The 42,494-nt window shown below is 59.8% G+C and carries 26 protein-coding genes, 2 tRNA genes and 1 pseudogene; 9 read left to right on the top strand and 20 right to left on the bottom strand.

Features of this window, described 5'->3' with window-relative positions; all coding sequences use genetic code 11:
- Nucleotides 1–75: 75 nt before the first annotated feature.
- From murB to ACTJJN_RS24500, 8 genes are all read right to left on the bottom strand, one after another.
- Nucleotides 76–1,095 (bottom strand): UDP-N-acetylmuramate dehydrogenase, encoded by a 1,020-nt coding sequence (murB, locus tag ACTJJN_RS24535; protein WP_014754071.1) that lies wholly within the window; start codon nt 1,093–1,095, stop codon nt 76–78.
- Nucleotides 1,092–1,556 carry a low molecular weight protein-tyrosine-phosphatase gene (locus ACTJJN_RS24530; protein WP_004575950.1) on the bottom strand — a complete coding sequence of 155 codons (465 nt, stop codon included), beginning with the start codon at nt 1,554–1,556 and terminating at the stop codon, nt 1,092–1,094. The genes murB and ACTJJN_RS24530 overlap by 4 nt, the downstream gene beginning before the upstream one ends.
- Complete coding sequence (kdsB, locus tag ACTJJN_RS24525; protein WP_003247143.1) at nt 1,556–2,320, bottom strand: 3-deoxy-manno-octulosonate cytidylyltransferase; 765 nt, start codon at nt 2,318–2,320, stop codon at nt 1,556–1,558. The genes ACTJJN_RS24530 and kdsB overlap by 1 nt, the downstream gene beginning before the upstream one ends.
- Complete coding sequence (locus tag ACTJJN_RS24520; protein ID WP_003247142.1) at nt 2,317–2,502, bottom strand: Trm112 family protein; 186 nt, start codon at nt 2,500–2,502, stop codon at nt 2,317–2,319. Before ACTJJN_RS24520 ends, kdsB begins: the two co-directional genes overlap by 4 nt.
- Nucleotides 2,503–2,546: 44 nt before the next feature.
- On the bottom strand, nt 2,547–3,548 hold the full coding sequence (gene lpxK, locus ACTJJN_RS24515; protein WP_440781681.1) for a tetraacyldisaccharide 4'-kinase: 1,002 nt from the start codon (nt 3,546–3,548) through the stop codon (nt 2,547–2,549).
- The gene (locus tag ACTJJN_RS24510; protein ID WP_014754073.1) at nt 3,548–3,982 is read right to left on the bottom strand and encodes an ExbD/TolR family protein; all 435 of its coding nucleotides are present in this window, start codon (nt 3,980–3,982) and stop codon (nt 3,548–3,550) included. Before ACTJJN_RS24510 ends, lpxK begins: the two co-directional genes overlap by 1 nt.
- Nucleotides 3,979–4,614, bottom strand: coding sequence for a MotA/TolQ/ExbB proton channel family protein (locus tag ACTJJN_RS24505; RefSeq protein WP_003247132.1), 636 nt, complete (start codon nt 4,612–4,614; stop codon nt 3,979–3,981). Before ACTJJN_RS24505 ends, ACTJJN_RS24510 begins: the two co-directional genes overlap by 4 nt.
- Nucleotides 4,615–4,769: 155 nt before the next feature.
- Nucleotides 4,770–6,986 (bottom strand): DNA internalization-related competence protein ComEC/Rec2, encoded by a 2,217-nt coding sequence (locus ACTJJN_RS24500; RefSeq protein WP_017147836.1) that lies wholly within the window; start codon nt 6,984–6,986, stop codon nt 4,770–4,772.
- A gap of 142 nt (nt 6,987–7,128) precedes the next feature.
- Here ACTJJN_RS24500 and ACTJJN_RS24495 point away from each other — a divergent pair.
- Nucleotides 7,129–7,635: pseudogene (locus ACTJJN_RS24495) on the top strand (DUF2062 domain-containing protein); the annotation flags it as partial.
- A 9-nt stretch (nt 7,636–7,644) separates the two neighbouring features.
- Here the strand turns inward: ACTJJN_RS24495 and ACTJJN_RS24490 are convergent.
- The 3 genes from ACTJJN_RS24490 to ACTJJN_RS24480 all read right to left on the bottom strand — a co-directional run bounded on the left by ACTJJN_RS24490 (nt 7,645) and on the right by ACTJJN_RS24480 (nt 10,110).
- The gene (locus ACTJJN_RS24490; RefSeq protein ID WP_003247128.1) at nt 7,645–8,424 is read right to left on the bottom strand and encodes an ABC transporter permease; all 780 of its coding nucleotides are present in this window, start codon (nt 8,422–8,424) and stop codon (nt 7,645–7,647) included.
- Nucleotides 8,421–9,353, bottom strand: coding sequence for an ABC transporter ATP-binding protein (locus tag ACTJJN_RS24485; protein WP_014754076.1), 933 nt, complete (start codon nt 9,351–9,353; stop codon nt 8,421–8,423). The genes ACTJJN_RS24490 and ACTJJN_RS24485 overlap by 4 nt, the downstream gene beginning before the upstream one ends.
- Before the next feature lie 133 nt (nt 9,354–9,486).
- Entirely contained in the window at nt 9,487–10,110 is a 624-nt protein-coding gene (locus ACTJJN_RS24480; protein WP_003247126.1) for a glutathione S-transferase, read from the bottom strand.
- A 379-nt stretch (nt 10,111–10,489) separates the two neighbouring features.
- On the opposite strand from ACTJJN_RS24480, the gene ACTJJN_RS24475 reads away from it, so the two are divergent.
- The 4 genes from ACTJJN_RS24475 (at nt 10,490) to ACTJJN_RS24460 (ending at nt 14,919) form a co-directional block, all read left to right on the top strand.
- Nucleotides 10,490–12,937 carry an acyl-CoA dehydrogenase gene (locus ACTJJN_RS24475; RefSeq protein WP_014754077.1) on the top strand — a complete coding sequence of 816 codons (2,448 nt, stop codon included), beginning with the start codon at nt 10,490–10,492 and terminating at the stop codon, nt 12,935–12,937.
- A gap of 79 nt (nt 12,938–13,016) precedes the next feature.
- Nucleotides 13,017–13,421 carry a PA2817 family protein gene (locus ACTJJN_RS24470; RefSeq protein WP_017147837.1) on the top strand — a complete coding sequence of 135 codons (405 nt, stop codon included), beginning with the start codon at nt 13,017–13,019 and terminating at the stop codon, nt 13,419–13,421.
- 162 nt (nt 13,422–13,583) lie between these two features.
- Nucleotides 13,584–14,126, top strand: a complete 543-nt coding sequence (locus tag ACTJJN_RS24465) for a fimbrial protein (RefSeq protein ID WP_088513092.1) — start codon at nt 13,584–13,586, stop codon at nt 14,124–14,126.
- 55 nt (nt 14,127–14,181) lie between these two features.
- Complete coding sequence (locus ACTJJN_RS24460; RefSeq protein WP_178085917.1) at nt 14,182–14,919, top strand: fimbrial biogenesis chaperone; 738 nt, start codon at nt 14,182–14,184, stop codon at nt 14,917–14,919.
- Nucleotides 14,920–14,933: 14 nt separating this feature from the next.
- On the opposite strand, the gene ACTJJN_RS24455 is transcribed toward ACTJJN_RS24460, so the two are convergent.
- The 7 genes from ACTJJN_RS24455 to ACTJJN_RS24425 form a co-directional block, all read right to left on the bottom strand.
- Nucleotides 14,934–16,391, bottom strand: a complete 1,458-nt coding sequence (locus tag ACTJJN_RS24455; RefSeq protein ID WP_088513091.1) for a hypothetical protein — start codon at nt 16,389–16,391, stop codon at nt 14,934–14,936.
- Between the two features lie 71 nt (nt 16,392–16,462).
- Nucleotides 16,463–18,658, bottom strand: a complete 2,196-nt coding sequence (locus ACTJJN_RS24450) for an autotransporter outer membrane beta-barrel domain-containing protein (RefSeq protein ID WP_014754082.1) — start codon at nt 18,656–18,658, stop codon at nt 16,463–16,465.
- Nucleotides 18,659–18,818: 160 nt separating this feature from the next.
- On the bottom strand, nt 18,819–20,828 hold the full coding sequence (locus ACTJJN_RS24445) for a hypothetical protein (RefSeq protein ID WP_017147839.1): 2,010 nt from the start codon (nt 20,826–20,828) through the stop codon (nt 18,819–18,821).
- Nucleotides 20,829–21,130: 302 nt separating this feature from the next.
- Complete coding sequence (locus tag ACTJJN_RS24440) at nt 21,131–24,976, bottom strand: RHS repeat domain-containing protein (protein ID WP_324737159.1); 3,846 nt, start codon at nt 24,974–24,976, stop codon at nt 21,131–21,133.
- A 55-nt stretch (nt 24,977–25,031) separates the two neighbouring features.
- Nucleotides 25,032–27,863, bottom strand: a complete 2,832-nt coding sequence (locus tag ACTJJN_RS24435; RefSeq protein ID WP_440781680.1) for a hypothetical protein — start codon at nt 27,861–27,863, stop codon at nt 25,032–25,034.
- Between the two features lie 2 nt (nt 27,864–27,865).
- Complete coding sequence (locus tag ACTJJN_RS24430) at nt 27,866–30,301, bottom strand: hypothetical protein (RefSeq protein WP_017147841.1); 2,436 nt, start codon at nt 30,299–30,301, stop codon at nt 27,866–27,868.
- Nucleotides 30,302–30,474: 173 nt separating this feature from the next.
- Complete coding sequence (locus ACTJJN_RS24425; protein ID WP_440781679.1) at nt 30,475–32,283, bottom strand: hypothetical protein; 1,809 nt, start codon at nt 32,281–32,283, stop codon at nt 30,475–30,477.
- A 357-nt stretch (nt 32,284–32,640) separates the two neighbouring features.
- Between ACTJJN_RS24425 and ACTJJN_RS24420 the strand changes: the two genes are divergently transcribed.
- The 4 genes from ACTJJN_RS24420 (at nt 32,641) to ACTJJN_RS24405 (ending at nt 42,156) form a co-directional block, all read left to right on the top strand.
- Complete coding sequence (locus ACTJJN_RS24420) at nt 32,641–33,048, top strand: hypothetical protein (RefSeq protein WP_012053317.1); 408 nt, start codon at nt 32,641–32,643, stop codon at nt 33,046–33,048.
- A gap of 4 nt (nt 33,049–33,052) precedes the next feature.
- Nucleotides 33,053–38,224: an RHS repeat domain-containing protein gene (locus ACTJJN_RS24415; protein ID WP_088513086.1), complete on the top strand. Its 5,172-nt coding sequence runs from the start codon at nt 33,053–33,055 to the stop codon at nt 38,222–38,224.
- A 270-nt stretch (nt 38,225–38,494) separates the two neighbouring features.
- Nucleotides 38,495–41,068, top strand: coding sequence for a fimbria/pilus outer membrane usher protein (locus ACTJJN_RS24410; RefSeq protein ID WP_017147842.1), 2,574 nt, complete (start codon nt 38,495–38,497; stop codon nt 41,066–41,068).
- Complete coding sequence (locus ACTJJN_RS24405; protein WP_014754094.1) at nt 41,068–42,156, top strand: fimbrial protein; 1,089 nt, start codon at nt 41,068–41,070, stop codon at nt 42,154–42,156. Before ACTJJN_RS24410 ends, ACTJJN_RS24405 begins: the two co-directional genes overlap by 1 nt.
- 101 nt (nt 42,157–42,257) lie before the next feature.
- On the opposite strand, the gene ACTJJN_RS24400 is transcribed toward ACTJJN_RS24405, so the two are convergent.
- Nucleotides 42,258–42,333 (bottom strand) — tRNA-Gly (locus ACTJJN_RS24400).
- Nucleotides 42,334–42,418: 85 nt separating this feature from the next.
- A tRNA-Gly gene (locus ACTJJN_RS24395) sits at nt 42,419–42,494 on the bottom strand.

The raw sequence follows: 42,494 nt of genomic DNA, 5'->3' as shown, positions 1-42,494 counted from the left end.
GCAGGTGGAAATTGGCCACCAGGCCCGGCCCTTTCGCGGGCAAACCCGCTCCTACGGGGGTTCACAGCCGGCAAATCAGTAAAGATTAGGCTCCATCTCCAACTCAACCCCAAACCGCTCGAAGATATCCGCCTGAATCTTGCGCGCCAGCGCATGCATCTGCGCTCCGCTCGCCTGGCCATAGTTGACCAGCACCAGCGACTGCAAGCGATGCACGCCAGCATCACCCTCACGATGACCCTTCCAGCCCGCCTGCTCAATCAACCAGCCCGCCGCCAGTTTCACCTGGCCATCCGCTTGGGGGTAAGCCACAACCGCGGGATACTGCGCACGAATTCGCTCGACCCGATCAGCCGTTACCACCGGATTCTTGAAGAAGCTCCCGGCATTGCCAAGCTCTACCGGATCTGGCAGCTTCTCGCGGCGAATGCTGCAGATTGCATCGCTGATCGCTTGCGCGGTCAGCTCGGTAACACCCTGCTCAGACAGGCGTTGGCGCACCGGGCCGTAATCCAGATGAGCGTGCAGGGTGCGGGTCAAGGCAAAGCGCACACGCAGGATCAACCAGCGGCCGGGGTTGCGCTTGAAAAGGCTGTCGCGATAGCCGAAAGCACATTCCGCCAAACTGAAGTCACGCAGCTCGCCCGTCTCACGGTCCAAGGCTGTCAGCCCGGCAAATACGTCCTTGATCTCCACCCCGTATGCGCCCACGTTCTGCATCGGCGCAGCACCCACGGTGCCGGGGATCAGACTGAGGTTCTCCAACCCGCAATAGCCCTGCGCCAGCGTCCACTGCACAAACGCGTGCCACGGCTCACCGGCCTCGGCTTCGACCACGATACGCTCGCCATCGTCACTGAGCACACGCCGACCGCGGCTGGCCATGTGCAGCACCAGTGCATCGATATCGCGGGTCAGCAGCAGGTTGCTGCCACCCCCGATCACCAGTACCGGCAAGCCCCTCTGCTGTGCCTGGCCCAGTGCCTGACGCACCTGCTGGTCGTCCTGCACCTGGCTGAAATAGCGCGCCTTCACGTCGATGCCGAAGGTATTGTAAGGCTTGAGCGATACCTGCTCCTGCCACTGCACTGTCATAGACGCCCCTTGATTTCCAGTACCAGCGCCTGGCAAGCCGCTTCCACCAGATCCAGCACCTGCTCGAAGCCGTCGGCGCCACCGTAGTACGGGTCTGGCACTTCATCCAGGGCTGCACCGTAGCGGCGCAGGAACAGGTCGAGTTCGCCCACTGCCGTTGACGGGCGCAGGGCGCGCAGATCGCGCAGGTTGTGCTCATCCATGGCCAACACCAGGTCGTATTCGGCGAAGTGCGATGCCTTGACCTGTTGGGCACGTTGCTGCGACAGGTCGTAACCGCGCGCCAGCGCCGCCTTGCAGGTGCGGCTATCTGGCGCCTTGCCGACATGCCAATCGCCGGTGCCGGCAGAAGCCACCTGCACCTTGTCAGCGAGCCCGGCGGCGTGCAATTGATGGCGCAGCACGCCTTCGGCGGTGGGCGAGCGGCAGATGTTGCCCAGGCACACGAACAGGACGCGCATCAGGCCTCCAGCAAGCGCCGTACGCGCTCCAGATCCTCAGGGGTGTCGACACCCACGGCAGGCGCCTCGATGGCATCCTCGATGTGAATGCGTACGCCGTGCCACAGGGCACGCAGCTGCTCCAGCGCTTCAGCCTGCTCGAGCCAGCATGGGCCCCAGCTGACGAAGTCGTGCAGGAAGCCGACACGGTAGGCGTACATGCCAATATGACGGCGATAGGGCACCCCTTCCGGCAGCACGTCGCGGGCCTTGGCAAAGGTATCGCGGGCCCAGGGCAGCGGCGCTCGGCTGAACGTCAGGGCCAGGCCGTTCTTGTCACTCACCACCTTGACCGCGTTCGGGTTGAACACGGTTTCCGGCTCATGGATCGGCTCGGCCAGGGTGGCGATACCGGCTTCCGGATGCGCCGCCAGGTTGGCCGCCACCTGGTCGATGATCACTGGCGGGATCAGCGGCTCGTCGCCCTGCACGTTGACCACAATGGCGTCAGCCGGCAACCCTAGGTACGCGGCCACTTCGGCCAGGCGGTCAGTGCCCGATTCATGATCGGCACGGGTCATCAGCACTTCAGCACCGAAGGCCTGGCAGGCTTCGAGGATGCTGGTGTCGTCGGTGGCGATGACCACACGGCTGGCACCGCTCTTGCGGGCCTGCTCCCACACATGTTGCACCATCGGCTTGCCGGCAATCAGCAGCAGCGGTTTGCCTGGCAGGCGGGTGGAGCGCAGCCGGGCGGGGATCACTACCGTAAATTCCAGGCTCATTTGTCAAGACGCTCGTCGTCGGTCAGGGTGCGTGCCTCGCTTTCCAGCATGACCGGGATACCGTCGCGAATCGGGTAGGCCAGGCCAGCGCCTTTGCTGATCAGCTCGGTCTTGTCGGCGCTCAGCTTGAGCGGGCCCTTGGTGATCGGGCAGGCCAGGATATCAAGCAGTTTGGTGTCCATTGGAGGCTTCCTTTAGGCCAGGTGGCCGGAAATTGAAAACGGGCTCAGGGTTTGCGCAACAAGCGTTGCAGCTGGTTGTCGAACCAGGCGCTGAAAGCCGGCGTAGGCTGCGCTTCGACGGCCAGGTACCACCAGTCGTCAGCGGCAAAGGCCCGGCATTTCACCGCGTCCTTCTCGGTCATGACCAGCGGCAGTGGCGGGCTGAAAGCCAGGCTCCGGGCACTGAACTGCGCATGGTCGGCGAACGGATGCGGCACCGGCTGCCAGTTTAGCCCCAGCAGGGTGTTGAAGAAACGTTGCGGGTTGCCGATACCGGCCACCGCATGCAGGCGCTGGCCGGCGGGGAAATGGTCGAGCGCACGGCGCTCGCCAGTGCGCACGTTGACCAGGGCCGACGGCTGCAGGCGGAAACCAAAACCCTCGGTGCGGTCTTCGCTGGCGCCGTTGAACAGCACCGCGTCAGCCTCACGCAAGCGGTCGGCCGGCTCACGCAACGGCCCCGCCGGCAGGCAGCGGCCATTGCCCAGGCCGCGGGCAGCGTCGATCAGCACCAGTTCCAGGTCACGGGCCAGGCGGTAATGTTGCATACCGTCGTCGCACAGGATCAGGTCGAGGGGTTCGCTGGCCAGCAATGCCTGCACGGCACGGGCGCGATCCGGGTCGATCATCAGTGGCACGCCGGTGCGTTGCACGATCAGCAGCGGCTCGTCGCCCGCCTCATCGGCCGGTTGATCGGCCTGCACCCGCCAAGGCAACCGTGGAGGCTTGGCACCATAACCGCGGCTGACTACGCCCACCTTCAGCCCTTGCTGGCGACAGTGTTCGATCAACCAAAGAATCATCGGCGTCTTGCCGGTGCCACCGACGGTGATGTTGCCCACCACAATGACCGGTACCGGTGCCCGGTAGCTGACACTGTCACCCCTTAGAAAACGTGCCCGCTTGCGCGTGACCACGCGGCGATACAAGGCCTCCAGCGGACGCAGCAGCGCCAGCGCCGGATGCCCGGCGTACCAGGCAGCGAGCAAGCGGTCGGCGAAAGCCATCAAGGCGTGCCCTGGGCCGCCTCGACGGTGGTCATGCGCAACTGGCTGAAACCGAGCTTGCCGGCAGCATCCATTGCGGTGACCACAGCCTGGTGCGGGGTCTTGCCGTCAGCGCTGATGGCCAGCGGCAGCGTGTTGTCGCCACCCGACTCGCGCGCTATGGCCTCGCTCAGGGTGGCCAGGTCGCTTTTGGGCAGCAGGTGGTTGTTCACCGAATACACGCCTTCGGCGCTGATGGTGATTTCCACCAGCTTGCCCGGGTCGGTCGGCGCCGGCTCGGCGCTGGTGGCTTCGGGCAGCTCGACGCGCAGTTGCGTTTCGCGGGTGAAGGTGGTGGTAACCACGAAGAACAGCAGCAGGACGAACACCACGTCGATCAGCGACGCCAGGTTGATGTCGACGTTCTCCCGCTGGCGATTGCGCCGGAACTTCACGCCTTGCCTCCGGCCACTTCCACTTCACGGTCGCCCTGGATCACTTCCACCAGCTTGATCGCCTCCTGCTCCATGCCGACCACCAGCTCATCGATGCGGCGCAGCAGGAAGCGGTGGAAGAACACCGCCGGGATACCAACCATCAGGCCTGCCGCAGTGGTGACCAGGGCCTTGGAGATACCACCGGCCAGCACGGCGGCGTTGGCAGTCATCTGCGAGCCCATGAAGGCGCTGAAAATGTCGATCATGCCCAGCACGGTGCCCAGCAGGCCCAGCAGAGGCGCCATGGCGGCAATGGTGCCGAGGGTGCTGATGTAGCGTTCCAGTTCGTGGATGACGCGCGAGGCGGCCTCCTCGATGCACTCTTTCATGATTTCGCGACCATGGCGCGAGTTGGCGAGGCCCGCTGCCAGGATTTCGCCCAGTGGCGAATCGGCCCGCAGTGCCTTGAGCTTGTCACTGGTCAGTTGCTTGTCCTTGATCCACATCCACACCTGGCCCAGCAGGTGGGGCGGGGTGACGCGGCTGGCACGCAGGGTCCACAGGCGCTCGACGACGATAGCCATGGCAACGATGGAACTCAGAATGATCGGCAGCATCATCCAACCACCGGACTTGACCAATTCCCACACAGTAAACGCCCCTTCGGAAAAAGGCCGCCACTCTACCATAGGCGCGCCGAGGGCTCATCTGCCGGAGGTCAGGGAATTAGCCTGTCGGGCTACCGGGTCGGCCCTCTGGGCCTTGCAGTACCTGTGGCAGCGGCTTTACCCGCGAAAGGGCCAGATCAGCCACCCCCCACATCACGCCAGAATCGCCGTTGTCGGCGCACACCCTCAACCTCCCCATGCCGCCCCAGCACCAACCGCAATGCCCCCTCCACCGCCGTATCATGCATCACCACCCCATGCCGCCCATACCGTTCGACCACCTGCACGTGCGGGTGCCCGAAGCTGTTGTTGCGCCCCCGCGAAATCAATACCCCGCGCGGTGCGGTAGCCCGGACGAACGCCTCGGTGGACGAGCTGCGGCTGCCATGATGCGGTGCCTGCAGCCAGTCGATGCGCGGCACTTCAGTGTCCGCCAGCCACGCCCGTTCGGCAGCAGCTTCCATATCCCCCGCCAGCAGCAAGCGCTCGCCCTGCGCCTCGACCAACAGCACACAGGAACGGTCATTACTGCTCTGCCCGTCCACCCAGCGCCACAACGAAAAACGCACGCCATCCCAGTCCCATTGCTCGCCACTGGCACAAGGCTCCAACGGAACATCAACCAGCGCTTCCCCACCGATTATCCGCTTGATCGGCAAACCACGCGCAATGGCCTCGGCCCCGCCCGCATGATCGGCATGCGCATGGCTGATCACCATCACGTCAAGGCCGCCCACCCCCAGCTTGCGCAAGGTTGGCAGCACCACGCGTTCCCCCAAGTCGCTTTCCCCCCTGGCCGGCCCGGCATCGTAAAGCAGGCTGTGATGCCGCGTACGCAAGAGCACCGCCAGCCCCTGGCCGACATCCAGCTGCCAGACCTCGATTTGGCCAAACGGCACCGGCTCCCTGGGTACCCACAGCGCCAGCAGCATCACCCCTCCCAACCCGCGCAGCGGCACACCACGAGGCAGCAAAAGCAACAGCGCACCCAGACATACCAGCAGCCAGGCCCACCACGGCAGGGCCGGCGGCACCCATGCCGGGCGCTGTTGCGCCACCAGCGCCAGCCCGCGGAACAGCACATCCAGCAGGCCACCTGCCAGCCAGAGCAACGCCTCGCCAACGCCCGCCAGCGGCAACATCAGCGTGCCCAACAACGCCAATGGCAAGACCGCCAGGCTGACCCACGGCACCGCCACAAGGTTGGCCAGCGGCGCACTGAGGCTCACCGGCAAGCCGGTGGCCAGCAACACCGGCAGCAAGCCGACGGCGATCACCCATTGCGCTCGTGTCCAGGCCTGCCAGGGCCGCCAACCCCCCAACCGGGCACTGAAGCAGTAGATGAGCGTGGCCACGGCGGCGAACGACAGCCAGAACCCAGGCAGCAACGCCGCCAGTGGCTCGAAGACAAGCACAGCGACCAGTGCAAGCAGCAACGGAAAAAAAGCGCCAAGGTGGCGAAAGCGCAGACGCCAGAGCAGCACCACGGCCAGCATCAGACAGGCCCGCTGCACTGGCACCCCACCACCCGCCAGCCAGCCGTAGGCCAGCGCTGCGGCCATGGCCAGGCCACAGGCCCAGGGTAACCACGGTAGCCTTGCCGGCCATAGCCCCCAACGTGCCAGCCCGGCGACCAGGCCATAGAGCAAACCGGCGACCAGGCCGATGTGCTGGCCGGAAATCACCAGCAGGTGCACCGTGCCGGTGGCCTGCAACGTCTGCCAGTCCTCCCGGGCCAGGCCCGCACCATCGCCAAGCACCAGTGCCACCAGCGCTGCCTGTCGGCCATTGGCTTCGACCATCAGCAAGCGCTGACGCAGCGCATCGCGCCAACCACCGGCGACTGGCGCCAGCAACTGCCCCGCCTTGACCGTACCCGTAGCCCCCACCCGTCGCCCCAGCAACTGCGCTTCCCGGTCAGGCCCGTGCGGGTTCAGCAGCCCGGCCGGGCGTTGCAAGGTCACCGCCAGCCGCCACTGCTCGCCCGCCCGCAGCGGCGGCCCATCGAACCAGCTCAGTTGCAAACGCTGAGGCAGTTCGGCCCGCCGCGAGCGTGGCGCTTCCAGCTCGAAACGCACGCCTTGTGCAGTGCGGGCCGGCAAACCCGCCACCCGCCCCTCCAGCCACAAGGTGCGGCCCTCCAGGCCGGCAGCCAGACGATCATCAAGGGCCTGCTGAGCAGACCCGCACGCCCAACACAAGCCCAGCAGAAACCAACCCAACGGCCAGACGCGGGTAAACAGGCTGCCGACAGCGCAGGCTGCCAGGGTTATCAACCATCCGACCGATGGCAATGCGGGCAGAAAGCCCAGGCACAACAGCCCGAGCGCGAGCGCAAACATCCCTGTGCGCATGAGGTAGAGCTCCAGAAGGCGAGTCACCTCCTGAGGCATAGCTCAATTGCCGGCATCGCTTGCTCAACAATTGTCACAAACTCTAAACGAGGCGGAGCAGGATTAAGGGCATACTGCCAGGGTCAACGCTCCGGGAGCCTACATGCCGCGCCGACTTTTCAAACGCTACATGCCGGACCCGACCAGCATTCGGGAACACAAGTCCTTACGCTTTTTCGGCAAATTGCTGCACGACCCCAACCTCTGGCACCTGAACCGCCATTCGGTGGCCAGAGCCATGGGTGTGGGCCTGTTCGCGGCGCTTATTCCCATCCCGATGCAGATGCTGCTGGCGGCGGCCCTGGCGATCCCGGTGCGCGGCAACCTGCCGGTCGCCGTCAGCCTGGTGTGGCTGACCAACCCGTTGACCATGCCGCCGGTGTTCTTCGTCACCTACATGACCGGTGCCTGGCTGATGCAGGTACCGCCGCGCACCCTGCCCGATGAGCTGACCTTCCAGTGGATCACCGACCAGCTGTCGACGCTGTGGCAACCCTTCCTGCTCGGCTCGGTGGTGTGCGGCGTGGTGCTGGGCATCCTTGCCTACTTCACCACCATGTTCTACTGGCGCTGGTGGGTGGGCCGGCAGTGGCGTCGTCGCCAATGCCGGTGCAAGGCTTCAGGCCCGCATGCCGCGGCCGCTGACCAGCAAGCGAACGCAAACAACGTAGAGCACCGCAGTGGCCACCAGCATGAAGGTGATCGCCGTGCCAATGCTGATATCCGACACCCCTAGAATGCCGTAGCGGAACGAGTTGACCATGTGCAGCACCGGGTTGGCCAACGACACGGTCTGCCAGAACGGCGGCAGCAGGTTGATCGAGTAGAACACCCCGCCCAGGTAGGTCAGCGGCGTCAGCACGAAGGTCGGGATGATCGAGATATCGTCGAAGTTGCGCGCGAACACTGCGTTGACGAAGCCAAGCAGCGAAAAGATGGTGGCCGTCAGCAGCACCACCACCACGGTCACGCCCAGGTGGTGCACCTGCAGGTCGGTGAAGAACATCGACAGGATGGTCACGATCACACCCACCGCCAAACCACGCAGCACCCCACCCAGCACATAGCCGACGAGAATGGTGTGCGGTGACACCGGCGACACCATCAGCTCTTCGATCGAGCGCTGAAACTTGCTGCCGAAAAAGCTCGACACCACGTTGCCGTAGGAGTTGGTGATCACCGACATCATGATCAGCCCCGGCACGATGTACTGCATGTAGGTGAAGCCACCCATGTCGCCGATCTGCCGGCCAATCAGGTTACCGAAGATGACGAAGTACAGGACCATGGTGATCGCTGGTGGCAGCAACGTCTGCGGCCAGATGCGCAGGAAGCGCCGCACTTCGCGGTAGACGATGGTGTTCAGGGCGACCCAGTTGGTGCGCAGTTCCACACTCATACGGCCACCTTCGACAGGTTTTTTTCCACCAGGGACACGAACAGCTCCTCAAGTCGGTTGGTCTTGTTGCGCAGGCTCTGTACCTCGATGTTCTGTAGCGCCAGCTGGCCGAACAGCGCGGTGATGCCGATGTCCTTCTCCACCTGCACTTCCAGGGTATGCGGGGTCAGCAGCCGGCACGGGTAGCCCTGCAGTACCGGCGCCGTGGCCAGGTCCTGCTTGAGGTCGAGCACGAAGGTTTCGACATGCAGCTTGCCCAGCAACTGGCGCATGCTGGTGTTCTCGACGATGGTGCCGTGGTCGATGATGCCGATGTTACGGCACAGCTGTTCAGCCTCTTCCAGGTAGTGCGTGGTGAGGATGATGGTGATGCCCTTCTGGTTCAGCTCGGTGAGGAAGCTCCACATCGAGCGGCGCAGCTCGATATCCACCCCGGCGGTGGGTTCGTCCAGGATCAGCAGGCGCGGTTCGTGGATCAATGCGCGGGCAATCATCAGACGCCGCTTCATGCCGCCGGACAACGAACGCGACTGCACATCACGTTTGTCCCACAGGCCCAGCTGGGTCAGGTACTGCTCGGCGCGCTCCTTGGCCAGCTTGGGCGGGATGCCGTAGTACCCGGCCTGGGTCACGACGATGTCGAAGGTCTTCTCGAACTGGTTGAAGTTGAACTCTTGCGGCACCACGCCCAGGCAACGCTTGAGCGCGGAGGGCTCGCGGTCCAGGTCGTGACCGAACACGCTCACTGTGCCGCTGGTCTTGTTCACCAGGGTCGAGAGAATGCCGATGGTGGTGGATTTGCCGGCGCCGTTGGGGCCGAGCAAGGCGAAGAAGTCGCCTTCGGCAACATCGAGGTCGATGCCTTTGAGGGCCTGAAAGCCATTGCCGTAGGTCTTGGTCAGCTGTCGGATGGACAGGGCGGAACTCATAGCGGGTCACTTACCGAAGAAAAAGGTGCAGGACACGCCAGGTAAAGTCACTGGCGCAGTGAGTGCAGCCATGGTGCAAGGCCAGGCTGCACAAGTACAGTCACATCTATTGATAATGACTATCGAAGCGGGTTCAAGTGAGCGCAGTCATCACTGCGGCCTGGTAGGCCGGGCGTTGCTTCAGGCGTTCATACCAGGCTTGAAGGTGGTACATGTCCGGGCGCTCGATGGGCAGTTCGAACCAGGCATAGATGAAGCTACCCAATGGGATGTCGCCCATACCGATCTGGTCACCGGACAGGTACGGCTGATTGGCCAGGGTTTCGTCGGCAATGGCCAGTAATTGCGCGCACTGCTTGTGCGCGGCGTTGATCGCCACCCAGTCGCGCTGGTCTTCCGGCGTGCGCAGCAGCCCCCAGAACAGCGGGCGGAAGGGTGCGGCGAAGGACGATGTGGTCCAGTCCATCCATTTGTCGGCCAGGGCGCGCTGCCGTGGGTCTGCCAGATACCAGCCCTGCTCCGTGCCGTACTCCGCGCACAGGTAGCGAACGATGGTGTTGGATTCCCACAAAGTCAGGTCGCCGTCTTCGAGCATCGGCACCAGGCCGTTGGGGTTGCGGGCGCGGTAGTGCGGCTCGTTGACCACGCCGAAGGCGCCACCGGCGTCGATGGACTCGAAGTCCAGGCCCAGCTCGTGGGCGATCCACAGCGCCTTGCGCACATTGCTCGAATTCTTGCGGCCCCAGATCTTCAGCATGGCAACATCCTTTTGAGTGCGGAGGTGGCACAGTCTACTCCAGACCTTCGCCGCCTGTACGGGCCTCTTCGCGGGCAAGCCCGCTCCCACAGGCTCACCACCGTCTTCACGTCACCGGTATTCCTGCGTGGGTTTTACCCACACATAGGCCGAGCCTGCCGGCCATTCACCATCGCGGCCGCCCCCGCATTCGCCAATCGCTGCCATCGCCACCTTCCGTTGTAGGAGCGGGTTTACCCGCGAATAGGCCGGTACAGGCGAACAAATGAACTGAAACTCCCACCGCCACACCCTGTCACTGTTCTGAACATGCCGTTCACAGCATTGCGTCTAAGCTGTCTGGGACGGCTCAAGCCCTTGGTTCCAAGGAGGACCAATTATGTTGCTGTTGTGGTTGGTGGTGCTGGTGATCGGCGCGGCGTACCTCACGCACCGGCGCCTGGCGCCCTTGCAGATTCTCGGCATCCTGGCGGCCTATGTGCTGTTGATGGGCATTTTCAGCAGTGCCCCCGGCTGGCTGCTGGCCCTGATCTGGGTGGTGCTGGCCCTGAAGATCGCCCTGGTTGCGCTCCCGCAGTGGCGGCGCAAGGTGTTTACCGCCCCGGTATTTCGCTGGTTCCAGCGCACCCTGCCACCCATGTCCCAGACTGAGCGCGAAGCCATCGACGCCGGCACCGTGTGGTGGGACGGCGAACTGTTCAGTGGCCGCCCCGACTGGCGCACCTTGCTGGCCTACCCGGCACCGAAACTGACCGAAGAAGAACAGGCCTTCATCGATGGCCCGACCGAAGCACTGTGCGCCATGGTCAGCGACTGGCAGATCGGCCAGGACCTGGACCTGCCGCCCGAAGCCTGGGCACATATCAAGCAGCATGGCTTTTTCGCCCTGATCATCCCCAAGGAATACGGCGGCAAGGGCTTCTCCGCCTACGCCCACTCCCAGGTGGCGATGAAACTGGCCACCCGCAGCGGTGATCTGGCCTCCACGGTGATGGTGCCCAACTCCCTCGGCCCTGCCGAACTGCTGCTGCATTACGGCACCGACGAACAACGCAACCACTACCTGCCCCGCCTGGCCCGAGGCGAGGAAATCCCCTGCTTCGCCCTCACCGGCCCACTGGCCGGCTCCGACGCTGGCGCCATGCCCGACACCGGCATCATCTGCAAAGGCCAGTGGCACGGCGAAGAAGTGATCGGCCTGCGCCTGAACTGGGAAAAGCGCTACATCACCCTCGGCCCGGTCGCCACCCTGCTGGGCCTGGCATTCAAGGCCTACGACCCGGACCACCTGCTGGGCGATGAGGAAGAACTGGGCATCAGCCTGGCACTGATCCCCACCGATACCCCCGGGGTGGAAATCGGTAAACGCCACCTGCCACTGGGCGCCGCGTTCATGAATGGCCCCAACAGCGGCAAGGACGTGTTCGTCCCGCTGGACTTCCTCATTGGCGGCCAAGCGATGCTTGGCAAAGGCTGGATGATGCTGATGAACTGCCTGTCGGTAGGTCGCTCCATCTCACTGCCTGCCGTGGGTACAGGGGCTGCCAAGTACACCAGCCTGGTGACCGGCCAGTACGCCAATATCCGCGAGCAATTCAACGTGCCACTGGCTGCCTTCGAAGGTATCCAGGAGTCGCTGGCACGTATTGGCGGCAACGCGTGGCTGATGGACAGTGCCCGCCTGCTGACCGCCAAGGCCGTAGACCTGGGCGAGAAACCCTCGGTGCTGTCGGCGATCCTCAAGTACCACCTCACCGAGCGTGGCCGCGAATGCATCCAGCACGCCATGGACGTGCACGGTGGCAAGGGCATCATCATGGGCCCGAACAACTACCTGGGCCGCAACTGGCAAGGAGCGCCGATCTTCATCACGGTCGAAGGCGCCAACATCCTTTCGCGCAACCTGATGATCTTCGGCCAGGGCGCCATTCGCTGCCACCCGTTCGTGCTCAAGGAGATGGCGTTGGCCGGGCGTGAAGACCACGATCAGGCACTTCAGGAATTCGATGACCTGCTGATGAAACACATCCTGTTCGCCGCCGGCAATGCGGCCAGCACCCTGGTGTTCAACCTGGGGCTGGGGGTTTTCGAGAAAGTACCGGGTGACACGCTGAGCCAAGGCTACTTCCGGGCCCTCAACCGCCAGGCCGCCGCCTTTGCCCTGCTGGCCGACCTGTCGATGATGCTGCTGGGCGGGGCGCTCAAGCGCCGGGAGCGCCTGAGTGCGCGGCTGGGCGATGTACTCAGCTACCTGTACCTGTCCAGTGCCGCACTCAAGCGCTACCACGATCTCGGTTCGCCCGAGCACATGCAGCCCCTGCTGCGCTGGGCCATGGAAGAAAGCCTGGGCCAGGCGGAGCACGCCCTGGACCGGTTGCTCGACAACTTCCCCAACCGCTTCGTCGGCTGCGCGCTACGGGTGCTGGTGTTCCCCTTTGGCCGCCGTCACACCGGGCCGAGCGATGAACTGGACGCCGAGGTGGCAGCGCTGATAGGGCGCAGCAAAGGCGACCCTGCGCTGGAAGAGCTGCTTGCCGGTTGCTTCAGGCCGCAAGCCGACGGCGACCCGGTGGCAGCCCTGCAACGAGCCTGCGACCTGCTGGAGGCGTCGACGCCGCTGCACAACGCGCTGCATCAGGTAATCAAGGAAGGCAAGGTACGACCGGCGCCCGGGCAGTCGGTGATCGATGCGGCAGTCGACAGTGGGGTACTTCAGCCTGATCAGGCGCAACGCCTGCATGCTGCCGAGCAAGCGCGCCGTGCGGTGATCGACGTGGATGCCTTCGACAAGGCACAGCTGCTGCCGGAGCAAGGCAAGGTACGCTGAGACAGGGGCCGTTTTGCGGCCCCTTCCCCAACCGGCGTATACTCCGCGCCCCGTTTCAACCATTCCGAGGACCACCCCAATGGCCACCCCCCACGTGGAATACCACCTGCAACTGCTGAACCACCTGCGCACCATACTGGTGGCCTTGGGTGAAGCCGAGCAGGTACCGGAGGAAAGCCACACCCTGTTCCTCGACCGCTTCGACGAGCTGCTGACCCTGTTGCCGCAAAACCCGCTGGAAAGCCAATATCTGGGCCAGGACCTGATATGCCAGGTGATTCAGCGCTATCCGCAAATCGCCCACCTGGTGCCGCGCGACCTGCTGTGGTTCTTCGGTGGCGACTGCCTGCACTTCATGCCGGACGAAGAGCTGCAGCTCTACCAGAACCTGGAAGATCTGCGCTATGAAGCGGAACGGGACGGCCAGCGGTTTGACTGGCATGCACAAAAGCAGGCTCTGCTGGAAGCCGTAAAAAAGTCCTGACCACACGTGCGCTGCCGCCCTAAAAATCCGTACCCAGCTGCCACTTAATCCTACATTCAACCATTGGCCTCCCCCCCTATGCTGTTGGCCGCTCCCCCTTCGGCTCGAAGCCGACGCAAGGGAGCGTCCCCTAGTCAACACGACAACATCAAGGACCTGCCAATGAAAAAAACTTTGCTCATGCTCGCCATGGCGATGGCCAGCAGCAGCGCATTCGCTCTCGACGATGAAACGGGCCAGATCAGCTTCTACGGTACCATCTACGGCGGCGGTACCTGCCCGATTGAAGTCGTCGCCCCAGGTGGCAGCGTTATCCCCGAGGTATCGCTGGGTAACTTCACGAAAGGCTACTTCCACACCCCTGGCACCGCCACGCCTGACAAGGCATTCGCGCTGAAGATAACACCGACTCCGGCCTGCCAAATTCCAACCCCCCACACCGCAACCGTGAAATATACACCCTTGCACGGCATCGTCGGCGGCGACCTTTATGGCGTCAACGGTGCCTCGGGCGTGGGCGTCGCGATCAAAGACAGGCTGAAAGCCAAAATTGCACCCAACAGTGCTTCCATCCCATACGATCTATACGTAGATCGCCCAACGGAGATGGTGTTCTACGCCTCGTACGAGTCTTACCTGGATGCAGCAGATATCACCGACGGTGTAGCACAAGCTGAAGTCGCCTTCACGGTAGACCTGCCTTGACACCTACTCCAGGTGCCCGCACCTGGAGTCCACCATTCCTGCCCGGTCAAACACCATGTCACCCCTTTCTCGACTTCTGATCACCTCATGCAGCTGCCTGGCGCTGCTCACAGCCATTCTCCCCGGCGCACAAGCGGCACTCACCATCAGCCACACGCGAGTGGTGCACGACAGCGCCAAACGCAGCTCCTCGGTCATCGTCGCCAACCCCTCCAACAGGCCGTACGCGGCGCAGGCCTGGGTAAACACCCAAGCCGACGACGCAACCACTGCCGTCCCCCTGATCGCTGCCCCTAACCTGTTCCGCCTCGACCCCGGTGGCGAACAGACGGTGCAAATCAATGCCCTGCCTAACGATCTCCCCCGTGATCGTGAGTCCGTGTTCTATTTCAACCTGCAGGAAATACCGCAGGCAGCGACCAATGACGGAGAGAACATCCTCAACATCGCCCTGCGCACGCGCATCAAGCTGTTCTATCGACCCAGTGAGCTCAAAGGCCGCCCGCAAGACCGGTTGAAAGACCTGGCCTGGTCAGTGCAACAAATAGATGGAAGACCGCATCTGGTCGTCGATAACCCGTCGCCTTATTACTTCACCTTCAGCCGCCTGGTGGTAAGTGGCAATGGCGCGAGTGAAACCATCAACGCCAAGGCCATGGCCTTGCCCCTGGGCACGCAGGCCTATGCACTGAACACCATGACAGTCACCGATGGGCTGCAGGTGAAGTTCACCACGATCAGTGACTACAGTGGCATAACTGCAGAGGTCTCCAGCCCGGTCGCAAGGCCGTGATCCAACACCTTCCATCAATCGCGCAGTGGCAGGTTGAGCACGGGACGAAACGCTACCCAAGTCGCGCCCTCATCGAAGCTTACGGACGCCGTGATAGTAAAATTATGATCGATCCATAGGGTGGCCAGGTGGGTTTTAGGTACCGTCACATCATCGCGCATGCCAATTCCCTCGTCGGCCTCGGTGGCAGATAACGCATGCGCAAACAGCACGTCATACGCTGGCGCGTCGCTGCCACCAGGCAAGACCCCGGTCAGCTGAATGCTGACCTGCTGCCCCTCGGCAATCAAAGGCCAAGTGCCCAGCCGGATCGGCACATTGGCTGGCGCCGTGCCCAGGCTGAACCCATCGGGATTGGCCCCATCCAACTCGGGTTGGGGCAGCCGCTCCGAGCGCGCTTTCACGTCCAGAGCAAGTGCGTCGGAATCGAGCGCATTGGCGTTGTCACTCACGCGGTATAGCACCGTAACGGTATGCGTGCTTTGCGCCAAAACGTACTGGGTGGGTATTTCGAAGAAACGCTCTTGCCCGTTGTACGGCGTGCTGGTCGTAAAGTACCCCGCTGTGCCCGGCGCTCCCCACACCACCGTGAGGGTTTCATCCGGGTAGATAACCGCACTCGCCGGGACCTCAACCAGTAACGGCGGGTAAAAGTCATTGAGCGTCAGCGTCTGTTGTGCCCCCCAGCCCTCTGCCTTTTCGATCAACACCGGCGGCAAACTTCGCGGTATCGGCGTGGCAGCCACCTCCAGCGTGACTGGCCGTGAACCAGCGCTCAGGTTACCGGCACGGTCACAGACCTTGTAATGGACATAGCGCTTGCCATCACCGCGCGCCAGTATCATTTCCTTGGAAAATACGATGCTTATCGGCTGGCTGGGGTCCTTCAGTTCATACCGATCGACCTCTTCATCGGCAAACGGCTCACGGTCCCAGTAAACGATCAGCATGTCAGCCACTGCGGGGGTTTGATAGCTCGGTACCAGCGCCTGCAGGACGTTGTTCTCGAGGTAGCGCGCGGTCACGCCGTCCCTGAGCACTTCCTCATCGAACACCAGGCTCCCTTGGTTGTCACCCAGCACTGGCGCCACCTTGTCGATGGTCAGGGACAGAGGCATGGATCCGACCTCCCCCCCATTGAAGCCGTGGGCCAAATAGGTGACGGCCGCCACCCCGTGCTCGAGGAACTGCACCGGGACATCCACATAGAGCTCATCTGGCGGTATGTCGTCGTACCAGGTCTTTTTCTCGACCTCTGAACCGTTCCAGTACAGGATGATCCATTCCGGGCGTTCGGGAGTTGGACGCGAGTATTCCCACATCGGGATGTCGATGCGCAGTGGGCGACCCAACACCGCAACCGGCAGCAAATTGTGCTGCCCGCCGGGAATGTCGGGTAGCGCATCCGGCGCCGTCGGCGGATCGAGCGGAACCGGAACCGGAACGGAAGTACCCTGTGTAGACCGTTGCATACTCTGCATCTCCATCCAGTGCAGGCGGGCACAAAAAGGGGAGGTTCGATACCTCCCCGGTTGCAATAGCCCTACCAGCTGTAGTGAAGCCCGACGTTGGCACCCCAGGGCTGCTCGATCTTTTCACCGTTGGCGTAATCGAAGTCGGCGTGCAGTTGCAGGCGATCGGTCATGCTAACGGCAACCCCCAGCCCCAGCTCGCCGCGCGAGCCCGACAGATCATTGTCAAACCGGTTGTCGTTGACGTTGACCTGGTTGTCGTCGACGAACTCATGTGCGTAGGCAGCGCGCAGGTAGGGTTGCACCTTGCGCCCGGCACCTAGGTCGAAGGTACGCCCAACGGTGGCCCCGGCCTTGCCAAGCAGCGAGCGGGTGACGTCGCCGCGCGCCTGCATACCGTTATCCAGGTCATAGTGTTTGCCTTGGATGGTGACCATTGACCATTGCGTATAGGGCTCGATGAAGTAGTCATTACCCAGTTCCAGATGGCGACCGAACTCCAGGGATGCACCCACACCGAAGTTGTCGTAATCACCTTTGCTGCGCTTGCCATCGCTCATTGTGATATCCGACGAGTTGTCAAAGCGGTTGAGCTTGACCACGCCATCCAGATAGTAACCGCTCTGGGCATCGAGCCAGGTGGCATACAGCCCCAGGTAATAACTCTTGACGTCGGCGGACGCGCCACGCGTCAGGTTCAAGTCCGAATTGCTGTGCCCTGCCATCACACCCAGAAGCCACTGGCCATCCCCAAGCGGCAGCGGCATATCAGCACCTAACGAGAAGCCCTGCTGTACCTGCTGGTATGCACTGCCCGCTGCATCGGAAACGTTGTACTTGTTGCCATATGCCCTGACCCAGCCACCCGCCTTGCCTTGGTCCAGGCGCAGTTCGCCCATGCGGCTACGCAAGGTGGTGAGCTCGCCATACCATACGGTCGGCGCGGTGTTGAACAGGGCCAGCACCGAAGCGGTGCCGGGGCTGATGACCTTGCTCGCACCGTCGAGGAACCAGTCGTTGCCACGCTGCACCAGTTCGTAGGAGAACGTGCCCACGTCGACTGGGCCGTTGAGCAAGGAAAACTGCGCATCGCCTGCAGCGGCATGCACCAGGTGCAGTTGGTTTTCAGCCACAGGATCGGCACCACTGCTGCCAACCAGCAAGGTATGGCTGCCGGTGGCGGTACCGGTGATTTCAAGGTAATCGCTATCGCCGGTACTGAAGTCGGCGTCCATGATGAAGTTGCCACTGCCAGCCAGCGTCCCCACGCTCAAGCGCTGATACTGGCCCGGCTCACCAAACCTGACACTGCCACCCTCAAGGGCCAAGCTGCCGACCTTGCTGTCCTCGACCATGTTCCAGCGCGCCTGGTTGCTCAAGGTCAGGCCTGCTACGTTCTCCAGTCGGCCTGTCAGGCTGGCGTGGTTGTCCAGCGTCAGCGAGGCGCTGGAGCCCTCTTCGACACGCACGTCACCCACCAGCTGGCTGTTGTCCACCGTCATGCGTGCCGTGGAACTGCCCATAACTTCCAGCAGCGTGCCGTTGCTGCCTTGCAAGGTGCTTCCTCCGGCTACGAGGATATCGGCCTCAGCCGGGCCAAGCGCGGGGATGCCGACCACAATCGCAGAGCCGTCCTGCCCCTCTACGTGCGACCCCACCAGGCTCACCGTTGCAGTGCCAGGCTGTGCCTGCGCAGACAATATCCGCAAGCCATTCCGTGCACCCTGCAAACGGCTGCCTTCCGCGCTGAGCGTTGCGTTGTCAAATATGTCCGCAGCTGCGGCCGTGCCGGTACCGACCAGTGTACTGTTGTGCAGTACCAGGGTCGACTCGTCCGATATCAGCGCGCCCCCCCTGGCGCCTTCGACATAACTGTCACTGACGGTGGCCGTTGAGCCACCCAGGCTGTTGTCGTGCTGCAAGCGCAGACCATAGCGGGCGCTGACCACCCGCGAATTGGCAGTTACGTTTGCGCTCGAACCGCCCCGCAGGGCGATGCCATCGTCCAGTTGCGCATCCACCGTGCTGCCGCTCATCTCCAGGTGCGCACCGCCAAAAATATCGATGTGCTGGGTGGATGCACCGTTGGCGTCAAGCCTGGCCCCTGGGTTTAGTTGATAGTTATCGAGTGGTGTATTCGCATCGATGGTCAGGTCGCCATCCACGGTCGTCAACGCTTGGGCAATTGGGCTTAGCATCATAAGCGCAGACATGACCACCTTGGCCGGCACCAACGGCCCCCCGCGTTGTTTTTTCACAATCCCCATCAGCAATGACCTCAGTTGTGTCAGTTAATATTTCTGCCAAACGGCCGTGGCAGAAAAGTTACTAAACACAGTCCGAAAATTCTGTAGGAAAACCCTACAACCCCTTCGTCAACTTCAGAAAGGACGGCGATGGCGCGCTCTATCGCCGCCCTTTCACTGCTCATGGCGTAAGTGGGCAGGCAGTCCCAAGCACGTGCATGGAGACAATTTGTTCCAAGGTAACTGAGGTGTACGGCTTACCATCCAAGGTGAAGCTATACGTTACACGACCACGCCCTTCCCTGATGGCTGTGCTGTAGTTAGGAATGGGTAAAATGTGCACATCATATGGCTCGACCCGCCAGACGAAACCATTCAACTTACCGCCAGTCAGGGCTATATCTTCTGTCTTGTCGATACCCGGGATTTTTGTGTCGCCAGAGTACCCATGCACCGCCGTCCAGTGCATTGTCACCGTATCACTCTCTGTCAAGCCATACTGAGCAAGATCAGGCATTTGAACCCGAATAGATGGGACGGTGTCAGTGGGGTCGTTTGGATCGAACAACGACTTACACCCCAGCCAGCCTACTGGCGCTTCGGTATTTCCGCCTAAGAAAGCAGGTGCCTCGGGGCGCAAAACGATGGCATTGACTAACACATCGGTAGAGGGTGAAGCCGTTTTATTTGGGATGCCAGTGCGCGTGATCTCATAATGAACCGGTACGGTACCGTTCTTGCCTGCCTCGATATATTCCCAGGGAATTTCACACGTAATATTCGAGCCGGGGTCTCCATTTTCTACAGGATAATCCGCATCAGCAATATGTTGCCCCCCCCAATAGAAGGTAATGTTGTCGCCCTCTTTGAATGCAGCATCAAGCAAAAACGTCAACGATGCAGGATGCGTTTCATCGGCCGGGGTCAGTTCGTTGGCTTTACCTGAGATTGCACCAGTTACCGTGACTGGCCCCAGCTTCGGGTTGACGGGCCCTGGCCATTCTGGGTCCGGATTTGGGTCAACCGGCCCAATGCGTTCGAGGTTGACGTTCACATCAATGGATTTGCTACCTGCCGAGACCGCCCCTCGTCGCAGCTCATAGCTGACGGGCGTCTGCACATCGCCGCTGCTCGAACTACCATACTGCTCCCACACTTGCAGCGACGTCAGGTTGACGACCAAGGGGAAGCGGGGAGCGTTGCCGATCGGTTGCCAGCCGAGCTTGAGCGTCCCCCATGTCACTTCAAGCTCATCCGTGGGCTTGAAGTTTGAAAATTCAGGGATCTGCACGCTAACACCGGTGAAAACATCCTCTTGGTCAATCAAACCATCACCAGAAGGCGCCAACGGCACTACAGGGTCCTGCAACCCGGTGGGCAAGGGCCCGATAGCCACCCCTACCGGGAGATACTGCGAGAGCTTGCTGATGTTCCCTGCCTTGTCCACCAACAGGTAGAGTGCATAGACGCCGCCGTCACCCATGTCTTCGATGGCCTTCTTAGGCACTCGCAACGCTTGTGGTGGAGCTTGCACAGGCACACTCACAACAGGTTTAAATTCGGATGGATCGTCAGGCACGCTTTTCAGCCAATACACATGTACGGTATCGCCTGCCTTATAATCGTCATATTCTGGGAAGGCCAAATCCACGCTATCGATATTGGCATCCGTCACATCCGCAATTGGCGTAAAGGGTGCTGGCAGTGCCTGGCCATAGGGAGGCACACGGTCAAATATCAGGCTGAGTTCACCATCAGATTTTATCCTGTCTCCACCATTGTACGGCTGAACTTCACAACTGAATTTGTGTTCACCCTCCCCCCACAACTCTATCTTCGCTTTGGGAACTGTGAATGCAAAAGGAAAACCAGGCTTATCATCGGCATTGAATTCCCGGTTGAACATTTCCTCTGGCCCACCCGTAGCCGCAGTATGATAAACATATAATGTGTCAAACAGGCCAGAATCCGGCGGCGCAAACGTATCCCAAGCTTGCAGATCGATAATCAGGTTTTCAGCTGGGTTCAGCAAGACGCTGTTCTTCACAGTATTATCTGCTGGGTCCGCCAACAGCGATTCCTTGATAGTTGGCGGATCGAGCGGCGCGACCTCGACTGCCCGGGCCCTGGCCCCGCGAACGCTTTGACGGGCTTGTTCTGCTGCCGCCCACTTGCTTACTTGCTTGTTCATAGCCTCACCCGCTGGATAGAAGTTGAAAAACGACAAACCAACCAAACTCAGGTGAACCCATTAAAAAGCGTAACCCCCCCATCGACAACTGACAAAAATGTCAGTTGACGCTTTTACAAAGATGCTTTTTTTCAAACGTAAAAATCCGATACCAGAGGACTGGTATCGGATTTTCCATAAAGCCCAGATTGGGTTCAACTGCTTAAGCAAGCAGCATTATGCGCAGGCGCAAGACCTTTCACCCACGGGGTGGGCCCACTTGACATTACCCCTGCAAAGCCAAGTGGCCCCTCGATAAAGGGTCACAGTACATCCTGCATCGCCAACCGATCCAGCGCATCGTAACCATAGGTAGCCCCACCCGAACCGGACGCCAGCTTGACACGCTGCAAACGCCCTAACCCATCATATTCAAGTTGACGCCCCTCCTCATCCAGTATCAGGTTGCCATCGGCATCGTATTCCAACTCAATGATTCGCGGCTCATCTTCAAGCCCATTGATGGTGATGCCCGTCAGTTGCGCAGGGTCCCAAGGGTTGTCGAAATGATAACGGGCATCGATCATGCCTTCCTCGAACAGGGTGCGCACTCGGGTGATGTTATCCAGTGCGTCCATATCGAAGCGCTGCAGCTGGATCTTGTTGCCATACGGGTCTACGGGCACATAGGCGTCTTCACCCTGACACTCGTAGTCGGTCAACCGGCCTCGCTCGTCATAGACGTAGCTTTCTTCGCGCAGCACCGGCGTGCCCTCGCCCTCACTAAGCGTTTTAGTCGCGATGGCATCCACTGCGTCGTAGGTTTGGGTCAACGTCTGCTGCGTGTCGCCAAAATCAAAAATGCGGGATGTCTCGCGTTCGAACTCATCGTAGCCCAAGGTAGTTGTCAGGCTACGCACACTACCGTCGGGTTCCTCCGTTTCCGTCACGTAGGACTCGATGCGGCCCAGTGCGTCATAGTAGAAGCGGCTGACAAGTGTACCCAGGCGGGTTTCCTCGAGCTGGCCCAATGCGTTGTAACGGTGTGATTGAACACCTCCTAATACATCCGTATAACTCAAAAGGCGACCGCCAAGGCTGTGGACGTATTGCATGCGAAGCGGTTCCCCACCCCCCTGGCTACGCGTTTCCGAGCGCAGGTGACCGGTACTGTAATAGTCTCGCGAAAGCTCATCACCATTTTCCTTGCAACCGAGCAGCCGAGCATTTTTTGTGTCGTAGTCGTATTCCGCATTCACCTCGGTGTTAACCAGGGTCCTTTGCCAAGGCTCTTCACCTACCTGTGGCACATACTTGTAAACAATATGCTCGCCACGGGGGGAAATCACTGACTCCGGCTGGCGCATGCCCGGGGCATATTCCATCAAGCGCCGACGACCACCGGTAACAGACGCCACCATACGGTTCAGGCCGTCAAAGGCCTGTTCGCCCAACACATGCTCCTCCACTACCCCACTAACGGTTTCCAACACTTTGATCAGCACCGGCAGGTCTTCGTGGCTATGCGGCGCATACTCACGCACCACCTGCGAGTTATCGGCCAAGGTATGCACGAGCAGTCGATCGAATTCATCGTAGGCAAAGGCAGTTTGCGCTTGACGGCCATCGATTTCCCGAGAGGTCCGGCCCAGGCCGTCATAAAAATACTGGTGCAAGCTTTCCCGTTTGCCATCAAGGCGCAAGCGCTCGACACGCACCGGCTTGTCGAACAGATTCTGCCATGTCACGGTCTTGCCAGTGCGCACCTTACCATCCCCCGATTCACGCCACTGCGTGATGATCGGCCCTGCTGATTCTTGCGTGCCGATCGGGTCGGTTTGTTCATGGTTGCGCACACCATCCGGCCCAACCTCACAGCAACGCTGCCCCCAGGCGTCGTACTCGTAACGGGTGGTCAGCGGCAGGTCTTCCAGCGCCAGCCACTCATGTTCAACCTCTTCAACCAGGTTGCCCAGGGCATCGTACGTTGCACTATAGGTCTGACGCTGCGCTTCCTGGGCTGCTGGCGTAAGCGCATAGTCGGGATCCTGGCGCATCCGCCGAACTTCGCGGTTCAGGCCATCGACATAGCTCCAGGTCGTAACACCCTTGACGTCTACCATGACCTGCAGAGCCTGGCTGCCATTGGACGACAGATGGTAGCTGTACTCGCGTTTCGCCGTGTACTCGGTACCCGGCGCAACGGTTTCGCTTGTTACGCGTCGCAGCTCGTCATAGGTATAAGCGATCTGCACATCGTTGCTCTCATAGTTTTCGTCATAATGGAGCAGCGGTTCACCGATCAACACCGAGTGCCGCAAAGTGGTGACTTTTTGCGCATGACGCTTGCCCGTACCTGGCAGATAATGCCCATGGTCGAAGCCGTTCAGAGTCGCCACGGTTTGCACAGCGGGATGCTGGTCCTCCTCAACCCGGGTGTAGTTATAGGTTGTATGGGTAACCTTGCCGTTCAGCTTCAGCGTTTCACTGACAGGCCGGCCATGTTGCAACTTATCGTCGCGCGGGGTCGCGAGCCTGGACTGGCCATGACGCAATGCCTTGATCTGGCGCCCTCGCACCAGGCCACGATGCCACGTACCGCCAACGCTGTCTGCATATTCAGTCTGGGTATGGCGCAACAGCTTGGCGCCCTGCACTCGCACCAGTGCTTCAGTATGCTGAAGCAACTTGCCCCTGGCATCAGCGTCGAGGGCGGACAGTTTGACGTAGGTATAGTCACTACGCAGTGTTTCTGCTCCGGCATCGCCGTCGGCAGCGGGCTCCACCGTGCGCGATCTCAGCCACCGGACAAAGCCTTCTGGATCACCGGGGTAGTCTCCCTCGGCGGCCGCTGGGTAATAGGTGCTGTGCGTTGTCACACCATTGGGCTGCCGCTCCAGTATCAGGTTGCCGTATGGGTCATAGTCAGTGGTGACCGTCTGCTCCCGGTAAGCGTTTGAGTTTCCTGCCAGCCGCCAGGCGGTTGTCACGGTCTTGGGTAACTGGAAGTTATTCGGTTGTGCCGAGAATCCTAAATTATCGACCTCATGATAGGTGGTGGTAACGGTATTGACGCAGGCGTCCTGGGTAGTGACCTGTTTGGTTATTAAATGGAAGCGGTTGAAACTGCGCTCCACCACGCGCACCGCAACCTTGTTCATATAGTGGCTTGTCGTCGAGGTATAGAGAAAATCGCTCCCGGTGAACTTGTACAAGTTGTCGAAGCCATTATCCTCCCAATCGACGCCGGCGCCGTTACCTAGATAATTGTTGCTGCTGAAAGCATAGTGTGTTTCGACATCTTCCTGTTCAAAGCCTGGGCTCACGACATGGCGCGTTACGTACGGTAGCGTCTTCCCGCCAGGCAAGTCATGGCCATCGTACTTGTATTCGATGACTTCGCTGCCACCGAGCGGGGTTCGCACATGGGTCAACAAACGCAAAATGCCCCACGACTCAGTTTGCAACGGATGATAGTCGAATTCCCAGCGTGCCTTGTCCGGGGTGGGTAACACGACTTGTTTCAGTTCATCGCCGTCGCGTACCAAGGTGTAACGTGCGAAGGCTTTGGTCCCGGGGTTCAAGTCGATCAGCACATCGCTGGTGGAATAGTCGATTTTCAGCAAGGTCCTGTTGGTGTCGTCAACGATCCATTCCAGGCAGGGCGCACCGTCCACAGGCGTGTAGCCCAGGGTGATGCCGTGACCTGTCTCTGCCAGCACCCGCACGGGCAAGGACACGGTGTAATTGGGAGCCTGTGGCTCAAGCAGCTCGATCAAACCGGTCTTGTGCGCCACGCGATAGCGCGTTTGCTCACCTTCACTGACATTTTCAAAATGAAAGCTGTCGATTTTGCGCTCTAGCACCACAGCCTGCTCACCCGGACCGTTGTCGTCCACTTTGAAGCTTTCACCAGAATGCAGGTTGAGCATCCCACGGTTCGTGAATTGGCTCAGGTTCAAGCTCCAGCCGTCTCCGAACCCTGGATCCCCTTTGCTCATCGGGTTGTAGGACAGCCGCAGCGGCAGGCTGGGGCCGTTGAGGTCGTTGGCGGGCAGTTCGGGTAACTGAATCGCCAGTGTGTATTGCCCGGTTCGCGGGTCAACGCCACCCTGCACGAAGCTGAGGAAGTTGAAAGCATTGGAATGGACGATGGATTGGGTCGTCATGGTAAATACTCACTCGATAATTGGGGTGCGTCGCCCGCGAACGGGCGACTTGGCTTTACTGCCCCTCAAGGACCAACTGGTTGCGGCTGTCCACGCCGCCCTTGAAAGTAATTCTCAAGTGGTGGGCATTGCCGTAGTTGTCGGTGAGCGTTACGAGCAGTGGTCTGTCCAATACCTTGCGATACTCGGTATGTTCGGTGTCAACCCAGTATTTCAAGTTCGGTACCCGATCCAGGCTCAACAGCAGGGTGCCTGTACTGACGGACTCATGGTTCTTGAACCCATAATCCAGGCCTTCGAACTTCACCTTTTCCTCATGCACCAGCAACTCGAGTTCAGCCCCATACGTGATGCCGCTCGGTGGCGATACGGAATCCGGATCACGACGGGGAATGAACGCAAACCCTGTGTAGCTGCAGTAGGTTTCGTCGATCAGTTCGCTTTCCCACTTCATCATCGATGCATACGCCAGACGGGCCCTGACAAACTCGAGTCCGGGGGCTCTGAGTACCCAGTAATCGGTGGTGTAATGCCAATAGTTGAAGAAGTCGCCGTTCGAGTGATTACTACCATCGTGGGTATACACCCGCTTTGGCTCAAATTTGTAATCGTCAATATTGGGCGGGGAAACTTGCACTCCTTGCAGCTCGAGCACCCCCGGGGCTCCCTCCTTGAGGTCAGAGTAATGCCAGCCGTTGTTATGATCCTGGAACTTGGCCTTGAACTTCCTGACCTCGGCCTCCAGGGCGTTCACAAAGAAGGTCACGGTACGCCGTGCGTCGATTGGCGCTAGCAATGAGTCTTGCTCAGCCTGAACCGCGCTAACTGGAAAGTAGTCGTAGCGAACATTGCGACGCTTGGTGACTGCCCATTTCTGGTCAGCTGCCTCCTCAGGCAGCTCATCAGGGTCCAACCCATCAGCACCAGCCGGCAAGACGTAGACTGGGCTACCGTCCTCGTATAGCAGCTGCAGCGTCGATAATTCCTGATCGCTCACCGGGTCCCATACAGTCCCGTTAGCCCCCTCGAAACTGTTGGTTTCGATAAGGACGTCGATGCCAACCTGCTGCAAACCATTGGCCAAGACCTTGTTACGATTGCTGTTATTACGCAAAACTTCAAATCTATTGAGCGCTTTCCAACGCTCTTGCTGTGTGGCCATTTGTTGCACACTGTTACGCCCGTGCTCGATCACGGCAAGCCCCCCAAGCCCGTAGGCAACGCCGACAACGACGCTGACTTCACCCGGCCCGCCTGGCTCAGCCCCCGGCGCGGTGTAGACACCGTCCTTAAGCGTACCTTTACCGAAGAGCATCCATGAGTCCGCCTTATAATCGAGAAGAGCGAAGTCCTGGGTCCCGCTGGGTGGCATTTGCGAGACATGGAACGGCTCGAGCTGGAGCATCATGGAGTATTTGATCATCACCACCGTTGCATAGCCGCTGTCGGCGCCGCGCGACACCTTTATACGCAACAGCTCCACTGGCTCCTTTTCGTCTTTGGCGCTCGGCGTATACCTGACACTGCGGGGATCCTCCGGAATCGCTTCAAAGCCGTCAGTGGTGCCATCCTCGAGCGCCCAGGAGATGCCCTCACCATCTGACGCCGTCAGCGTGAGCGCAGGATCGCCTTTGTTCCAGAGCACTACTCTGGGTGAAATCGCCAAGGCCTCGCTGGACTCGACCACTAATGCCGTACGTACTTCACTGTCGGGCGAGTTGGTCAGCTTGGCCGTCACTAGGACAACTTGCGAGTCACTGGCAAATTTGTCGATGGCCGAAGCGGTATAACGCCCGGCCACCATGTCACCGCACGCACGCGGATAAGTGAGATTACGCACCGACCATTCACTGGGCGCCGTGCCCGTCAGGGTGAATTGCTTGTCCCTGGAAGCCCCGAGACTACTTAGCGCCGGCTGCAGAATACGCGCGTCCTTGCCAGGCGTAATATCGCCAAACAGGATCGTGTCATGCTGCTTGTACTCTTCGGACATCGCAATCTCATGTTTCTGCGGCAAGACCACCTGCGACAACACGTCGGTGGCGAACTTGGCCATCAGGGGGGCCCAAGCCTTGCTTACCAGCAGCGAAGCACCGTAGTTGCCCTTGCCGGCACTGCTCGACGGCAGTAGGTAGAGCCACCCGGCAGGCGCATAGCCCCACTTCAGCGCACCCCTTAACTGCATGAGCAACACCACGGCCCCATCGTCCGCGGGCGATGAGCCGCTGCCCCCCCCTTCAGGGGCCTTTTGCGCCACGACAGTGAAATCCACCACGGACAGTGCGCTATAGCCAAAGTGGAATTCGATCGTTACCACCGGCAATGCCCAGTTGCGCAACTGCGGCCCCAGCTGCCGCAGTAAATATGCGCCCATGGTGCTTTCGGCGTTTGGGGTTGGCGCCAGGTTACAGACCGGGTCGGAGACCGTACTCCAATCGATGACCAATTGGCCCTTGTCGGCATTACGTGACCGCACTACCTGCAAATCGACGGTTACTTCGAATCGAAAGCCCATGCCCGGCTGCAGCACATGGCTGCGCCTCAAGAAGGCAGGCTCGCCGGGGTACTCGGCAATCATGCTACACCTGCCGGCGATCAGTTCCATGCTCAGCTTGACCCGTGCCGACCGACCACTGGCCGCTCTGAACGACACCTGGGGCGGGCCGAACATGATGTTCGCGAAAACAACCTTCTCGGTGTTGTTATCCGCGTAATATTCGCCGCTGAACGGCACGATAAAGTCCTGGGTCGCGAATGCCTCGACAAAGCGATCCTGCAACAGTTGGTTGAAACGGTCGCGGCCGATCGAGAGCATCGCACCCCAGCCGTGCATGGCGTCACCCTTGCTCAGTTCTGCGAGCAGGTCATCCTTTGAATTGCTAGCCATGATCAAGCCCCCTTCGCACCGGTGTTTTGCTTGACTTGTTTCAGTTGCTCGATGTAATCCGGGTCGAAGGGTAGTGGAAGCACGACGTAATCCCAGGTATTGGGCCTAGTCTTTTCAATCGCTGCAAGAATGACGTAATCGCTGTCCTTTTCGCTGATTGTATAAACACCCGTCTTTTCATCAATGTTGCCCTCCCCCCTTACCGTGTACCAATCGACCGCATCAGGCGGGATTAGCTCAGGGTCCATCATTCCCCCTGGAGTCCAAAGCTCCAGCGCCAGCTTTCCTTCTTCCGGCTGCGTAGCCTTGAGCACGCCAGTGACAGGGAACCACGCTATGAGGATCTCGAAGACGTCCGTTTCTCCCCCAGCGGATACCTGCACAGTGTCCAGTTGCACCACGCGCCCAATCGTGCCCGCACTTCCCGGTTGATGGGTCGGTGCCTCATAAATGCGCGCGTTCGCACCCGGGGGAATCTCAAGGTTATCGTCGTCGGCGTTTGGCTCACGCAAGGCGCCTTTCGCACCGCCCCCCATGCTCCACTGCAACTGTTCATCCAAGCTGCCACCTATCAGCAGGTAAGTGCGGGGTTTCGCCGGAGGCTCCGGCGAATAATTGGCGACCTGTAGAAGCGGATAGGCCGAGACTTTTCTAGCGACGACTGTCACCAATGCCCGACTGATACTGTCGCCTGATTGGGCCTCGACGATGACCTGCTTCGAGGCACCTGTGATCTTGTCCCGCGTCGGCGCGGTATAGGTGCCATCCTTGATAGAGCCTATTTCACCCTCTGAGCCTGGCACGGGCTTGACAGTCCAGGTAACTGGGGCGTTGGGTGGTGTCGTCAGGACGAAGTCCTGACTTGTACCGGCCCCAATCGATACCTCTAGAGGTTCAACGGCAAAGGCGGTGAACTTCGGTGCCAGGGTACCCAGCAACGACAGGTCGCCGGGGGCATGCACGGAAACGGGTTGTACCGCTTGTTCACTGCGGAACAGCAACCCGTTCAGACGCAGCACATCAATCGAGGCCCCGACTTCTTCGATGGCGGAAGTAAACTTCTCAAATGCTTTTTCCATCGGTGGTTTGACGTGAGGGGCACAACGATCGACAGTGAACCCCCAAAACATCCCTCTCACATCAGTATTGTCGTCAAGCTCAATATCCGTACGAAGACTTTTCTCTCCGGGTACAATGGTCACCCTACCTTTATTCGGACCTTCGCTTTCGATGCTGAGCAAATATTCCTTCTCAAAGGTGAAGATGAAAACTGGTTCTCGCTCCCCACACGTATGCACCGAACTCCAAGTAAAACAACACCTGACTTCAGCCGGCGCATGACACTGCCACCTGAATTTTATTTTGCCCTCTTCAAAACTAAACGAGCCCTCATTACCCTCACTCGCTAGACTAAAGGGGGAAAGCCGCCCATAGTCGAGCGTCGCACCCGGGTCATTAAACACGAGCTCAGGAATATTGGCTTTCAACTCACCATAATTCGCCCGCACAATAAAACCATTTGCAGATTCCTCATACGTCGGCTCAATTCCACTGAATTCGGGTATTTTTTTTATCATCTTGGCCACGAGGTCTTTTGCCCACGCCGCATTGTGCAAAATGATATTTGCCGTATACGCCTCGCCAGTTGGGGGTTGCGGCAGTAAATACGGAAAACCTCCATCGTTCGCTGGCCAATCACCGACCGCCCCACCATTGAAGGCCACGCCAACCAGTACCGCCCCCTCTTCAAGTTCGGCCGGGTCAGTACTCGCGACCGTCTGGCCGGCCTTGGCCAGCGAGTGCGTTCGAACCGAGAAGAAAGTCGGCTTCAATTCACCTTCCACTGGCGCGAGCGTGTTCAGTTCCCATACTTGCTCTTCCACCTCCCTCCCTTGAAACTCTTTCCGAATAGCGTTACCCACCTTATCGTTCAAGTCCTTCCATGCAGACACTTCGAACGTATAGGCTGTACCCTCGGCCAAGTTCAGTGTCACCCGGCCCTTGTCATTAATGTTGCCCCCGTTGCTCTCTTTGAGAGAGATGTTCATACGCACGGACGGGGCGGTCAGTGGGTCGACCCGAGCGATGCTTATCACTTCCAAGGTATCACCGCCTGACTTTTCGCGCAGATGCTTGATGGTGCCGTCAACCATACGCATGCTCAACCGCGCATTAGAGCTACTGATGTTCGAGTTAACGAAGGTCAAGCTGGGTTTGCTGAAGGTAAGCTCCGACAGATCAATGTAACTACCCGTCTCGGTTAGCTCACGCAGGTTGATAGGTTTTAGCCAATGGCTACCGTCGAAACGCTCAATGTGCTCCTGGGTCAACAGCATGTTGGTTTTAAAACGATCATAAACCAGTATAGCCCCCCAACCTTTCGTCTGGGGCTTTTCTCCAAGGTATTGCAAATATTGAGCAAGTGTAGGCCTAGGCATTTATTTAACCCTCTGAACTCTAGAAACAAGAAAGGTGCATCACAGACTGCACAGCAGTGCGCCCGCACTGCATTACAAAAAAACTACCTATTGACAGCGTTTTACCTAAAATCACTCATCGCCTATCATCGCTGGATACAAAACACCAGCGCTTGATGCGCGACAATTTGAGACTAGTCGACTAACGTCAAGTTATTAACACGGAAGGGCGTATAGTAAATTCCACCGTCATAGCTGAGCCGTGGATACAACGTAAAACGCTCACCCACGATGAGCCGCTTCAATATGTCCTTGGGTAACTTCGCCTTCACCCCGGTCTCGACTTCCCCTGGGGAGACTTCGACAGCATCGTGAAACACGTATTCCTGCTCGCCCTCTGCCGTCACGCCGACGATCGACAAGGTCAGTAGCTGCTTTTCAGCAATGAAGTACCAAGTTTCCAGCTCCAGGTCGGCACCGTCTTCAGGCACTTCCGAGAGCGGCAGCTCTTTACCAGAGACACCCTTGCAGATAATCTGCGGCAACTGTTCATGTGGCAGTGGCGCTACTCGCAGGTGGTAGGCCACCGAGTCGAAATAATCAGCTTCATCCGCTTCGTTGATCACCCGGTAAAACACCTTGAAACGCCTGGATTCATCCTTGTCACCCCGCGCCATATTCGCCACGACATACTGCGCCGGGATGAAAAAACGCAGCGGGTCGGCTGTGCTCGCCGGCTCCTTGGCCACGTATTGGCCCCATTCGGAATGCCCTATCCAATGCACCTGCACGCGTTCTCCAGGCGCGACAACGCCGGTGGGCACTACAACATATACGCCGTCAATACCAGACAGCGCCTCCATCGTTCCCCAATCTGGCGTTGCATCCGGGTTGGCACCCCTGATATCAGGCGCCACCAGCGCCTCTCGCATTGGCAGTATCTCTACCTGCAACTCGCTCGAACTCAGGCTCTCGCCCGGTCGGCCATATTGGTAGCTCAACCACACCGTCGTGCCCCCATTGGCCGCCAAGGTTTCGCCAGAAACCTGAAAAGGGATCGAGGCCGCCTCCATGGTGCTGGGATCGACACGCACCGACTGGATCAGGTCCCCCACCGGGCTGCGCCAATGCATGACAACGCGGTCAGACGACGCCATCGAAGGGTACACCGGAACCCGGATCGTCACGCCCGAGCGGAGCTTCGCCGGCTCCAGCGGTTCGCCCTCCGCATACCCATCGATGGCAGGTTTTTCGAGGGGCTGGGGCAAAGTCGCGCCCGAGTCGATTTCCCAGCGTTGGACAGGCGAATCGAGCTTGCTGCCGTTCATCAATTCAATGCTGTAAGACCCCTCTGCATGGCCCTTTTCCAGTAAGCTGAAAAAATTTTTGGGAACGGTGGCCGATAGGGCTTCCTTATCGAAATGGTCTTCATCGACTAACAGCGTCCTGGACCATTCATCATCTTTAACCCCATCTTCGTCATAGCCGACCACCTTGAGATGGACTTTGTCTCCCGGCTGCATGGCCTGGTAGGGAGCGACAAGCACGGTCACCACACCACCGACGGGGAGCTTGCGGGGCTGAATGACCAAGCCGTGCGAGGGCAGCGCCTGTAGCACCGCTAGCGTCTCGCCTCCCTCTTGCGGGCGCACCCCCACATAGCAAAACTGCCGAAGTGACTCCAGCGGGTTGCCGCCGGATGGGAATACGGTGTAGGACAGAAATGCCCATCCGCCAGCGGCGCCTCGGATAGTTGCGTTATCGATCTTTACCTCAACCCCATCTATCGGGTCGACCGGGTACCCCGCGCCTGTATCATCGAAAGCATCACCGCCCGGGTTAGCCCCTATCCAGCGTGGGCTTACAGTATCTGCGCCATCCATACCCGTGTACTTAATACGCACAACCAATGCATCGGCACCCAATTTATCCAGATCTATCTCATCACGTTCATTCAAATCAGGGATATGCGGCTTCTCGGGTGCAGCTTTCAGCCCACTCATGTCAAGCGACCTCAGGTTAATTACCCTTTACGCTGAAACGTCGCAATCGCTGATCAACCTGCCAATTTGAACAGGACGAATACGTCGACGCCATCGCATGGGCGACTGTAGGAGTGCCAGCTGAACGCTACGCCCTGGAACGCTTGGGCCTCGTCTGCCAGCAACATATTTCAGCAAAGTTATAGCCCTGCTCGGATCGGTCGAACAACTGGTAAAACTGCTAGGTGCGCGCCAGAGAAAGCCCCCCTAGCCTGTATGCGAATACGTGAGGCCTATGCGCATCACTTTCGCTCATGGATGTCGCGGGCACTCCAGCTGCGGCACACCCGATCCACACGCTGACATGAGACGACCAGTATGAACACTGAAAGTGCCCCCCTCCAGTCGGGCATTATAATGGTTACCGACCCGGACCAAGACTTTAACGAATTAATCGTCCCGGAAAAATATGGCGAAACATTCACACTCAACGTGACGCTTTCTAAGCCACGTAAAATCCAATTCTCCGACATACCTTCCGCCTCAATCATTACATTGAGTGGCTATAACTGGTCAGTAAAACTCAAGACCACTCACCACCCGGCCGGCCTGGAGCCGAACGATATTGACTACTACGCGAGAACTTACGATAACAACGCCTTCATCAAGGAAGGGCTGGGCGTGGAGGTCATGGAAAAAACCGGTACAGCGAGCCGCGATTCACTAAAAAAAATTGAGGTCACCCTTTCGAAACAACCTGGCCTCCCATCCACTTCGCGAGAATAATGTCATGTCCGTGCATTCCAACGCCTTCAACTTTTCAAGTTTCGTTCAAGGCAGTGTCGACCCGCGCACCGGCCAATATGCGTTAAGCATCGACCTGCCAACACTTAACGCCAATAACCTGTGCGGTCCCGACCTGCCGTTGCAGCTTAATTTCAACCCGATGAACAACGAGAAGACGGGGTTCGGTACTGGCTGGAGCCTGAAACTGACGCGCTTTACCGTCTCCAGCGGCATGCTCAACCTGCACAGCGGTGAAAGATTCAAGGTCGACAACAATGGTCCTGGGGAGGCTGCCGTCATCGCGGAGCGTAAGCTGGAAAGTTTTCACTTCAGCGATATCAGCGAGGGCGAACAGAAACGCTTTCGCATTGCGCACAAGTCGGGCCTGACCGAAATCCTCGAACCACGCGACGCCAACTATGATTGGGCAGTGCCGGTACGGGTACTGGCGCCGTCAGGGCATGGCATCAACCTGCACTACGCACCAGACAAGACCACGCCGCACCTGACATCGATCAGCGATGACAGCAAGCGCGTGTTACTGCGCATTGATTACACCGGCAACGCCGAGGTACTTGTAGATATAAACCCGGGCACCGAGGCTCATGCCCGGTTTACCTTGGGACTGCAAGGTGGTCACCTGACAAGTGTGAACCTGCCGGGCCCCGACAAAGCAGCCTGGCAGTTTGACTACGTCGCCTATGATAACGATACCCTGTACTACCTGACCCGCCTGGAAAACCCCGTCGGTGGCATCGAAACGATTAGGTACAAGGTGGACGGCCATGCGTTTCCAGGGGTGGAAGGCAAATACCTGCCCTACGCCACCGAACACATCCTTCAGCCCGACCCGCTGGACGATACCACCTACCTGAAAAACACCTACGCGTTCAGCAACAACAACTTCCTGGGCAATGGTGCCGGCGTCAGTTGGTCCGACACGGGTCTAGACATTCTCTACGACTCCCCTGATCCCACCTTCCGTTATCAGTCCACAGCACACCACCACTTGGGCGACCAAGTGCTGCGAACGGTCACACGCACCTTCAACCGCTTTCATCTCCTGACCGAACAGGTCACCCAACAACAGGGTTGCATCGAAACCGTCACGACCAAGTACCACGAAGTAGACAATCTGAACTTCAAGGCTCAGCCCAACCATTTCCAGTTGCCCCACCAAGTGACCAAGTCCTGGACGCTGGACGGCAACTCCAACAAGCGCCGCGATGAAACCCTGGTGACCCTGTACGACACCTTTGGCAACCTGACCGAGGAGATTCAGGCCAACGGCATACGCACGGTACGCGAGTACTACTCCAATGGATGCGAAGGCTGCCCGGAAGACCCAGAAGGCTTTGTGCGCAACCTGAAATGTGAAACGGTCTACCCGGCGCCCGTGGCCGACAGCTCACTGGATGCTGCTCCGATCAAGCGCAACCGCTATCGGTACGTCAAACTACCCGCTCTGGCCCAGGCCACATCCCAGCAACTGCCCAACCACTGGCTGGCACTGGAGAACGAGGACACCTTCGAGGTCAAGATCGAGGCACGCGCTGGCGGGCAGAAAGCAGAAACAGAACACCTGCTGCACAGTAATCACCGCTACTACCTGAACATGCCTGAAAATCCACTCTTGCATGGCCGCACCGACAAGCATGAGTTCAGCATGAACGGTTTCTCGGCCAGTACCGCCTGGCGCTATGAGATCACCAATGATCTCGACGGTAATCCTACCTGGCTGCAGACCAAAGAAACCTACAAAGCACCCGGCGGCACGCTCGAAACGACGACCCGCGCCGCGCAGTCGATCCTTAGTGGCCAGTTGGTCGAAGATGAAGATCTCAATGGCGTGGTGAGCCGCTTCCGCTACGACATGCTGAACCGCCTGATAGAGCACACTACGGCGCCCGACAGCGTTTACCAGGCCACCCGTAGCTACGCCTACCGATTCTTCATCGATGAGGGACGAAAACGCTCCTATGACCAAGTCACTGACGCCAAAGGGGTGATCACACGGGTGGTTTACGACGGCCTGAACCGGCCGATCAGGGAAGAGCGCGAGGTCATCGTTGCTGGCGACCCAGCAACGCGCCTGACGCGCACGCTATCGACGTCACGCTATGACTCGGCAGGCCGCCTCACCCGCGAGACGCTCTACGACTACCCACCTGTCGATGCCGGCGCACAGGCCCCGCAACAGCCCGACGTCACCACGACCTATGACTATGGCTACGACGGCTGGGGTGCACGCAGCCAGGTATTCCGCTCGGATGGCGTCACGGAGTTCACGGACTCCACACCGTTCGGCGTAGGCGGCGATCTGGTCACCGAGTGGATTGAAACCCGGGACCAACCGGGCGTCAGGCAGAATGTGCGGGTCAGCCAGCTGAATGCCTTCAACAAACCATCCTACGAGTACCGCCAGATCGAAGAGCCAGGTCAACCACCGGTGCAAGTCGGCCGCACGGACTACGTCTACGATGGGTTTGGCCGCTGCACCCAGGACACTTTCAGCTCCACCACACCGGGCAGCAAGGCAGTACCCCGCATCCGCAAATTCAGCTATGACGTCTGGGGACGCATGTACAAAACCGTGCGCCCGAACGGTAGCGCGCTGCTGCGTAGCTTCGTCGGGTACAGCGTGGAGGAACTCACCACCAGGCTGGAAGTGCAAGAAGCGGGCAGCGACACCGCCGAAACGGTATTCAGCCGCAGCTACGATGGCCTGGGCAGGCTGAAACAGGTGAAGATCGGCCCACGGATCGAGGACTACGACTACGTGACGCAGACCTTGCTGATCGACAAGCGTACGGCTTACGCACAAGACAAGAACCGCAAGCGCGTCATCCAATACAATTACCTGCCGCAGCTGACTGAACAACCCACCATGCTGGATGCCAGTATCGAAGTGCCAGGGCAACGGCATTCCACTACGCAGGCCATCTTCGGCTACGACAAGACCACCGCGCAGATATCGAGCGCCGACAACGGCAATGGCCGACACGGGTATGAATACACCCAGGAGGGCTACCTGGCTAAAGACACCTGGATGGTCGGTGGCAAAGAGCAACACCACAGTGACTACAAACACTCCCTTCAAGGCAGGATACGCACTCGCAAGCACTCCGATGGCCACGAGTGCGAATACGGTTATGACGCCGAGGGCCGCGTAAACAGCATCAGCCAAGGGGCGCTGCACAGTGTTCTCAAGTACAACAGCCAGGGTTTGCTGTGCAGCACCGAAACCCGTGACGGCGGGAATGCCGATCGCCGCGTGCTGTGCACCCAGACATACGATGCCCTGGGCCGTGAGAAAACACGCACGCTGACCGTAAATGGCGCTGCAGAACAAGTGTTGAGCCTGGAATGGTACGACAATGACTTGCTCTATAGCCGTACGCTGGTTCGGGACGCAAAGGAGGTGCGCAAGGAAACCTTCGAGTACGATGAACTCGATCGCTTGGTCCAGTACACCTGCACTGGCGAGGACCTGCCCAGCGACACCAAAGGGCGCCAGATCAGTGTCCAGCTGTTCCGCCTCGACGATTTGGACCGGCTAACCCGTCGCGCCACCGAGTTTGCCGATGGCAACAGCGAGAGAGCCGACTTTACCTACAAAGAGGATGGCAGTTTCCAATTGGAAAAGGTTGGCTATCGCCTGTTCGAGGGCTACACCGCCCAACAGGCCTTCGACTATGAATGGCAGGCATTCGAAGAGGAGCAGACATTCGACGAAGAGCAGACGTTCACCTATGACGAGCAAGGCAACATGCTCAATGACGAACTTGGCCGCAAGCTTGAGTACGACACCCTTGGCCGTTTGCAACGGGTTATCGATGTCGACGGCAAAACCACGCTGGTGGAGTACCAGTACGACGGGCATGATCAATTGCTGGCATCGCGGCATGCCGACGGCCGCCAGGTACATCGCCGTTTCCTCGGCCATCAGCTGGACAGCACGCTGGAAAACGATGTCCTGACCCAATACCTGTACAGCGGCATCCAGCCCCTGGGCGTTCAGCAATACCCGGCTGCCCCCGAGGCCACACGGCTGCTGCACAGCGATATCGCCGGTAGCGTGGTCAGCGAAACCGATGCCCAGGGTACCCGCCACGCCAACTACAGCGTCTATGGCGAGCGCCCTGCCGACAACGGCATGCGCACCCTGCTGGCGTTCAACGGCGAAGCCCGCGAGGAAGCGCTTGGCTGGTATCTGCTCGGCAGCGGCTATCGTGCGTACAACCCAGGACTGATGCGCTTCCACAGCCCAGACTCGCTAAGCCAGGAGGAAGCAGGCATCAACCCCTACCTGTACGCCCTAGGCAACCCGGTGAACTGGCGCGACCCTACCGGGCACCGTGTCCAAGGCATCCCTCCTGACCGTGTACCACCATCGTATATCGACCCGCCCGAGAAGCCCAAAGCGCCTTGGGGTGCGTGGATAGGCGTGGCCGTAGCCGGGGCGATATTTCTCGCTTCGGTATACTTCATGCCGTGGTCGGCGCCATTGAGTCTTAGTTTACTCCCTAAGTTCACCTTGGGGGTCGCGGGTGTCACCGCCAACGGCCTCGCGTTCGCTGGACAGATCTATATCGCCGTCAACAATGATGAGGACCAGAACCTGCAATACATACTCTTTGGACTCTCCTTTGCGGGCGGTTTCGCTTCGGGGGTCGGGATCAAGGCTACCAGAGCGGCGCTCCACGCGGCCAAAGCGGCTGCCGCCAGAACGAGTGGAATAAGCGCAGCGCTCAAAAACATGGGCGAGATGAACGCAGGTATCATCAAACAGGGGGGCAATCTCGCACCAGTGGCAAACGCATCTCCTGCCGGTGGGGGTATGCTCTCCCGAGCCTCGATATCGGCTACCAGGGGAAGTAACAGCCCAAGGATCTTGACCAGAACAAATTCTAACAGGTCGGTGGTTAACTCTTCGAATACTTCTCGGAATTCACCTAACCCCACCCGTTCCAACTCCGTCACGAGCCGTACCTCGAACAACAATTCCCGCGGGGAAAACTTCGCTGAGATAACCCAAAATTCTGGTCAATCGTCTGGCACTTCAACGCCGTCCTCACCTGTCTGGCTGAAGGGTCCACCGGATTTTACGAGAGCATTCGAGTGGGCAGAACCAGGAAAAGGTATACGTTCCGGATACTTTAGATATTTAGATTAATGACCTGCGGACTGACCCCAACCAAGTTCCCGCTGCGCAACGCAGCGGGAACCTTCCCACAATGCATTACCCCTCGCTCACGCTGATTACTCCGCCAGACACTGAAGACTCTTCCTACATTACCTCACCCCCGCCCCGCCTAACCTAGCGCCCTCGAACTCGGCGTACACCGTCTTTTGAAGCACCCCTGCGCCGCTGCTCGCTACACAACACAGCCACCCCACCGGTACTGCCTTGGCACTGACCGGTAGCGCAGCTCAGGACCCCCCAATGCCTCGACTCGATCGGCGCAGGCACCTGCCATCACGCCTACGCCTTGCCCCGCTTTCGCCACTGCTGGGTGCCTTTGTGACCTTGGCACCCGCCACCTCCACGCTTGCCGAAACCTCACCTGTCACGTTCCAGGCAGGCTTCATGCGCCAACCCCCTGGCCAGGCGACGGATGCCGGGGCGGTGGCGCTGCAGAGCCTGGCTGCACATACGCCGCTACCAGCAGGGCGCTATCGCGTTGCCCTGCTGGTAAACCTTGCCCCCATCGAAGAGCGGGAGCTGGAGTTCCATGCCGCAGCCAATGGTAGTGGCCTGCAACCCTGCCTGACCGGCGACGTGTTGCGTGCCCTGGACCTGCGCGAGCAAGCGCTTGAGACAGCCCTGCCCGAGGATGATAGCTGTGTCGACCTGGCAACCCTGATCCCGCAGGCCAGTGTCGACTTCGACCCGGCGCAGCTGCGCCTGTCGTTGTCGATCCCACAGGTTGCCCTGCGCCAGGACCGCTCGGGCAACGTGCCGCAAGAGCGCTGGGACGCGGGCATCAATGCAGCGTTCGTCAACTATCAGGTATCGGCCCAGCACAGCAGCCTGCGCGAAGGGCGCAACACCAGCAGCCAAGACCTCTACCTGAACAGTGGGATCAACCTGGGTGCCTGGCGCCTGCGCAGCCAACAGGCACTGCGCCAGGGCGATGACGGTACACGGCAATGGAGCCGCAGCGACACCTACGCCCAGCGTGACCTGCCCGGCCTGCGCGCGAACCTCACCCTGGGCGAAACCTTTACCGGCAGCGATGTATTTCGCAGCTTTGCTTTTTCTGGCGTGCGCCTGGCCTCCGACCAGGAGATGCTCTCCGATACCCTGCAGCAATATGCTCCGGTCATCCGCGGTGTTGCACAAACTCGGGCGAAGATCGAAGTGCTGCGCAACGGCTTCCCGATCTATTCCAGCTATGTAGCCCCAGGACCGTATGCCATCGACGACCTCAGCGTCGGTGCCGGTCACGGTGAGCTGGAGGTGGTGGTGACCGAAAGCGATGGGCAGGTCAGCCGCTTCATCCAGCCCTATTCATCGCTGGGGAGCCTGCTACGCGAAGGGGTGTGGCGCTATACGGGCACCGCTGGCCGCTACAACGGTGCCGAACACCTCGACAAGCCAGGGTTCTGGCAAACCACCCTGGCCCGCGGCGGCACCTGGAACAGCACGCTTTATGGCGGCCTGCTGGCCAGTGACTACTATCGCGCCTACGCACTGGGGGCGGCCCGCGACTTCGCTGACCTGGGTGCGTTATCGCTGGACGTCACCCAGGCGAGCACCGACCTGGGTGGTTCGCTGGGGCAAGTGCAGGGGCAAAGCGTTGCCCTGCGCTATGGTAAAAGTTTCCAGACCCGCACCAGCCTGCGCTTTGCCGGCTACCGCTACTCCACCGAAGGCTACCGCGACTTTGACGAAGCCGTTCTGCAACGCAATGGCGCTTCGCGGTTTGCCGGTAGCCGGCGCAGCCGCCTGGAAGCCTCGGCATACCAGACCATGGGCCAAAGCAGCTCGCTGAGCCTGACCCTGTCGCAAGAGGACTACTGGCGCAGCGACTACCAGCGTCGTCAGTTCCAGTTGCAGTACAACACACGCCTGGGTGACCTCGGGGTCAATCTCTTCGCTTCGCAATCACTGAGCGAACGCAATACCGACAGCAGGATGTTCGGGCTGAGCCTGAGCCTGCCACTGGACTTCGGCCGCCGGCAGACCACCCGTTTCGACCTGCAACGCGTCAACGGCCAGTATAGCGAGCGCGCCAGCCTGCAAGGCGGTTTGCTGGATGACCGCCTCAGTTACTATGCGGCACTGGCCAACGACCAGAACAACCGCAAGAGCGGCAACCTATCGCTTGCCTACCAGGGCAGCCAGGCCAGTTATGGCGTAGGTTACAGCGAGGGCAGCAACTATCGCACCCTGTCGCTGAACGCCAGTGGCTCGATGCTGGCCCATGCCGACGGCATCACCTTCGGCAGCTACATGGGGGAGACCACGGCGCTTGTACACGTACCCGACGTCGCCGATCTCGGCATGCAGAATGCCACTTCGACACGGACAGATGCCGATGGATACCTGCTGGTCCCATACCTGCGCCCCTATCGGGTCAATTCACTGGTACTCGACACCGACCAACTGCCCCCCGAAGTGGTCATCGACAATGGCAGCCAGCAAGTGGTTCCACGCCGAGGTGCAGTGGTCAAGGCCCGCTTCGACGCACGCCGGGTGGTGCGCATGGTGCTCACGCTGCAACACCCCGACGGCCGCCCACTGCCGTTCGGCGCCGACGTCAGCGATGCGCAAGGCAAGTCACTGGCCGTGGTCGGCCAGGCTGGGCAAACCCTGCTGGCAAGCACCCAGCAAGGTCCGCAACACCTGACGGTACGCTGGCAGGACGACGGCAATCAGCACTGCCAGGTGGCAGTGAACCCGCAAAACCTGCCACTGCTCGATGGCTTCCGCATGCAAACGCTGCAATGCCTGCCCGTATCGGTTGACGACACCAAACCGGCATCTGCCGACGACTCACAGGAACACGCCTAATGACCCCGCCCCACACCCGCCGCCTGCGCCTGCTTGCCTTGACCCTCTGCAACCTCATGCCCTGGCTGGTGGCGACCAGCGCGCAGGCCAACTGCAGCTGGGGCGCTGGCAGCGCAACCTACATGACCTTCAAAAACCAGAAGGTCAGTTTTTCGATCCCGCGCGATGCACCCGTCGGGACGCTCATCGGCGAGGCCAGTCTATACGCAAAAAATGACCAAGGGGCGACCTTGACCTGCTTCTATAACGCAGCCAACCCAGTCACTGCCAAGCTGCCCAACAGCGCACCACCGTTCGTCGGCAGCCTGCCCCTCATGGGCAACAAGAACGTGGATGGCATGGTGATGCAGACCAACATCCAGGGCGTGGGCGTTGCCATCGATCTTGGCTACCCCTTCAATGGCAGTGCCGACAATACCTTCACGCCCGACGCAGGCACTGGCATCCCCTACACCGGGACCATGACCAGGCCGACCTCGTTTGGCCTGCCACTGGACGCAATCCGCGGCAAGGCCAGCTTCATCAAGATTGGCGATATCGACCCAGGGCCGCAAGAAGTCGACGTGGAGGTGTTCCATGGTTTCATCCATGACTTAGGCAAAGTCATGGATTACAAGGTCCAGGCCACCATCACCCGCGCACAGTGCTCCCTGGCAGGAAACCAAGTGAATCCCGGCCTTGTGAACATGGGGGAATACAGCATCGATGACTTCAAGGGCGTCGGCACGCCCCTAAGTTCCGTTCCATTCCAGATCACCCTCAACAACTGCGTGGACAGCAGTGCCCCAGGTGCCAAGCGTGCGGATATCCATCTGATGCTGGATACCAGCCAAGGCTCAGTCCCCATCGACCCCACCGAAGGCGTGTTCAGCATACTCCCGGGATCAGGCAGCGCCGACGGCGTCGGCATCCAGATACTGCGCAGCGACAACACCACAGCGATGCCCCTGCAGTCCGAGCAGTTGATCAAGGAACTGGATATTGGCCAAACCGTGCTGCATTTCAATGCCCGCTACGTGCAGACCGAGGCCCGGGTGACACCTGGCGTGGCCGCTGGCGCGCTGAACTTCACCGTTCACTACCGTTGAACCGTGCAAGCCCCTGAACAAGGGGCTTTAGCACAGGGTTGTATCGGGGTGAAATCGAGACGAAAAAAAAGGGACCTGAGGTCCCTTTTTTATCTTACGTTTGGAGCGGGAAACGAGACTCGAACTCGCGACCCCGACCTTGGCAAGGTCGTGCTCTACCAACTGAGCTATTCCCGCATTGTGAAACTTTACCGCTTTCGGCGTGAAGCGCCTTGAAGACCTTCACCACCACTGCACCGCATAGACGCCACAGTATTTAAACTGGAGCGGGAAACGAGACTCGAACTCGCGACCCCGACCTTGGCAAGGTCGTGCTCTACCAACTGAGCTATTCCCGC

Origin of the sequence: Pseudomonas sp. 22515 (assembly GCF_052044625.1) — a bacterium.
GTDB classification, from domain to species: domain Bacteria; phylum Pseudomonadota; class Gammaproteobacteria; order Pseudomonadales; family Pseudomonadaceae; genus Aquipseudomonas; species Aquipseudomonas alloputida.
This window is presented reverse-complemented; position numbering and strand designations above follow the sequence as displayed.

Coding starts and splice junctions, on each gene's coding strand:
- murB (WP_014754071.1), bottom strand. CDS start 1,095: ATGACAGTGCAGTGGCAGGAGCAGGTATCGCTCAAGCCTTACAATACC.
- ACTJJN_RS24530 (WP_004575950.1), bottom strand. CDS start 1,556: ATGCGCGTCCTGTTCGTGTGCCTGGGCAACATCTGCCGCTCGCCCACC.
- kdsB (WP_003247143.1), bottom strand. CDS start 2,320: ATGAGCCTGGAATTTACGGTAGTGATCCCCGCCCGGCTGCGCTCCACC.
- ACTJJN_RS24520 (WP_003247142.1), bottom strand. CDS start 2,502: ATGGACACCAAACTGCTTGATATCCTGGCCTGCCCGATCACCAAGGGC.
- lpxK (WP_440781681.1), bottom strand. CDS start 3,548: ATGGCTTTCGCCGACCGCTTGCTCGCTGCCTGGTACGCCGGGCATCCG.
- ACTJJN_RS24500 (WP_017147836.1), bottom strand. CDS start 6,986: ATGCGCACAGGGATGTTTGCGCTCGCGCTCGGGCTGTTGTGCCTGGGC.
- ACTJJN_RS24490 (WP_003247128.1), bottom strand. CDS start 8,424: ATGAGTGTGGAACTGCGCACCAACTGGGTCGCCCTGAACACCATCGTC.
- ACTJJN_RS24485 (WP_014754076.1), bottom strand. CDS start 9,353: ATGAGTTCCGCCCTGTCCATCCGACAGCTGACCAAGACCTACGGCAAT.
- ACTJJN_RS24480 (WP_003247126.1), bottom strand. CDS start 10,110: ATGCTGAAGATCTGGGGCCGCAAGAATTCGAGCAATGTGCGCAAGGCG.
- ACTJJN_RS24475 (WP_014754077.1), top strand. CDS start 10,490: ATGTTGCTGTTGTGGTTGGTGGTGCTGGTGATCGGCGCGGCGTACCTC.
- ACTJJN_RS24470 (WP_017147837.1), top strand. CDS start 13,017: ATGGCCACCCCCCACGTGGAATACCACCTGCAACTGCTGAACCACCTG.
- ACTJJN_RS24465 (WP_088513092.1), top strand. CDS start 13,584: ATGAAAAAAACTTTGCTCATGCTCGCCATGGCGATGGCCAGCAGCAGC.
- ACTJJN_RS24460 (WP_178085917.1), top strand. CDS start 14,182: ATGTCACCCCTTTCTCGACTTCTGATCACCTCATGCAGCTGCCTGGCG.
- ACTJJN_RS24455 (WP_088513091.1), bottom strand. CDS start 16,391: ATGCAACGGTCTACACAGGGTACTTCCGTTCCGGTTCCGGTTCCGCTC.
- ACTJJN_RS24450 (WP_014754082.1), bottom strand. CDS start 18,658: ATGGGGATTGTGAAAAAACAACGCGGGGGGCCGTTGGTGCCGGCCAAG.
- ACTJJN_RS24445 (WP_017147839.1), bottom strand. CDS start 20,828: ATGAACAAGCAAGTAAGCAAGTGGGCGGCAGCAGAACAAGCCCGTCAA.
- ACTJJN_RS24440 (WP_324737159.1), bottom strand. CDS start 24,976: ATGACGACCCAATCCATCGTCCATTCCAATGCTTTCAACTTCCTCAGC.
- ACTJJN_RS24435 (WP_440781680.1), bottom strand. CDS start 27,863: ATGGCTAGCAATTCAAAGGATGACCTGCTCGCAGAACTGAGCAAGGGT.
- ACTJJN_RS24430 (WP_017147841.1), bottom strand. CDS start 30,301: ATGCCTAGGCCTACACTTGCTCAATATTTGCAATACCTTGGAGAAAAG.
- ACTJJN_RS24425 (WP_440781679.1), bottom strand. CDS start 32,283: ATGAGTGGGCTGAAAGCTGCACCCGAGAAGCCGCATATCCCTGATTTG.
- ACTJJN_RS24420 (WP_012053317.1), top strand. CDS start 32,641: ATGAACACTGAAAGTGCCCCCCTCCAGTCGGGCATTATAATGGTTACC.
- ACTJJN_RS24415 (WP_088513086.1), top strand. CDS start 33,053: ATGTCCGTGCATTCCAACGCCTTCAACTTTTCAAGTTTCGTTCAAGGC.
- ACTJJN_RS24410 (WP_017147842.1), top strand. CDS start 38,495: ATGCCTCGACTCGATCGGCGCAGGCACCTGCCATCACGCCTACGCCTT.
- ACTJJN_RS24405 (WP_014754094.1), top strand. CDS start 41,068: ATGACCCCGCCCCACACCCGCCGCCTGCGCCTGCTTGCCTTGACCCTC.